The organism is Pseudazoarcus sp. NS36 (assembly GCF_059703705.1).
On sequence record NZ_BAAKJA010000001.1, the window covers coordinates 115,344 to 172,831 of the forward strand.

General features: G+C 63.1%; 49 protein-coding genes and 7 tRNA genes (2 of these 56 cut by a window edge). 17 read left to right on the top strand and 39 right to left on the bottom strand.

Features of this window, described 5'->3' with window-relative positions; translation table 11 throughout:
- From AC6H0R_RS00515 to AC6H0R_RS00585, 15 genes are all read right to left on the bottom strand, one after another.
- Positions 1-549, bottom strand: the 5' portion of a protein-coding gene (locus tag AC6H0R_RS00515) for an L-histidine N(alpha)-methyltransferase (protein WP_497579385.1). 426 nt of this gene lie to the left of the window's left edge; 549 of the gene's 975 nt are visible here — the first part of the coding sequence; the start codon lies at positions 547-549; the stop codon falls past the left edge of the window.
- Positions 546-1,880: an SUMF1/EgtB/PvdO family nonheme iron enzyme gene (locus AC6H0R_RS00520; protein ID WP_497579386.1), complete on the bottom strand. Its 1,335-nt coding sequence runs from the start codon at positions 1,878-1,880 to the stop codon at positions 546-548. The genes AC6H0R_RS00515 and AC6H0R_RS00520 overlap by 4 nt, the downstream gene beginning before the upstream one ends.
- Positions 1,881-2,241: 361 nt before the next feature.
- Entirely contained in the window at positions 2,242-2,673 is a 432-nt protein-coding gene (locus tag AC6H0R_RS00525) for a hypothetical protein (RefSeq protein ID WP_497579387.1), read from the bottom strand.
- A gap of 236 nt (positions 2,674-2,909) precedes the next feature.
- Entirely contained in the window at positions 2,910-3,647 is a 738-nt protein-coding gene (locus tag AC6H0R_RS00530; protein WP_497579388.1) for a hypothetical protein, read from the bottom strand.
- Between the two features lie 542 nt (positions 3,648-4,189).
- Entirely contained in the window at positions 4,190-5,278 is a 1,089-nt protein-coding gene (gene zapE, locus AC6H0R_RS00535) for a cell division protein ZapE (RefSeq protein WP_497579389.1), read from the bottom strand.
- Positions 5,279-5,319: 41 nt separating this feature from the next.
- Positions 5,320-6,747 carry a dihydrolipoyl dehydrogenase gene (lpdA, locus tag AC6H0R_RS00540; RefSeq protein ID WP_497579390.1) on the bottom strand — a complete coding sequence of 476 codons (1,428 nt, stop codon included), beginning with the start codon at positions 6,745-6,747 and terminating at the stop codon, positions 5,320-5,322.
- Between the two features lie 72 nt (positions 6,748-6,819).
- Positions 6,820-8,016: a 2-oxoglutarate dehydrogenase complex dihydrolipoyllysine-residue succinyltransferase gene (gene odhB / locus AC6H0R_RS00545; RefSeq protein WP_497579391.1), complete on the bottom strand. Its 1,197-nt coding sequence runs from the start codon at positions 8,014-8,016 to the stop codon at positions 6,820-6,822.
- A gap of 45 nt (positions 8,017-8,061) precedes the next feature.
- The gene (locus AC6H0R_RS00550) at positions 8,062-10,890 is read right to left on the bottom strand and encodes a 2-oxoglutarate dehydrogenase E1 component (protein ID WP_497579392.1); all 2,829 of its coding nucleotides are present in this window, start codon (positions 10,888-10,890) and stop codon (positions 8,062-8,064) included.
- Between the two features lie 143 nt (positions 10,891-11,033).
- The gene (gene gltA, locus AC6H0R_RS00555) at positions 11,034-12,326 is read right to left on the bottom strand and encodes a citrate synthase (protein WP_497579393.1); all 1,293 of its coding nucleotides are present in this window, start codon (positions 12,324-12,326) and stop codon (positions 11,034-11,036) included.
- Between the two features lie 58 nt (positions 12,327-12,384).
- A complete protein-coding gene (locus AC6H0R_RS00560) occupies positions 12,385-12,657 on the bottom strand; it encodes an FAD assembly factor SdhE (RefSeq protein WP_497579394.1) in 273 nt (90 codons plus the stop codon).
- Complete coding sequence (locus tag AC6H0R_RS00565) at positions 12,654-13,364, bottom strand: succinate dehydrogenase iron-sulfur subunit (RefSeq protein ID WP_497579395.1); 711 nt, start codon at positions 13,362-13,364, stop codon at positions 12,654-12,656. The genes AC6H0R_RS00560 and AC6H0R_RS00565 overlap by 4 nt, the downstream gene beginning before the upstream one ends.
- Before the next feature lie 15 nt (positions 13,365-13,379).
- Entirely contained in the window at positions 13,380-15,173 is a 1,794-nt protein-coding gene (gene sdhA / locus AC6H0R_RS00570) for a succinate dehydrogenase flavoprotein subunit (protein ID WP_497579396.1), read from the bottom strand.
- On the bottom strand, positions 15,170-15,523 hold the full coding sequence (gene sdhD, locus AC6H0R_RS00575; RefSeq protein WP_497579397.1) for a succinate dehydrogenase, hydrophobic membrane anchor protein: 354 nt from the start codon (positions 15,521-15,523) through the stop codon (positions 15,170-15,172). The genes sdhA and sdhD overlap by 4 nt, the downstream gene beginning before the upstream one ends.
- Entirely contained in the window at positions 15,517-15,903 is a 387-nt protein-coding gene (gene sdhC / locus AC6H0R_RS00580) for a succinate dehydrogenase, cytochrome b556 subunit (protein WP_497579398.1), read from the bottom strand. Before sdhC ends, sdhD begins: the two co-directional genes overlap by 7 nt.
- A gap of 70 nt (positions 15,904-15,973) precedes the next feature.
- Positions 15,974-16,702 carry a GntR family transcriptional regulator gene (locus AC6H0R_RS00585; protein ID WP_497579399.1) on the bottom strand — a complete coding sequence of 243 codons (729 nt, stop codon included), beginning with the start codon at positions 16,700-16,702 and terminating at the stop codon, positions 15,974-15,976.
- Positions 16,703-16,912: 210 nt separating this feature from the next.
- Between AC6H0R_RS00585 and AC6H0R_RS00590 the strand changes: the two genes are divergently transcribed.
- The 3 genes from AC6H0R_RS00590 (at position 16,913) to AC6H0R_RS00600 (ending at position 19,941) form a co-directional block, all read left to right on the top strand.
- Positions 16,913-17,905 (top strand): malate dehydrogenase, encoded by a 993-nt coding sequence (locus tag AC6H0R_RS00590; protein ID WP_497579400.1) that lies wholly within the window; start codon positions 16,913-16,915, stop codon positions 17,903-17,905.
- 95 nt (positions 17,906-18,000) lie between these two features.
- The gene (locus AC6H0R_RS00595; RefSeq protein WP_497579401.1) at positions 18,001-18,993 is read left to right on the top strand and encodes an HpcH/HpaI aldolase/citrate lyase family protein; all 993 of its coding nucleotides are present in this window, start codon (positions 18,001-18,003) and stop codon (positions 18,991-18,993) included.
- A 54-nt stretch (positions 18,994-19,047) separates the two neighbouring features.
- On the top strand, positions 19,048-19,941 hold the full coding sequence (locus AC6H0R_RS00600) for an adenylate/guanylate cyclase domain-containing protein (protein ID WP_497579402.1): 894 nt from the start codon (positions 19,048-19,050) through the stop codon (positions 19,939-19,941).
- 48 nt (positions 19,942-19,989) lie between these two features.
- On the opposite strand, the gene AC6H0R_RS00605 is transcribed toward AC6H0R_RS00600, so the two are convergent.
- The gene (locus AC6H0R_RS00605) at positions 19,990-22,587 is read right to left on the bottom strand and encodes a bifunctional aconitate hydratase 2/2-methylisocitrate dehydratase (protein ID WP_497579403.1); all 2,598 of its coding nucleotides are present in this window, start codon (positions 22,585-22,587) and stop codon (positions 19,990-19,992) included.
- A gap of 176 nt (positions 22,588-22,763) precedes the next feature.
- Here AC6H0R_RS00605 and acnA point away from each other — a divergent pair, with 176 nt between their 5' ends.
- The 3 genes from acnA (at position 22,764) to rpmG (ending at position 25,996) form a co-directional block, all read left to right on the top strand.
- Positions 22,764-25,481, top strand: a complete 2,718-nt coding sequence (acnA, locus tag AC6H0R_RS00610; RefSeq protein ID WP_497579404.1) for an aconitate hydratase AcnA — start codon at positions 22,764-22,766, stop codon at positions 25,479-25,481.
- 79 nt (positions 25,482-25,560) lie between these two features.
- A complete protein-coding gene (gene rpmB / locus AC6H0R_RS00615) occupies positions 25,561-25,797 on the top strand; it encodes a 50S ribosomal protein L28 (RefSeq protein WP_497574118.1) in 237 nt (78 codons plus the stop codon).
- Between the two features lie 31 nt (positions 25,798-25,828).
- Positions 25,829-25,996 (top strand): 50S ribosomal protein L33, encoded by a 168-nt coding sequence (gene rpmG, locus AC6H0R_RS00620; protein WP_497574119.1) that lies wholly within the window; start codon positions 25,829-25,831, stop codon positions 25,994-25,996.
- An 89-nt stretch (positions 25,997-26,085) separates the two neighbouring features.
- Here the strand turns inward: rpmG and AC6H0R_RS00625 are convergent, their stop codons facing one another.
- A complete protein-coding gene (locus AC6H0R_RS00625) occupies positions 26,086-26,289 on the bottom strand; it encodes a cold-shock protein (protein ID WP_497574120.1) in 204 nt (67 codons plus the stop codon).
- Positions 26,290-26,307: 18 nt separating this feature from the next.
- On the opposite strand from AC6H0R_RS00625, the gene AC6H0R_RS00630 reads away from it, so the two are divergent.
- The 3 genes from AC6H0R_RS00630 to clpA are packed head-to-tail and all read left to right on the top strand — an operon-like array spanning position 26,308 to position 29,276.
- Positions 26,308-26,679, top strand: a complete 372-nt coding sequence (locus AC6H0R_RS00630; protein ID WP_497579405.1) for a hypothetical protein — start codon at positions 26,308-26,310, stop codon at positions 26,677-26,679.
- A 10-nt stretch (positions 26,680-26,689) separates the two neighbouring features.
- Positions 26,690-26,998: an ATP-dependent Clp protease adapter ClpS gene (clpS, locus tag AC6H0R_RS00635; RefSeq protein WP_497579865.1), complete on the top strand. Its 309-nt coding sequence runs from the start codon at positions 26,690-26,692 to the stop codon at positions 26,996-26,998.
- 1 nt (position 26,999) lies between these two features.
- Positions 27,000-29,276 carry an ATP-dependent Clp protease ATP-binding subunit ClpA gene (clpA, locus tag AC6H0R_RS00640; RefSeq protein WP_497579406.1) on the top strand — a complete coding sequence of 759 codons (2,277 nt, stop codon included), beginning with the start codon at positions 27,000-27,002 and terminating at the stop codon, positions 29,274-29,276.
- A 55-nt stretch (positions 29,277-29,331) separates the two neighbouring features.
- Here the strand turns inward: clpA and AC6H0R_RS00645 are convergent, their stop codons facing one another.
- The 4 genes from AC6H0R_RS00645 to AC6H0R_RS00660 form a co-directional block, all read right to left on the bottom strand.
- Positions 29,332-29,823, bottom strand: a complete 492-nt coding sequence (locus AC6H0R_RS00645) for a Spy/CpxP family protein refolding chaperone (protein WP_497579407.1) — start codon at positions 29,821-29,823, stop codon at positions 29,332-29,334.
- Positions 29,824-29,985: 162 nt separating this feature from the next.
- Positions 29,986-31,881: a propionate--CoA ligase gene (locus AC6H0R_RS00650; protein WP_497579408.1), complete on the bottom strand. Its 1,896-nt coding sequence runs from the start codon at positions 31,879-31,881 to the stop codon at positions 29,986-29,988.
- Between the two features lie 72 nt (positions 31,882-31,953).
- Positions 31,954-33,126, bottom strand: a complete 1,173-nt coding sequence (locus tag AC6H0R_RS00655; RefSeq protein ID WP_497579409.1) for a GGDEF domain-containing response regulator — start codon at positions 33,124-33,126, stop codon at positions 31,954-31,956.
- 10 nt (positions 33,127-33,136) lie between these two features.
- Complete coding sequence (locus AC6H0R_RS00660; RefSeq protein ID WP_497579410.1) at positions 33,137-34,135, bottom strand: oxidoreductase; 999 nt, start codon at positions 34,133-34,135, stop codon at positions 33,137-33,139.
- A 137-nt stretch (positions 34,136-34,272) separates the two neighbouring features.
- Here AC6H0R_RS00660 and AC6H0R_RS00665 point away from each other — a divergent pair, with 137 nt between their 5' ends.
- Positions 34,273-35,136, top strand: coding sequence for an HDOD domain-containing protein (locus tag AC6H0R_RS00665; RefSeq protein WP_497579411.1), 864 nt, complete (start codon positions 34,273-34,275; stop codon positions 35,134-35,136).
- A gap of 6 nt (positions 35,137-35,142) precedes the next feature.
- Here AC6H0R_RS00665 and AC6H0R_RS00670 read toward each other — a convergent pair whose 3' ends face one another.
- The 15 genes from AC6H0R_RS00670 to AC6H0R_RS00740 form a co-directional block, all read right to left on the bottom strand.
- Positions 35,143-37,050: an ATP-binding cassette domain-containing protein gene (locus AC6H0R_RS00670; RefSeq protein WP_497579412.1), complete on the bottom strand. Its 1,908-nt coding sequence runs from the start codon at positions 37,048-37,050 to the stop codon at positions 35,143-35,145.
- Between the two features lie 42 nt (positions 37,051-37,092).
- Positions 37,093-37,167, bottom strand: a tRNA-Arg gene (locus AC6H0R_RS00675).
- Between the two features lie 92 nt (positions 37,168-37,259).
- A tRNA-Asp gene (locus tag AC6H0R_RS00680) sits at positions 37,260-37,336 on the bottom strand.
- Positions 37,337-37,405: 69 nt separating this feature from the next.
- Positions 37,406-37,481, bottom strand: a tRNA-Glu gene (locus tag AC6H0R_RS00685).
- Positions 37,482-37,492: 11 nt separating this feature from the next.
- Positions 37,493-37,568: transfer RNA gene (locus AC6H0R_RS00690), tRNA-Ala, on the bottom strand.
- 86 nt (positions 37,569-37,654) lie between these two features.
- A tRNA-Asp gene (locus AC6H0R_RS00695) sits at positions 37,655-37,731 on the bottom strand.
- 71 nt (positions 37,732-37,802) lie between these two features.
- Positions 37,803-37,878, bottom strand: a tRNA-Glu gene (locus tag AC6H0R_RS00700).
- 12 nt (positions 37,879-37,890) lie between these two features.
- Positions 37,891-37,966: transfer RNA gene (locus AC6H0R_RS00705), tRNA-Ala, on the bottom strand.
- Positions 37,967-38,035: 69 nt separating this feature from the next.
- A complete protein-coding gene (locus AC6H0R_RS00710) occupies positions 38,036-39,448 on the bottom strand; it encodes an FAD-binding oxidoreductase (protein ID WP_497579413.1) in 1,413 nt (470 codons plus the stop codon).
- A 3-nt stretch (positions 39,449-39,451) separates the two neighbouring features.
- A complete protein-coding gene (rssA, locus tag AC6H0R_RS00715) occupies positions 39,452-40,375 on the bottom strand; it encodes a patatin-like phospholipase RssA (RefSeq protein ID WP_497579414.1) in 924 nt (307 codons plus the stop codon).
- A gap of 18 nt (positions 40,376-40,393) precedes the next feature.
- Positions 40,394-41,722, bottom strand: coding sequence for a 30S ribosomal protein S12 methylthiotransferase RimO (gene rimO / locus AC6H0R_RS00720; RefSeq protein ID WP_497579415.1), 1,329 nt, complete (start codon positions 41,720-41,722; stop codon positions 40,394-40,396).
- Between the two features lie 39 nt (positions 41,723-41,761).
- Positions 41,762-42,340 carry a polyhydroxyalkanoate synthesis repressor PhaR gene (gene phaR / locus AC6H0R_RS00725; RefSeq protein ID WP_497579416.1) on the bottom strand — a complete coding sequence of 193 codons (579 nt, stop codon included), beginning with the start codon at positions 42,338-42,340 and terminating at the stop codon, positions 41,762-41,764.
- A gap of 122 nt (positions 42,341-42,462) precedes the next feature.
- Complete coding sequence (locus AC6H0R_RS00730) at positions 42,463-43,203, bottom strand: beta-ketoacyl-ACP reductase (protein WP_497579417.1); 741 nt, start codon at positions 43,201-43,203, stop codon at positions 42,463-42,465.
- A gap of 171 nt (positions 43,204-43,374) precedes the next feature.
- Positions 43,375-44,115 carry an acetoacetyl-CoA reductase gene (gene phbB, locus AC6H0R_RS00735; RefSeq protein ID WP_497579418.1) on the bottom strand — a complete coding sequence of 247 codons (741 nt, stop codon included), beginning with the start codon at positions 44,113-44,115 and terminating at the stop codon, positions 43,375-43,377.
- Positions 44,116-44,170: 55 nt separating this feature from the next.
- Entirely contained in the window at positions 44,171-45,856 is a 1,686-nt protein-coding gene (locus tag AC6H0R_RS00740) for a PHA/PHB synthase family protein (RefSeq protein WP_497579419.1), read from the bottom strand.
- A gap of 54 nt (positions 45,857-45,910) precedes the next feature.
- Between AC6H0R_RS00740 and AC6H0R_RS00745 the strand changes: the two genes are divergently transcribed.
- The gene (locus AC6H0R_RS00745; protein WP_497579420.1) at positions 45,911-46,135 is read left to right on the top strand and encodes a hypothetical protein; all 225 of its coding nucleotides are present in this window, start codon (positions 45,911-45,913) and stop codon (positions 46,133-46,135) included.
- Here AC6H0R_RS00745 and pgeF read toward each other — a convergent pair.
- Positions 46,129-46,887 (bottom strand): peptidoglycan editing factor PgeF, encoded by a 759-nt coding sequence (gene pgeF / locus AC6H0R_RS00750; RefSeq protein WP_497579421.1) that lies wholly within the window; start codon positions 46,885-46,887, stop codon positions 46,129-46,131. The two genes, AC6H0R_RS00745 and pgeF, sit on opposite strands and share 7 nt — an antisense overlap.
- The gene (rluD, locus tag AC6H0R_RS00755) at positions 46,884-47,813 is read right to left on the bottom strand and encodes a 23S rRNA pseudouridine(1911/1915/1917) synthase RluD (RefSeq protein WP_497579422.1); all 930 of its coding nucleotides are present in this window, start codon (positions 47,811-47,813) and stop codon (positions 46,884-46,886) included. Before rluD ends, pgeF begins: the two co-directional genes overlap by 4 nt.
- 53 nt (positions 47,814-47,866) lie before the next feature.
- Between rluD and AC6H0R_RS00760 the strand changes: the two genes are divergently transcribed.
- From AC6H0R_RS00760 to AC6H0R_RS00785, 6 genes are all read left to right on the top strand, one after another.
- On the top strand, positions 47,867-48,670 hold the full coding sequence (locus tag AC6H0R_RS00760) for an outer membrane protein assembly factor BamD (protein ID WP_497579423.1): 804 nt from the start codon (positions 47,867-47,869) through the stop codon (positions 48,668-48,670).
- A gap of 56 nt (positions 48,671-48,726) precedes the next feature.
- Positions 48,727-49,803: an AI-2E family transporter gene (locus AC6H0R_RS00765; protein WP_497579424.1), complete on the top strand. Its 1,077-nt coding sequence runs from the start codon at positions 48,727-48,729 to the stop codon at positions 49,801-49,803.
- A 46-nt stretch (positions 49,804-49,849) separates the two neighbouring features.
- Positions 49,850-51,343, top strand: a complete 1,494-nt coding sequence (locus AC6H0R_RS00770) for a CoA-acylating methylmalonate-semialdehyde dehydrogenase (RefSeq protein ID WP_497579425.1) — start codon at positions 49,850-49,852, stop codon at positions 51,341-51,343.
- A gap of 66 nt (positions 51,344-51,409) precedes the next feature.
- A complete protein-coding gene (locus AC6H0R_RS00775) occupies positions 51,410-52,522 on the top strand; it encodes an S-(hydroxymethyl)glutathione dehydrogenase/class III alcohol dehydrogenase (protein WP_497579426.1) in 1,113 nt (370 codons plus the stop codon).
- Positions 52,523-52,530: 8 nt separating this feature from the next.
- A complete protein-coding gene (gene fghA, locus AC6H0R_RS00780) occupies positions 52,531-53,379 on the top strand; it encodes an S-formylglutathione hydrolase (RefSeq protein ID WP_497579428.1) in 849 nt (282 codons plus the stop codon).
- 151 nt (positions 53,380-53,530) lie between these two features.
- Positions 53,531-56,428: an EAL domain-containing protein gene (locus tag AC6H0R_RS00785; protein ID WP_497579429.1), complete on the top strand. Its 2,898-nt coding sequence runs from the start codon at positions 53,531-53,533 to the stop codon at positions 56,426-56,428.
- Between the two features lie 23 nt (positions 56,429-56,451).
- On the opposite strand, the gene AC6H0R_RS00790 is transcribed toward AC6H0R_RS00785, so the two are convergent.
- Positions 56,452-57,488 carry the 3' portion of a nucleotidyltransferase family protein gene (locus AC6H0R_RS00790; protein ID WP_497579431.1) on the bottom strand. 502 nt of this gene lie beyond the right edge of the window, so only the last 1,037 of its 1,539 coding nucleotides appear in the window; the start codon falls outside the window, past its right edge — the gene reads right to left on this strand; it ends in the stop codon at positions 56,452-56,454.

Consider the following 57,488-nt stretch of genomic DNA (forward strand, 5'->3'; position numbering starts at 1 on the left):
GCCCGGCCGCATCGCAGCGCGTATGGCTCGCAGCATGGCCAGCGCGCCGGGGCGATCAAAGTTACCGATATTCGATCCCAGCATCAGCACCAGCTTGGGACCGGCCCCCGCTTCCACCTCTGCCAGGCCCGCCTCGTAGCTCGCTTCGTGGCGAACCACGGCCAGGCCGGGCAGCGTCGCCAGCCGGACTTCGGCCGCATCCAGCGCCGAGGCCGAGACGTCGATCAGATGCACGTCGAGCGGCGCGGCCTGCGCGTCCCGCGCCCCGAGCAGGCAGGCCAGCTTGGCGCCATTACCCGGCCCCAGCTCCACGACCGAGCGCAAGGGCATACAGGCCGCCAGAATGTCTACGCCATGTCGTTCGAGCAGAGCGCTCTCGGCGCGCGTCAGGCGGTACCACGGCAGCGCGCAGATGGCCTCGAACAGCGCCGAACCCAGCGTGTCGTACAGGTAGCGCGACGGCAGACGCCGTGGCGATGCCGTCAGGCTCTGGCGGATGTCACGCGCAAAGGCGGCGAGCTCGGTATCCGGGGGCGTGCGCGCGTTCATCGGCCGCCCTCCGCCACACAGCGAAAGCTCGCGAACACGTAGGGATAGCGCGGACGGAACCAGTTGCGGAACGACGGCCGGACCAGCTCGCGCACGGTCGCCGGTGAAGCGCCCTTCATCACGTAATGCTGGCCGTCGAAGAAATCCGCCGAATATTCCGGGTATTCGGCCATCGGTGCGAAACCGGGGAAAGGCTCGAACGGCGTCGAGGTCCATTCCCAGCCATTGCCGACCAGATCCTCGACACCCCAGGCGCTGGCCCCGTCCGGGTGGCTGCCGGCCGGTTCCGGATCGTAGCCGTCGAATCCGAAGGCGCCATGACGCGCCTGCGGCGCCTCGTCCCCCCAGGGGAAACGCCGTTGCGGCCCAGCGGGGTCGCCCAGCGCCGCGCGCTGGTACTGCGCTTCGGTGGGCAAGGCCATGCCGCGCCAGCGCGCATAGGCGCTGGCCTCCGCGTGCGTCACCCACACCGGCCACGCCAGCGGCAAAGGCAGGTCACAGAACATGCCGCGCCACTGCCACGACTCACCATCACGCTGCCAGAAATGCGGATGAGTCATCCTGTGTTCGCGCAGCCACGCCCAATCCTCGGGGCGCCACCAACGCTCGTCCTGGTAGCCACCGGCCTCGACGAAGGCCAGGTACTCCGCATTGGTCACCTTGTGACGCTGAATGCGAAACGCCGACACGTCCGCGCCATGCGCCGGCACCTCGTTGTCCCACGCAAAAGGCAGATCGCCCGGCGCCACCCCCAGCACCGCGTGCCCGGCCGACACGGCGACCATCTCCTGCTCGGGCGCCGCGCCGCCGATATTCGGCGTATAGCCCTCCGGCGCGCGCTTGTCGCTGTGCGGAAGCGCATGCCACAGATACATCAGCGTCTCGTGGTGCATGGTTTCGTGTTCGAGGATGCGATGCACGACATCAATCGGCCCATCGGGGTCGCTCAGCACGCTTTCGATCGCCGCACGCACGCGGCGGTCCGCCTCGTCACGGAAGGCAATGACCGCAGCCCGCTCCGGCCATTCGTCGGCCTCGTTGCCGCGCGCTTTCACATCGCTCGTCGCCTCATGCGGATCAATGCCGCGCGCGAACAGGCGTTCCAACTCTTCATCAATGGCCGGCCCGCCCAGCGCCTTGCGCACCAGATGTGCATGGCTGAATGCCGGCACATGGCCCTCGTAGAAGACCAGCGGATTGCGCAAGGGAATCGGTCGCCCGAAATAGGCGCCGTCGGACAAGGTGGCATAAAGCGCATGCATTCGACGGCGATTGCGGTCGAACTGGTCAAGCAAGTCGGACCCGGTGCAGAACTTGATGGGCGCGTTCATGTGGCAAATCCTCCTAGCCGTGCCTGTCTGTGCCGACTGGCGGGTTGCGATGACTGCAACGCTACGCGTTCAATGTTGCACGGTGTGGCGCCGGCCCGCCAGCTTGCGGCGCCGAGAAGACAACACTGAAAGCAGCGCCTTGCTCAGTCCCACTTCCCGTCGGGGTTTTTATCTTAGGAGCACATTCGCCGGCGTTGCGACGAAGCAAAATTGCGATACACAACTCTGCTGCAGAGGCCAGGCAGACGTACAAGCACGGCCGGTGACGCATGACTCATTGGAAAGCATACGGCGCAATGCCCTTCCGTTATTGCGCCCTACGCGAACTGCACCGTTCGCATCGAACCATTGCATTGAAGCTTTAGCGCTCGTGAAAGTATTTGCAGGTAAAAATCTGAACGCCAATCAGCTTTCGATCCTTCTCAGAGGGCCTGATCAAAGCTCCGGCGGTTCGTGCAAGCGTTCCTCGATTTTCGCTAGCGTTGAACGAAACAGTGCTTCCGATGGCGTCCAGACAGACGCTCATAGGAGGGATCATTTGCTCGCAAACAGGGTGCATTAGATCAAGGCTCGAGGAGAGCACGCTCGGATCGAGAGCAAGACCATCTTTGACTAGGTAGAACTCTTCGCCTTTGATTTTGGTGGGTTTCCACTCATATCCGTTCCAGGCAAGCCCGATGGATTGTTCTACCGTGCAGGCCAACGAGATTCGCGCTGCCAGGGTGTGGCCAAAAGGCAGCACCAAGACGATTGCCATGACCATGGATTGAATGCGGTTGCGTGTGAGGCTCATCGAGCTATCCTTGGGTTGATCAGCAGGCTGTCCACATGAATTTATGCGTTTCCTGCATTGTACTCAGGGCGGCGCCATCGCAGCGCGCTGGAGGGTCAGGTCTATATTCTAGACCGGTCTAGAATATAGACCTGACCTCGACTTCCTCTTTTTGATCTCACTAACGATCGGCACAACCGACACCACGCCGGTGTGGGAAGACAATCTGGGTCAGGGCGGAGCTACAGCACGAGCAATTATCTTTGAAGCAACAGCAGGCAGGCGGCAACGCCAAACAGCCACGGTAAGCCAGCATCCACGATTAACCACCGCAGATTTTGGCTACGGAGCATCAGCGTGTACACGTTGTCGAATCGCTGGAGCGATGCGAAAACACGGTCGTAGCCTTTGCCCATTGCTCCTGTCGGAGCAGCGCGGTCAAGAAATTGCTCAAATTGCTCCTTTATGGTCTTAGCTGCCTGACCAAAACGCACGTCATCACTCTTGCTCGCAAGGTCTTCTATCCGTGTTTCGAACTCCTCGAGCTTTCGGTGGAAATCCTCAAATCGTCCTGCTTTTTGGTACCACCAATTTGAGAGAGTCGATTGCCTGAAGTCCTTGGTGGAGTCGGCTCCATCCTCCCCCATACCAACAACCATCGCTTCGTTCGATACAAGGCGATACCGGGTACCTGTCACTCTCAGACGCCAGACGCCCCACGTCTCCCAGCAAAGCCAAGAAAAATGAAGTGTCAGATATAGAAGAATGAGAAACAGCACATCACTGACCAACTCATCATTCAGGCCCACAAACTTCAGGCCCAATAGGCTTGAGTGGGGATCAATCCTAATGTCTTTCAGGACAATCACGATGGCGATGAATGCTAGGACCAGCAGCCGCGCTCGAACCTTCAATGCCATGTCCGAGAATTCCGTAAATACGGGCTCACTCATCACTTTGCTTACTGCTTCAATCCGTTCATCAGCGTCAGCCACCACACACTCCGGTGATTTAAACAGCATCAACTATACAATGGCAAAATGATTGGCACGGGTGAGCGATGCTAAATTGAATGCAGGACTTCCTGATCATCCTCGACAATTCGCCGCGAACCATGTTTTTGATTAAGGTAAATAGAGGACAGACTGAGGTAACACGGGTTTCCCGGACACATTTGAAGATGGACAATATCTTTGGAGGTGTCTCATGGGAAAGAACATCGAGCCGGTCAAAGACGCAGCGTAACCAACCCATACCCTCATGACAATCGCCTTGCGGTGACATTGCCCCCTTCCCCCTCTGGCTCGCCGAGCGTAGGCCGGTTTCGCCGGAGCAATCCGGTCCTGCTGCTTGAGCGAAGCAAGTTCAGGACCGGCCGGCGAAAGCGGCTGGAGCGAGGGAAGCCCGAAGGGCCGAGACGGCGGGGCACGTTTCTTTGCCTACTTTCTTGGCGTGCACCAAGAAAGTAGGTCGCCCGCCGGGGCGAGTCCCGGCCGGTCGAGGCAGCAGAACCGACTCCAGCCACTAGAAGCACTGGCTAGGCGCGGTGCGCCTCCGCCAAATACTCCCTCCCCCGCATCTCAATCAGCCGGCTCACCGTCCGCACAAACTCATGTGCGTTCTGCCCCTCGACATACACCTCATGCGCCTCGACCTCGGCGCTGACGACCAGATTCACACGGCAGTCGTACAGCACGTCGATCAGCCACGTGAAGCGGCGCGCGGCGGAAGCCTCGGCTGGCGTCATGCGCGGCACGGATGAGAGCAGCAGCGTGTGATACTCGCGGGCAATTTCCAGATAGTCGTTCTGTGAGCGCGGGCCGTCGCACAGCGTGGCGAAGTCGAACCAGATCACGCCAGCGGCGCGGGCGCGGACGGGGAAGTGGCGCTCCAGCACTTCGATTTCTCCGGACTGCGGGGGCTGCTGCGAAAGTCGCTCGAAATCCGCGGCGAGGCGCGCTTCGGCGGCGGCATCAGCCGGGACGACCCAAGTCTGCATGTCGATCAGTGCGCGCAGGCGGTAGTCGGTGCCGGCGTCGACTTCCAGCACGTCAAAGCGCTGCTTCATCAGCTCGATGGTGGGGATGAAGCGCTGGCGCTGCAGACCATGGGGGTAGAGGCCGTCGGGCGGGTAGTTGGAGGTCATGACGAAGACCACACCAGCGCCGAGCAGCGATTCGAGAAGACGGCCGAGGATCATGGCGTCGGCGATGTCGGACACGTGGAATTCGTCGAAGCAGAACAGGCGGGTTTCGGCGGCGATGCGCTCGACCACCTTGGCGAGCGGGTCGGGCGCGTTGTTCAGCCGGCGCAGGTCGTTCTGCACTTCCTGCATGAAGGCGTGGAAGTGCACGCGGCGCTTTTTCGGCTCCGGGACGGCCTCATAGAAGCGGTCCATGACAAAGCTTTTGCCGCGCCCTACTCCGCCCCACAGATAGACGCTGCGCGGTGGCTGCGGCTTGCTGAACAAGCGGCTCAGAAAGCCGGCTGCGGGCGCAGCGAGCTCGTCCGCGAGGACTTGCAGGCGCGTGATGGCGGTCTGCTGCGAGGGGTCGGCAGTGAAGCCGCGCTCGGCGAGCGCGGCCTGATACGCGGCGGTGATGACGCCGGAGGCGGATTCGGTCATGGGGAAATGATAAGGCCCGCCGAAGCGGGCCGTGGTCGGCTTTAAAAATGTAGCGGCCGCTTATCCACCGCGAGGGCGGCTTCGTGCACCGCTTCCGACATGGTCGGGTGGGCGTGGCAGATGCGGGCGAGGTCTTCGGCTGCACCGGCGAACTCCATGGCCACGACGGCTTCGGCAATCAGCTCCGAGGCGCCGGCACCGACGATGTGCACGCCGAGGATGCGATCGGTCTCGGCGTCGGCCAGGATCTTGGCGAAGCCTTCGGGGGCGGCCATGCCCATGGCGCGGCCGTTGAAGGCGAACGGGATCTTGCCGGCGCGGTACTTCACGCCGTCGGCCTTGAGCTGCTGTTCGGTCTTGCCGACCCAGGCAATCTCGGGCGCGGTGTAGATCACCCACGGCACGGTGTTGAAGTCGCAGTGGCCGGACTGACCGTTGATGACTTCGGCCACCATCACGCCCTCTTCCATGGCCTTGTGCGCGAGCATGGGGCCGCGCACGACGTCGCCCACCGCCCACACGCCGGGCAGGGTGGTGGCGCAATGGTCATCGACCTTGATGAAGCCGCGATCATCCAGCTCCAGACCGACGCGGTCAGCGTCCAGCCCGTCGGTGTTGGGCACGCGGCCCACCGACACGATGAGGCGGTCGGCGGCGAGCTTGTGCTCCTTGCCGTCCTTGTCGGTGTAGTCGATGGACACGCCGCTGCGGGTTTTCTTGACCTCGCCGATCTTGCAGCCGAGCTGGATGTCGAGACCCTGCTTGGTGAAGATCTTGAGCGCTTCCTTACCTACATCCACGTCGGCCGCGCCGAGGAAATCCGGCAGGGCTTCGAGCACGGTGACTTCGGCACCCAAGCGGCGCCACACCGAACCCATCTCCAGGCCGATGACGCCGGCGCCGATGACGGCGAGCTTCTTGGGCACGGCGGTGAGGTCGAGCGCGCCGACGTTGTCGCAGACGACCTTGTTGTCGACTTCGACGTCTTTCAGGTGGCGCGGGCGCGAGCCGGTGGCGACGATGACATGGGTGGCCAGCACTTCCTCTTCACCCACGGCGACGCGCCAGCGCTCGCCTTCGCGCGCGACGAAGCGGCCGTGGCCGGCAACGAAGGTGACCTTGTTCTTCTTGAACAAGCCCTTGATGCCGCCGGTGAGCTGGTCGACGATGCCGTTCTTGCGCTTGAGCATCTGCGCGACGTCGATCTTGGGCTTGCCGACGACGATGCCCTGGTCGGCAAAGCTGTGGCCGGCTTCCTCGAACAAATGCGAGGTGTGCAGCAGCGCCTTGGACGGAATGCAGCCGACGTTGAGGCAGGTGCCGCCGAGGCGCGGTTCGCCCTTGGGGTCTGCATAGGGGTTGGATTCGCAGCAGGCGGTCTTGTAGCCGAGCTGGGCGGCGCGGATGGCCGCGACGTATCCGCCCGGCCCACCGCCGATCACGAGTACGTCGAATTCACGGGTGGACATGGGTGTTGTCTCCGGATCGGGTGAGGCAATGCGCGCACCAGCCGGATGGCGGCCGGTGCGGCGAGAAGTGAATCAGATGTCGATGATCAGGCGTGCCGGATCTTCCAGCGCTTCCTTGATGGTGACCAGGCCCAGCACGGCTTCGCGGCCGTCGATGATGCGGTGGTCGTAGGACAGCGCGAGGTAGTTGATCGGGCGGATCACGATCTGGCCGTTCTCCACCACCGGGCGATCCTTGGTGGCGTGAATGCCGAGGATGGCCGACTGCGGCGGGTTGATGATCGGGGTCGACAGCATCGAGCCGAACACGCCACCGTTGGAGATCGAGAAGGTGCCGCCGGTGAGCTCTTCCATGCTGAGCTTGCCTTCCTGCGCCTTCTTGCCGTATTCGGCGATCTTCTTCTCGATGTCGGCGATGGACATCTGGTCGACGTCCCGGATGATCGGCACGACCAGACCACGCGGGCTGCCGACGGCAATACCGACGTCGATGTAGCCGTGATAGACGATGTCGTTGCCGTCCACCGATGCGTTGATGATGGGGAATTTCTTCAGCGCGGCGACCACGGCCTTGACGAAGAAGCCCATGAAGCCCAGACGCACGCCGTGAGCCTTCTCGAAGCGCTCGCCGTATTTCTTGCGCAGCTCCATGACCGGCGCCATGTTGACCTCGTTGAAGGTCGTGAGGATGGCGTTCTCGTTCTTGGACTGGATCAGGCGCTCGGCGATGCGGGCGCGCAGGCGCGTCATCGGCACGCGCTCTTCCGGGCGGTCGGCGGCGTCACGCTCGATCATGCGGGCGGACGGCGCGGGTGCGGAGCTGCTGCTGCCGGCAGCCACGGCGTCTTCCTTGGTGACGCGGCCACCACGGCCGGAGCCGGCCACGTCGTCGGCGGCAACGCCCTTCTCGTTCAGGATCTTGCGCGCGGCGGGGCTGGCGGCGGCCGATGAGGCCGACGACGCTGCCGGAGCGGCTTTGGTTTCGGCCTTGGCCGGAGCCGCAGCCGGCGCGGCCTTGGCGGCGCCCTTGGCTTCAGTGTCGATCTGCGCGAGCACTTCACCGGCAGTGACGGTGTCGCCATCGGTCCGGACGATCTTGACGATGACGCCGTCGGCCGGAGCCGGCGTTTCGAGCACGACCTTATCGGTCTCGATGTCGATCAGGTTCTCGTCGCGCGACACGGTGTCGCCTTCTTTTTTGTGCCACTTCACCAGCGTCGCTTCGGACACCGATTCAGACAGTTGCGGCACTTTCACTTCGATCAGCATGGAGTTCTCTCCCTGTTGCCTGTTCTGTTGTGCGATGGGGCTGGATCAGTCCTGGATGGGACCAAATGCGTTTTCGATGATCGTCTTCTGCTGCAGGTTGTGTTTGGCGTAATAGCCCACCGCGGGCGACGCCGAACCCGGACGGCTGACCAGCAGCAGTTCGCGGCCGGCGCCCAGCACGTTGGCCAGATGCTGGCGCGAGGCCAGCCAGTACCAGGCGCCCTGGTTGCGCGGCTCTTCCTGGCACCACACAAACTCCTTGGCCTTGGGGAACTGGGCCAACACCTCGCCCAGCGCCTCCGCAGGGAAGGGATAGAGCTGCTCGATGCGCACCAGAGCGGTGTCGGTGATGCCCTGCTCGCGGCGGTGTGCCAGCAGCTCGTAGTAGATCTTTCCCTGGCACAGCACGATGCGCTTGACCTTCTTGGGGTCGAGCTGGTCGATCTCGCCGATGACGGTCTGGAAACGGCCGGTCGCCAGCTCGTCGAGCGTCGAGATCGCTTCCTTGTGACGCAGCAGGGACTTGGGCGTGATGATGATCAGCGGCTTGCGCATCTTGCGCAGCATCTGGCGGCGCAGCAGGTGGAAGATCTGTGCCGGAGTGGTCGGCACGCAGACCTGCCAGTTGGTCTCGGCGGCCATGTTCATGAAGCGCTCGATACGTGCCGAGGAGTGCTCCGGCCCTTGCCCTTCGTAGCCGTGCGGCAGCATCAGCGTGAGCCCGCAGACACGGCCCCACTTGGCTTCGCCGGAACTGATGAACTGGTCGAGCACGACCTGGGCGCCGTTGACGAAGTCACCGAACTGCGCCTCCCACACCACGAGCTGGTTGGGCTCGGCCGTGGCATAGCCGTATTCGAAGGCCAGCACGGCCTCTTCGGACAGCACGGAATCGAAAATCTGCACCGGGCCCTGGCCTTCGCGGATGTCCTGCAGCGGAATCCAGGCACCGTCGTTCCAGCGCTCGCGGCGCTGGTCGTGCAGCACGGCGTGGCGGTGGAAGAAGGTGCCGCGGCCGACGTCCTCACCCGAGATGCGGATGCCGTAGCCCTGCGCGACCAGGCTGGCGTAGGCCAGGTTCTCGCCCATGCCCCAGTCCAGCGGCAGATCGCCACGGCCCATGGCAGCACGGTCATTGACGATTTTCTCGACGCGCGAATGCAGGATGAAGCCTTCCGGCACCGCCGTGAGGCGTTCGGCCAGACGCTGCGCCTCGGACAGCGGAATGGCGGTGTCGGCGTCGTCGGTGTAGTCGTGACCCAGGAACGGCGTCCAGTCGACCGCGTACTTGCTGCTGTGGCCGGACAGCACCGGATTGGACAGCAGCTCGCCGCGGTCCAGATGCTCGCGGTAGTCGCGGATCACGGCATCGGGCTCTTCCGGCGGAATCGAGCCCTCGGCCACCAGACGGTCGGCGTAGATCTGACGCGTACCGGGGTGCGATGCGATCTTACGATACATCAGCGGCTGCGTGACCATCGGCTCGTCCTGCTCGTTGTGGCCGAGCTTGCGGAAACACACGATGTCGATGACGACATCCTTCTTGAACTCGTTGCGGAATTCGGTCGCCAGCTTGGTGACCAGCGCCACCGCTTCGGGGTCATCGCCATTGACGTGGAAGATCGGCGCTTCGACCATTTTGAAGATGTCGGTGCAGTACAGCGACGAGCGGGTGTCACGCGGGTCGGACGTGGTGAAGCCGATCTGGTTGTTGATGACGATGTGCACGGTGCCGCCGGTGCCATAGCCACGCGTCTGGGAGAAGTTGAGCATCTCCTGGTTGACGCCCTGCCCGGCCACCGCCGCATCGCCGTGGATGAGCACGCCGACGACCTGCTTCTTGTCGACGTCTTCCCGACGGAACTGGCGCGCGAACACGGAGCCGGCCACCACCGGGTTGATGATTTCGAGGTGCGAGGGGTTGAAGGCCAGCGACAGGTGCACCGGGCCGCCCGGGCTCATCACGTCGCTGGAGAAACCCATGTGGTACTTCACGTCGCCGGAAGCGAGGTCGGCCGCGGCCTTGCCCTCGAATTCAGAGAACAGCATCGACGGCGACTTGCCGAGCACGTTGACAAGCAAGTTCAGACGGCCACGGTGGGCCATGCCGATGACGATCTCCTGCGCGCCGTGGGTGCCGGCCACACGCACGATCTCGTCCATGGCCACGATCATGGATTCGCCGCCTTCGAGCGAGAAGCGCTTCTGGCCTACGTACTTGGTGTGCAGATAACGTTCGAGCGTTTCAGCGGCCGTGACGCGGTTGAGGATGCGCCGCTTGGTCTCAATGTCGAAGCGCGGCGTGGCACGCAGGCTTTCGAGCCGGGCCTGGATCCAGCGTTTCTGCTGGATCTCGGAGATGTACATGTATTCGCAGCCGATGGAGCCGCAATAGGTCTGGCGGATGGCTTCGAGGATTTCGCGCAGCGTGGCGTGCTCGCTGTCGAAACCGTGGAAGGAGCCGACGTTGAAGCTGCGATTCAGGTCAGCTTCGGTGAAGCCGTAGTAGGACGGCTCGAGTTCGGGCACGTCCGGGCGCTCGGTACGCTTGAGCGGATCGAGGTTGGCCCAGCGGTTGCCGAGAAAGCGATAGGCATTGATCAACTGCAGCGCCTTGACCTGCAGCTTGTCGTCGTCGCCGGCCGACACCGTGCGCATGCGCGGCTGCTTGGCCAGTTGCGCAAAGGCCTCGACCACGGGGCCGTGGGCTACGTCGCGCACGGCCGCGCCGGCCTGGGCCTGCAGCTTGTCGAAGTACTCGCGCCAACTGTCCGAGACCGAGGCCGGATCGGCCAGATAGGACTCGTACAGCTCCTCGACGAACGGGGCGTTGCTCCCGAATAGGTAGGACGTCGATTTGCGCTCTTGCATCATGTTGATCACCTGCTCGCTGGGTACTTCACGAATTGCAGAACCTGCGCCTGGCCCCGAATTGAAAACGGGACAGCCGGACAACCCGGCCATCCCGTCCGTGATTCAGGAACGGCAGGCGGCATCCTGCTCCTGCGACATGGCGTTCATCGCTTTGCCATGTCGGGGACGTCGCGACGCGCTGCACCGGTGTACAGCTGACGCGGACGGCCGATCTTGTATTCCGGGTCGGTGATCATTTCTTCCCACTGCGTGATCCAGCCGACGGTACGCGCCAGCGCGAACACGCAGGTGAACATCGAGGTGGGAATGCCGATCGCCTTCTGGACGATGCCGGAATAGAAATCCACGTTCGGGTAAAGCTTGCGCTCGACGAAGAACTCGTCTTCCAGCGCGATGCGCTCGAGTTCCATCGCCAGTTTGAACAGACGGTCGTTTTCCAGGCCGAGTTCGCCCAGCACGTCGTAGCAGACCTTGCGCATCAGCTTGGCGCGCGGATCGTAGTTCTTGTAGACGCGGTGACCGAAGCCCATCAGGCGGAACGGGTCGTCCTTGTCCTTGGCGCGCTTGATGTATTCGCCGACGCGCGAGACGTCGCCGATTTCTTCGAGCATGTTGAGGCAGGCCTCGTTGGCGCCACCGTGTGCCGGGCCCCACAGGCAGGCGATACCGGCCGAGATGCAGGCAAACGGGTTGGCGCCCGACGAACCGGCCAGACGCACGGTCGAGGTCGAGGCGTTCTGCTCGTGGTCGGCGTGCAGCGTGAAGATCACGTCGAGCGCGTGCGCGACCACCGGGTTGGGCTTGTACTCCTCACACGGCGTGGCGAACATCATGTGCATGAAGTTCTCGGAGTAGCTCAGGTCGTTGCGCGGGAACATGAACTGCTGGCCGGTGTTGTACTTGTAGGCCATGGCGACGATGGTCGGCAGCTTGGCGATCAGGCGGTAGAAGGACATCGTGCGATGTTCTTCGTCCGAGAAGTCCATGGCCTCGTGATAGAAGGCCGACAGCGCGCCGACGATACCGACCATGATGGCCATCGGGTGCGCGTCACGGCGGAAGCCGTTGTAGAAGCGCATGAGCTGGTCGTGCAGCATCGAGTGGTTCTTGATCGAACGCTCGAACTCCGTCTTCTGCGCTTCGTTGGGCAGTTCGCCCTTGCGCAGCAGGTAGGCCACTTCGAGGAAGCTGCACTTGCCGGCCAGCTGCTCGATGGGATAGCCGCGATAGAGCAACTCACCCTTGTCACCATCAATGAAGGTGATCGACGACTTGCAGCTACCCGTCGAGAGGAAACCCGAGTCGTAGGTGAACAACCCGGTTTGACCACCCAGGCTGCGGATGTCGATGACATCGTTGCCGTGGGTGCCGCTCAGGATCGGGAAATCGTAGGTTTTCCCGTCCAGGGTCAGCGTTGCAGTGCGGTTATTGCTCATTGTCTTTCCCTTATGCTTGCCAAATATTTCTTGTAGTCAGCGACAGCTCCATGCGGCTTCAGGACCGCTGCAGCAACGCGATGATTTCTTTCCAGCGCTCCGTCGGACATTCGGCGCTGCCGTTGACCATGGCCCACAGGTCATGGTCTTCGCAGCGCAACAAATCTTCCAGATCCGCCAGTTGTGCCTCTTCGAGAGCGTCGAAGTGTCGCTCAAGAAAGCGTTCCAGAACAAGATCAAGTTCCAGCAGGGCGCGGCGGCAATGCCAGCGAACACGGCCTCTGCGGTTCTGGAACGCCCCATCACGCGGCGCTGCAGCGACGGGTCTCATACCGCGCGCTGCACCATCAGGTCCTTGATTTTGCCAATCGCGCGCGTCGGGTTCAGACCCTTGGGACAGACGTCCACGCAGTTCATGATCGAGTGGCAGCGGAACAGCCGGTACGGGTCTTCCAGGTTGTCCAGACGCTCGCTGGTGGCCTGGTCACGCGTGTCGGCGATGAAGCGGTAGGCCGCCAGCAGGCCGGCCGGGCCAACGAATTTGTCGGGGTTCCACCAGAACGACGGGCACGCGGTCGAACAGCAGGCGCACAGGATGCACTCGTACAGGCCGTTAAGTTCTTCACGGTCGTCCGGGGTCTGCAAGCGCTCGCGCTCGGGCGTCGGCTCGTCGTTGATCAGGTAGGGCTTGATCGAGTGGTATTGCTTGAAGAACTGGGTCATATCCACGATCAGGTCGCGGATCACCGGCAGACCGGGCAGCGGACGCAGCACCACCGGCTGCTTCAGGTCGGCGATGTCGGTCATGCAGGCCAGACCGTTCTTGCCGTTGATGTTCATCGCATCCGAGCCGCACACCCCTTCGCGACATGAGCGGCGGTAAGACAGGGAATCGTCCTTGGATTTGAGCCGCACCAGCGCGTCGAGCAGCTTCTTGTCGGAGGGCTCGAGTTCGACCGAGATGTCCTGCATCCACGGCTTCTCGTCGCGGTCCGGGTCGTAGCGGTAGATCTTGAAGTGGAGTTCGCGGGTACTCATGTCCATCTCCGGCGCTCAGTAGATGCGCTTGGCGAGTGCAATCGCCTTGGTTTCGTCGTTCAGCGGCTTGAGATTGACCGCCTTGTACTCCAGACGGTCGCCCTCGCTGAACCACAGCGTGTGCTTGAGCCATTCGTGGTCGTTGCGGCCGTTCGGGAATTCCGGCGTATCCGGCGCATCGTCACGCACGTGGGCACCGCGCGATTCCTTGCGCGCATCCGCCGAAACGATGGTGGAACGTGCCACCTCGATCAGGTTGTCCAGCTCCAGCGCTTCCATGCGGGCGGTGTTCCAGACCTTGGACTTGTCCGTGATCTCGGTGCGACGGGCGCGTTCGGCGATCTCGTCGATGCGGGTCACGCCCTCGGACAGCAATTCCGCAAAACGGAACACGCCGGCGTGCTTCTGCATGGTGCGACGCATGTCCTGGCCAACCTCGAACACGCTCTCGCCACCCTTCTGGTTGTCGAGCCGGTTCAGACGCTCCATCGAACGCTCGGAGGCATCAATCGGCAGCGGGCGCAGCGGCAGGTTGCCGGCCTCGATGTCTTCGACCACCGTTTCGCCGGCGGACTTGCCGAACACCAGCAGGTCGAGCAGCGAGTTGGTGCCGAGCCGGTTGGCGCCGTGCACCGAAGCACAGGCACATTCACCGGCAGCGTAGAAGCCGACGACCGGTGCGGACGGGTTGTCATTCTTGGGCACGACAACCTGACCCTTGTAGTTGGTCGGGATACCGCCCATCTGGTAGTGACAGGTCGGCACGACCGGGATCGGTTCGCGGATGGGGTCGACACCGGCAAAGCGGATCGCAATCTCGCGGATGCCCGGCAGGCGCTTCATGATGGTTTCGGGCGCCAGGTGCGTGATGTCGAGCAGCACGAAATCCTTGTCCGGCCCGCAACCACGGCCTTCGTTGATCTCGGTGGTCATGGCGCGCGAGACGATGTCACGCGAGGCCAGATCCTTGAGGTTGGGCGCATAGCGCTCCATGAAGCGCTCGCCGCTGCTGTTGCGCAGAATGCCGCCCTCGCCGCGCACGCCTTCGGTGATCAGCACGCCCGCGCCGGCCACGCCGGTGGGATGGAACTGCCAGAACTCCATGTCTTCGAGCGGGATGCCGGCGCGCGCCGCCATGCCGCAGCCGTCACCGGTATTGATGAAGGCGTTGGTGGAGCTGTGATAGATGCGCCCTGCGCCGCCGGTGGCGAAGATGGTGGCGCGGCTGTGGAAAATGGCGACCTCACCCGTTTCCATTTCCAGCGCGGTGACGCCCAGCACGTTACCGAACGGGTCGCGGATCAGGTCCAGCGCCATCCATTCAACGAAGAAATGCGTGTTGGCGCGCACGTTACGCTGATACAGCGCGTGCAGCATGGCGTGGCCGGTACGGTCAGCCGCCGCACAGGAACGCGAGACCGGCGTCTGGCCGTAGTTCTGCGAGTGGCCACCGAACGGGCGCTGATAGATCTTGCCGTTGTCGAGCCGGTCAAACGGCATGCCGTAGTGTTCGAGCTCGACCACCACTTCGTTGGCGCGCTTGCACATGAACTCGATGGCGTCCTGGTCGCCCAGCCAGTCCGACCCTTTGACGGTGTCGTACATGTGCCAGTGCCAGTTGTCCTCGGTGGAGTTACCGAGCGAGGCAGCCACCCCGCCCTGCGCCGCGACGGTGTGCGAACGGGTCGGAAAAACCTTGGTCAGCACCGCCGTTTTGAGACCGGATTCGGCCAGTTGCAGGGCCGCACGCAAGCCGGCACCGCCAGCGCCAACAATCACCGCGTCAAAAGTATGCTTCGCGATATTCACGCCGACAGCCTCCAGAGAATCTGTGCCGCCCAGCCGGCGTAGCCGACGAGCAGGAATGCCACGATCACGTGCAGCGCGAGCCGCAGGCCGGTGGGCTTGATGTAGTCCATGAAGATGTCCCGCACGCCGATCCATGCGTGATAGAACAGCGCCAGAAAGAACAGAAAGGTGGCGAAGGCCATGAAACCGCCGGAAAACAGCGCCTGCCAGGAGGCGTGGCTGTAGTCCGGGAGCATCAGCACACGCACGCCGAACAGCACCGTGTACAGCGCCATGAAGACGGCTGTGGCGCGTTGGGCAATCCAGTCTTTCAGGCCGTAATGGGCCCCGACAACGACGCGTTTCACCATAGCGCCACCCCGATCACGAGAGTCAGCGCGATGCTGACAACCAATACGCCGACAGAGCTGCGGCGCGCCGGCTCAAGGTCGCCCCAGATATGGAAGTCGAGCAGCAAAAAGCGGATGCCGGCACAGAAGTGATGCAGGTAGGCCCACAACAGGCCGAACAGCACCAGCTTGACCAGCGGATTGGACACGACGTCCCGGTAGGCGTCGTACGCCACCGGAGAACCCAGGCTGCGATCGAACAACCACAACAACAAGGGCAGCATCAGGAACAGCCCGGCACCACTGACGCGGTGCAGGATCGACACGATGCCCGGCAGGGGCAGGCGTATCTGGTGCAGGGCCAGGTGCTTGGGGCGCTTGCGCGCGGGTGCATCCGACATGTAATCCAACCTCCAGATGTGCGGCTCGTCTGCCGCGCTGTGCATGGGCCACCTGCAGCGGCCCGGTGTTTCAACTCAGTTCGTTCAGGTAATAGTGGTCGTCGGTGAGATACAAGCCACGCCGCCACTCCACCGGCTTGTCACCATAGGTATAGGTCACTCGCTCGACCGACAGCAGCGGCTTGCCTTCGGGCACTTTCAGCGCCTCGGCTGCGGAGCGGTCAGCTGCCACGGCGCGGATGTTTTCCTGGGCACGGATCATGCGCACGCCGAAGCGGTTCTCGAACAGGCTATACAGTGAGCTCTTCCAGGATTGCAGCAGTTCTAGGCTCAGCCCGTGGAACTGCTCACCCGGCAAATAGATTTCGTCGATCACCACCGGTTTGCCGCCGAAGCGCAACAGACGTCGCACGATGATGATCGGATCGCCTTGCTTGAGTCCGAGCATGCGCGAGGCTTCGTTGCCGGCCTTGGCGCGCCAGCACTCCAGCGGAAGACTCTCGGGTGTCGTGAGCGGTCCTTCTTCCGGCACCAGCCTCAGAAAGCGGAAATGCGCGCGCGGATCCTGGTGAGTCGCGACGAACGTGCCCTTGCCCTGACGACGGGTCAGCAAATTCTCCGCGGCCAGCTCATCAACGGCCTTGCGCACGGTGCCTTGCGACACACCAAAGCGCGCGGCAAGCTCCTGCTCGCTCGGGATGAGCTGTCCGGGCTGCCATTCGCCGGCGACAAGTGCCTGAATCATCAGGTCCTTGATCTGGCGGTACAGCGGGCTGAAGGTGGGCGATTCCTGAACCATCGGCGCATTCAATCACAAAATTTTTCTGACGTCTATTCATCATCTCTTGTCTTATATAAGACATAAGATATGATTAATAGGCTTTTGACTTCCGCTGCATCCGCCTCTACCATTCCCGCGCCCGTCAGAGTATCGCCAGACGCGTCGCACCCTGCGCGGTCGCGGAGCCTTACCGGATTATATAAACCTGAGTATTGAGGGAGCATTCCAATGAGCAAATCCCCCGTTCGCGTCGCCGTTACCGGCGCAGCCGGCCAGATCGGCTACAGCCTGCTTTTCCGCATCGCCAGCGGCGAAATGCTCGGCAAGGATCAACCTGTCATCCTGCAACTGCTCGACCTGCCGCAAGCCCAGAAAGCTCTGGCTGGCGTGATGATGGAGCTTGAGGACTGCGCCTTCCCGCTGCTCGCCGGCATGACCGCCTCCGACGACCCCAACGTCGCCTTCAAGGACGCGCAGGTCGCCCTGCTGGTCGGTGCCCGCCCGCGTGGCCCCGGCATGGAACGCAAGGATCTGCTAGCCGAGAACGCCAAGATCTTCACCGTACAGGGCGCGGCCATTGGCCAGCACGCCAACCCGGACTGCAAGGTGCTGGTGGTCGGTAACCCGTGCAACACCAACGCCTACATCGCCATGAAGACCGCCGAGAAATTCGGCCGCGTGCCGGCGAAGAACTTCACTGCCATGCTGCGCCTGGATCACAACCGCGCGCTGTCGCAACTGGCCGCCAAGAGTGGTCGCGACGTTTCCAGCCTGAAGAAGCTCGTGGTGTGGGGCAACCACTCGCCCACCATGTACGCTGACTACCGTCTGGTCACTTCGGGCAGCGACAAGGTCAAGGACCTGATCAACGACGAAGCCTGGAACCGCGACACCTTCCTGCCGACCGTAGGCAAGCGCGGCGCAGCCATCATCGAGGCGCGCGGCCTGTCGTCTGCCGCATCGGCAGCCAATGCCGCGATCGATCACATCCGCGACTGGTGGCTGGGCTCGAATGGTGAGTGGGTCACGATGGGCGTACCGTCCGACGGCAGCTACGGCATCCCGGAAGGCATCATCTTCGGCGTGCCGTGCATCACCAAGGGCGGCGAGTACGAAGTGGTCAAGGGCCTAGAATTCGACGAGTTCTCGAAAGAGCGCGTCAAGCGCACGCTGGACGAACTGCTCGAAGAGCGCGAAGGCGTGAAGGACCTGCTCGGCTGATCGCAGCCCCGCAAAGAGAAAACGCACGGCGCGCCGTGCGTTTTTTTTGTCTGCATGATCGGCGACAATGCCCAGCTCATCAGGAGAACGCTCGTATGACCGCCCGCCAACACCCGGCCGACGTACTGTTTGACGCCGAAAAGCCCTTCCCCATCCTGCCCGCCGTTGACCACTACGCCGGCTCGGAAAAGCTCATGCGCAAAGCGCTGGCGCTGCAAGCCGATCTGGGCCCGGTCTTTGACGTGACCTTCGACTGCGAGGATGGCGCGCACGCTGGCGCCGAAGCCGAACACGCCGCCATGGCCGCCGGTCTGGCCGCCGGCAGCGACAACCGCTTCGGCCGCGTTGGCGCGCGCATCCATGACATCACGCATCCGCTGTGGCAGCAGGATCTGGACATTCTGGTGCGCGACGCGGGACGCAAGCTGGCGTTTCTGACGCTACCCAAGGCGCGTTCGGCTTCGGATGTGCGCATCCAGATCGAGACCCTGCGCCGCACCGAAGGTGAATACGGCATCGAGCGTCCGATCCCGGTGCACGTGCTGATCGAAACCCACGGCGCGCTGCGCGAGATCTGGCAGATCGTGGCCATCGACGGCGTGGAGTCCGTGGACTTCGGCATCATGGATTTCGTGTCGGCTCACCACGGCGCCCTGCCCGGCTCAGCCATGGTGAGCCCCGGGCAATTCACCCACCCGGTGGTGGTACGCGCCAAGTGCGAAATCGTTGCCGCCTCGCTGGCGCACGGCGTGGTGCCGGCCCACAACGTCACGACTGAACTGCGCGACGCCGAGCTCATCCGCAACGATGCACTGCGCGCACGCAACGAATTCGGCTTCCTGCGCATGTGGAGCATCCACCCCAACCAGATCCTGCCGATCGTCGACGCCATGCGCCCGGACTTTTCCGAGTCGCAGATCGCCGCCGAAATCCTGATCGCCGCTCAGGATGCAGCCTGGGGCCCGATCCAGCACGCCGGCAAGCTGCATGATCGTGCGTCCTACCGCTACTACTGGGAGTTGCTGGCCCGCTCGCATGCCACCGGGATGCATGTCAACCAGGAGGCAAAGCAGCGCTTTTTCGCTTGAAGGGGGAACTAGCGCGCACCACTGCTGCCATTCGCCTTGCATTACAATGCGCCCATGAACCGCCATACGAGTCACTCTGCCGAGAACACCGTGATGTTCCTCGACGTGGTGAACAGCACACGCCTGTATGAGCAAAGCGGAGACCGCAAGGCCTTCTCGCTGGTCACAACCTGCCTCGGCCACGCCAGTGAAGTGGTACTTGATCGTGGTGGCCGTGTCGTCAAATACACCGGTGACGGCCTGATGGCGGTTTTCAGCAGCCCGGATGCGGCGGCCGATTCAGCCATGGGCATTCACGCCGCCCTGCGAGACTGTCCCTCGGTTGCAGACCAGCCGATCGGCGTAAGAATCGGCTTCCACACCGGCCCCCTGCTCAAGAGCGGCACCGACGTCTTCGGCGAAACCGTGAATCTCGCCTCACGCATCGCGTCCCTCGCCTCAGCGGGGCGCGTACTGACCACGGCCGCGAGCGTAAGCGCCATGGCTTCGGCCGCGCGTGAACGACTGGCCGCGATACCTACGCGCGTCATTCGCGGCACCAACCAGCCCGTCGAACTCTATGAACTGCGCTGCGAACCGGGCGGAGAAACCACCAGCCTGCTCAACATCGACACCGCACTGCAGGAGAACGTTGAGCTGCGGCTGCGCTACAACCAGCGCTGGGTGGTGATCAATCACTGGAAGCCGGCGCTGAGCCTGGGACGCGGCCCGACCGAGGATTTGCGCGTGGAGGATCAACGCGCCTCCCGACACCACGCAGAAGTCGAACTGCGCGGAGACAAGTTCATCCTCGCCGACCAGAGCAGCAACGGCACCTACGTCACCATCGGCAACGCCCCCGAGTTTGTCCTGACCCGCGAGGATGCCGTACTCCACGGCACCGGCTGGATCTCACTGGGCCGCAGTCGGCACGAGAATCCGCTGGCCATCGAGTTTTTCAGCACCTGAAAGCAATCGGGGCGCCGCAGCGCCCCGATTCGCAACAGACAAGCCCGATCAGACCTCGACCGTATCGGCCACTTCGCGGAATTCCGCGATCTGGTCGAAGTTCATGTAGCGATAGATGTCAGCAGCCCGCGCATCCAGGCTGCTGACTTGCTCGAGGTACTCGCCCAGAGTCGGAATCCGCCCCATCAGCGCGCACACCGCCGCCAGTTCGGCCGACCCCAGATACACGCGGGTATCGATGCCCAACCGGTTCGGGAAGTTGCGTGTCGAAGTCGACATCGCCGTACTGCCCTTGCGGATCTGCGCCTGGTTGCCCATGCACAGCGAGCAACCCGGCATCTCCATGCGCGCACCGGACTTGCCGAGAATGGAGTAATAACCTTCCTCGTTGAGGATCATCGCGTCCATTTTGGTCGGCGGTGCAATCCACAGACGGGTCGGGATGTCGCTCTTGCCATCGAGCACCTTGCCGGCCGCGCGGAAGTGACCGATGTTGGTCATGCACGAGCCAATGAAGACCTCGTCGATCTTGTCACCGGCCACATCCGACAGCGTCTTGACGTCGTCCGGATCGTTCGGGCAGGCCACCAGCGGCTCCTTGATGTCGGCCAGATCGATCTCGATGATTGCCGCGTACTCGGCATCCGCGTCACCCGCCAGCAACTGAGGGTCGGCGATCCACGCTTCCATGGCCTTGATGCGACGCGTGAGCGTACGGCGATCTTCGTAGCCGCTGGCGATCATCCACTTCATCAGCGTGATGTTCGAACGCATGTATTCGATGATCGGTGCCTTGTCCAGGTGCACCGTGCAGCCCGCGGCAGAACGCTCGGCCGAGGCATCGGACAGTTCGAAGGCCTGCTCTACCTTAAGATCCGGCAAGCCTTCGATCTCAAGAATGCGGCCCGAGAAGATGTTCTTCTTGCCCTTCTTTTCGACCGTCAGCAAGCCCTGACCGATGGCGTAATACGGAATCGCGTTGACCAGATCACGCAAGGTCACGCCAGGCTGCATCTTGCCCTTGAAGCGCACCAGCACCGACTCGGGCATGTCGAGCGGCATCACGCCGGTAGCGGCAGCGAAGGCCACCAGCCCGGAACCGGCCGGGAAGGAAATGCCGATCGGGAAGCGCGTATGCGAGTCGCCACCGGTACCGACGGTATCCGGCATCAGCAGACGGTTGAGCCAGGAGTGGATCACGCCGTCGCCCGGCTTGAGCGACACGCCGCCGCGATTGGTGATGAAGCCCGGCAGTTCGCGGTGCATGCGCACATCGACGAGCTTGGGATAGGCTGCGGTGTGGCAGAAGGACTGCATCACCAGATCAGCCGAGAACCCCAGACACGCCAGATCCTTGAGTTCGTCGCGCGTCATCGGACCGGTGGTGTCCTGCGAGCCAACCGTGGTCATGCGCGGTTCGCAGTAGGTGCCCGGGCGCACGCCCTGACCTTCCGGCAAACCACAGGCACGGCCAACCATCTTCTGCGCCAGCGTAAAGCCCTTGCCCGAATCAACCGGCGCCTGCGGCAGGCGGAACAACGTGGACGGCGGCAACCCCAAGGCCTCGCGCGCACGGGTCGTGAGGCCACGCCCGATGATCAGCGGAATGCGGCCACCGGCACGCACCTCGTCGAGAATCACCGGCGTCTTGAGTTCGCTCTGCGCGATCTGCTCACCGTTCTTGAAGGCCGTCACCTGCGCCTTCGAGTGATCGATGCGCAGCTCGATCTCGTCGCCCATGTCCATCTGATGGACGTCGATCTCGATCGGCAACGCACCGGCATCTTCCATGGTGTTGAAGAAGATCGGCGCGATCTTGCTGCCCAGGCAGACGCCGCCAAAGCGCTTGTTCGGAACGTAGGGGATGTCCTCTCCGGTGAACCACAGCACGGAGTTGGTGGCCGACTTGCGCGAGGAGCCAGTGCCCACCACATCGCCGACATAGGCCACGACGTTGCCGCGGGCGCGCAGATCTTGCAGGAACTTGATCGGCCCGCGCACACCCGCCTCTTCCGGCTCGATACCCGCACGCGGGTTCTTCAGCATGGCCAGCGCGTGCAGCGGGATATCAGGACGAGACCAGGCGTCGGGGGCCGGTGACAGGTCGTCGGTATTGGTTTCGCCGGTGACCTTGAAGACGGTGACCTTCATCGAGGCCGGCACTTCCGGGCGGCTGGTAAACCACTCCGCATCGGCCCAGGACTGCATCACGGCGCGGGCATTGGCGTTGCCCTTTTCCGCCAGCTCCTTGACGTCGTGAAAGTAATCGAACATCAGCAGGGTCTTCTTCAGCCCCTCTGCAGCAATCGCGCCAACCTCGGCATCCGCGAGCAGATCAATCAAGGGCTTGATGTTGAAGCCGCCCAGCATGGTGCCGAGCAGCTCGGTCGCCTTGGCACGCGGGATCAGCGCACATGCGGTCTCGCCGCGCGCGATACGCGCCAGGAACTCTGCCTTCACCTTGGCCGCATCATCCACACCGGCCGGCACACGCTGGGTCAGCAGGTCGAGCAGAAATGCCTCTTCACCGGCCGGCGGGCTGGCCAGCAATTCGAGCAGTTCAACGGTTTGTTGACGGGACAAAGGGAGCGGCGGGATGCCGAGCGCAGCACGTTCGGCTTCGTGATCACGGTAAGCTTGCAGCATGTAGGATCCTTGGTAATGATGAAACAGCCCTCGCGAGCAGCGAGGCGAATTATATGTCTTTTATAAGACTTGCGCATTGACCGGACCGACCGGGAGCCTCTCCCGACTGTCGAGAACGGACTCCGACGACTACAGTCAGACCTGAACGAGCCATTGCAGCCTCAAGGAGCCGAACGATGAAGCCTCATAACCTCTTCGACACGCTCAAACCCCTGCCCCTGGGAGATCGCGCAGCGTCGTACTACTCGCTGCCCGCGCTGGAAGCTGCAGGGATCGGCCGGATTTCGCGCCTGCCGGTATCGCTGCGTATCGTACTTGAAGCGGTGCTGCGCAACTGTGACGGCAAACGTATCACCGAAGAACATGTGCGCGAGCTCGCCAGCTGGAAACCACAGGCCGAGCGCACCAGCGAAATCCCCTTCGTCGTCGCGCGTGTCGTGCTGCAGGATTTCACCGGCGTGCCGTTGCTGTGCGACCTGGCCGCCATGCGCGACGTCACCGCCGCAGCCGGCGGCGACCCGAAGCGCATCGAACCCCTGGTTCCGGTGGATCTGGTGGTCGACCACTCGGTACAGGTAGACGAATACGGTTCGCCCATCGCGCTACGCCGGAACATGGAACTGGAGTTTGAACGCAACCGCGAGCGCTATCAGTTCCTGAAATGGGGCATGCAGGCGTTCGACACCTTCCGCGTCGTTCCGCCGGGTATCGGCATCGTGCATCAGGTCAATCTGGAGTACCTGTTCCGCGGCGTCCGCAGCCAGCAAAGCGATGAAGCGGATCTGATTTTCCCCGACACACTGGTCGGCACCGACTCGCACACCACGATGATCAACGGCGTAGGGGTGGTCGGCTGGGGTGTAGGTGGCATCGAAGCCGAAGCCGCCATGCTCGGCCAACCGGTTTACATGCTCACGCCCGACGTCGTCGGTGTAGAGATGTCCGGCGCCCTGCCCGAAGGCATCACCGCCACCGATCTGGTGCTGACGGTCACCGAACTGCTGCGCAGCGAGAAGGTCGTCGGCGCCTTTATCGAATTCTTCGGCGAAGGCACCAGCACCTTGAGCGTCACCGACCGCGCAACCATTGCCAACATGGCGCCAGAGTACGGTGCGACGATGGGCTTCTTCCCGGTGGATGAAAAGACGGTCGAGTACATGCGCGCGACAGGTCGCACCGACGAAGAGTGCGAGACGTTCGAGACCTATTTCCGCGCCCAAGAGATGTTCGGCATCCCGCGCGCAGGAGACGTTGCCTACTCGCGGACGCTCAAACTCGACCTGTCCTCCATCGTCCCGTCCCTGGCCGGCCCAAAACGCCCGCAGGACCGCATCTGCCTGCAGGACATCGGCGATCGCTTCACGCATCTGCTCAGCATGCCCGTCGACGACGACGGCTTCGGCGCACCCGAAGCCTCTCTCGGCACCCGTTTCCCGACGGACTTGCCCAAGGTAACACTGGGCCATGGCGACATCCTGATCGCAGCCATCACCTCATGCACCAACACCAGCAACCCGGCCGTACTCATTGCCGCCGGCCTGCTTGCCAAGAAGGCGACGGACAAGGGACTCACCGTTTCAAAGCACGTCAAGACCTCGCTCGCCCCCGGTTCGCGGGTGGTCACTGACTATCTGGAGCGAGCCGGGCTGTTGGAGCCCCTCTCGAAACTCGGCTTCGCCCTTGCCGGCTACGGATGCACGACCTGCATAGGCAACTCCGGCGACCTCGCACCGGAACTCAACAACGCCATCCAGGAGCATGGGGTGGTTGCCGCTGCGGTGCTGTCGGGCAACCGCAACTTCGAGGCCCGCATCCACCCGAACATCCGCGCGAACTTCCTCGCCTCGCCACCGCTGGTCGTCGCCTTCGCGATTGCCGGGACGGTCAACATCGACCTCACGTCCGACCCGCTGGGTACCGGGGAGGATGGTCACCACGTCTATCTGAAAGACATCTGGCCGAGCTCCGACGAAATCAACGCGGTCATGCCCTACGCCCTTGACCCGGTTACCTTCCGCCGCCTATATACCGATTTCACCAAGGGGCACGACCTCTGGAACGAGGTCTCGGCCCCGACGGGACAGGTGTATGACTGGCCACCATCGACCTACATCGCACGCCCCCCCTTCTTCGAGGACTTCAACCGCAAGCCAGCTCCGATCAGCGAAATCCATGGCGCGCGCCCACTGCTGATGCTTGGCGACTCAGTAACCACAGACCACATCTCGCCTGCCGCATCCTTCAAGGAGACCTCACCCGCCGGCGCCTGGCTGATCGAACAGGGCGTGGAACGACGCGACTTCAACTCCTACGGCTCACGTCGTGGCAACCATGAAGTCATGATGCGCGGCACCTTCGCCAACGTCCGCCTGAAGAACCTCATGCTGCCCCCGCGCGAAGACGGCTCACGCGTTGAAGGCGGCTTCACCCTGCTGGACGGGCGCGAAGTGCCGGTGTTCGACGCAGCCAACGCCATGCTCGCCTCTGACACCCCCGGCATCGTCTTCGCCGGCGAAGAGTACGGCACAGGCTCAAGCCGTGACTGGGCCGCCAAAGGCACTCGCCTGCTCGGCATACGTGCCGTCGTGGCGCGCAGCTTCGAACGCATCCATCGCTCCAACCTCGTAGGCATGGGGGTGCTGCCACTGCAGTTCCTGGGCGATCAATCGTGGCAAAAGCTGGGCCTCACCGGTAACGAGCGCTTCGACGTTCTCGGCATCAACGCGGGACTCTCCCCACAGCAACACCTGAAACTGGTCGTGTTTCGTGCGGACGGACGCAAGGACGAGATTGAGGTACTGTGCCGCATCGACACACCCATCGAGGTCGAGTACTACAAGCATGGCGGCATCCTGCCCTACGTGCTGCGTGACATCCTCTTCGGCAACAAATGATGCCGTCGAAAACCTTGCGTCACTCTGGGCTGCTCCTGTATGATTGCGCGTTTCGAGAATTCCGACCCTGGAGCATCAAATGGCTCGCGTCTGCCAAGTGACCGGTAAAGCACCGATGGTGGGTAACAACGTTTCCCACGCCAACAACAAGACCAAGCGCCGCTTCCTGCCCAACCTGCAGAACCGCAAGTTCTGGAGCGAAGCCGAGAACCGCTGGATCCGCCTGCGCGTAACCAACGCCGCCCTGCGCACGATCGACAAGAACGGCATTGACGCCGTTGTCGCCGATCTTCGTGCCCGCGGCGACAAGATCTAACGCGCAAACACGAGACTGAACGGAGAACAGAATGGCCAAAGGCGCCCGCGAAAAAATCAAACTTGAGTCGACCGCCGGTACGGGTCACTTCTACACCTGCTCCAAGAACAAGCGCACGAAGCCGGAGAAGCTCGAGTTCATGAAGTACGACCCGGTCGTACGCAAGCACGTGATGTACAAGGAAACGAAGCTCAAGTAATTCCCCGAGCTCCGGACAAAAAAAAGCCGCTGATTCAGCGGCTTTTTCATTTCTCGGCACCCCTTCGGGCACCTGGCTTGAAGCGCGGGTCAGGCTCGCTGAATGTTGGAGGCCTGCTTGCCCTTCGGGCCCTGCGTCACTTCGAAAGACACTTTCTCGCCTTCCTTCAATGACTTGAAGCCCGCCATGTTGATGGCGGAAAAGTGAGCGAAGAGATCTTCGCTGCCGTCGTCCGGGGTGATGAAACCGAAACCCTTGGAGTCGTTGAACCACTTAACGGTACCAGTTGCCATATTGCCTAGATCCTTCAAATGAACAAAGGTGCGCGAGCCGTGCCCACGGGTGCCAGAATGCCGAGTGAATTTACCGCTACCGACATACAGCCCGGAGAATCAAGACTGACGCGGCTTTGGTTGCACTTTGCCCCTAACACGAATTCTGCTTTTACGCACTTGCAATCTGAGCGTCAACAATTTATTGCCGGTTTGGCCCATATGGCATTTGCGCGTCGCCACGATGCCACACCTGTTATTGCCTCTGGACGGCCAGCGGCCTTTCATTTCATGAACTTAAACCGCTCCAACCGCATGCTGCAAAGCAGCAATAAAGCTGTTGCAATTGCACCAGAATCCGTGATTTTTAACCCCTGCAACACATGTTGCACTCTCCGCGGACTGGATTAGAATGAGCCGCATGGCCACCGATAAACAGAGCGAGTTCGTAGTAGAAGCGGAACGGACAAGCACCAAGCCTCCCCCGCTGTACAAGGTACTGCTGCTGAACGACGACTTCACCCCGATGGAATTCGTCGTGATCGTCCTGCAACAATTTTTTGGCATGGACCGCGAACGGGCAATGCGGGTCATGCTCCAAGTACACACCGAAGGTTCGGGCGTGTGTGGCGTCTTCCCGAAAGACGTCGCGGCAACCAAAGTCGAGCAGGTCGTGTCTTTTGCCCGGCAGCATCAGCACCCGTTGGCGTGCGTCATGGAGGAGAATTGAAATGATCGCGCAAGAGCTAGAAGTCAGTCTTCACATGGCGTTTGTCGAAGCCCGGCAGAAGCGGCATGAATTCATTACCGTCGAGCACCTGCTGCTGGCGCTGCTCGACAATCCCTCGGCTGCTGAAGTGCTCAAGGCCTGCGCCGCGAACATTGAAGAGTTGCGTCGCGAGCTGACGAACTTCATCAACGAGCACACGCCTAAGGTCGACAACGTCGAGGAAGTCGACACCCAGCCCACGCTGGGCTTCCAGCGCGTGATCCAGCGCGCCATCCTGCACGTGCAGTCCTCCGGCAAGAAGGAGGTCACCGGCGCCAACGTGCTCGTCGCGATCTTTGGCGAGAAGGACTCCCACGCCGTTTATTTCCTCCAGCGCCAGAAGATCTCGCGCCTGGATGTCGTCAATTTCATCTCGCACGGCATCGCCAAGACGCCGCAGCAAGGCGCCGCGCCTCAGTCGCGCAGCGAGACGGATCAGGAGCAGGAGCAGGAACCGGCCCAATCCGGCGGTGCGCTCGAGAACTTCACGCAGAACCTCAACCAGCAGGCTCTGATCGGCAAGATCGACCCGCTGATCGGGCGCGAGAAGGAAGTCGAACGCGTCATCCAGACGCTGTGCCGCCGCCGCAAGAACAACCCGCTGCTGGTCGGCGAAGCCGGCGTCGGCAAGACCGCGATTGCCGAAGGGCTGGCGCGGCGCATTGTCGAAGACCGCGTACCGGACATCCTCAAGGGTGCCCAGGTCTACGCGCTGGACATGGGGTCGTTGTTGGCCGGCACCAAGTACCGTGGTGACTTCGAGCAACGCCTGAAGGCCGTGCTCAAGCAGCTGCGCGAGGCCGACAACGCCATCCTGTTCATTGACGAGATCCACACACTGATCGGTGCCGGCGCTGCCTCTGGCGGCACGCTCGACGCCTCCAACCTGCTCAAACCGGCTCTGTCGTCGGGTCAGCTCAAGTGCATCGGCGCAACAACCTACACCGAGTTCCGCCAGATCTTCGAAAAAGACCATGCGCTGTCGCGCCGTTTCCAGAAGATCGACGTGGTCGAGCCAAGCGTTGCCGAGACGGTCGAGATTCTCAAGGGCCTCAAGAGCCGTTTCGAAGAGCACCACAACGTCAAGTACTCGGCGGCTGCCCTGTCTTCAGCGGCAGAGCTGTCGGCACGCTACATCAACGACCGCCACCTGCCCGACAAGGCGATCGACGTCATCGACGAAGCCGGCGCAGCGCAACGCATCCTGCCAAAATCGCGCCAGCGCAAGCTGATCGGTCGCGGCGAAATCGAGGAGATCGTCGCCAAGATCGCACGCATCCCGCCGCGCTCGGTGTCGAACGATGACCGCCAGTCTCTGCGCACCCTCGAACGCGACCTGAAGAACGTGGTGTTCGGCCAGGACCCCGCGATCAATGCGCTGGCGCAAGCCATCAAGATGTCGCGCTCAGGCCTGGGCAATCCTCAGAAACCGATCGGCAGCTTCCTGTTCAGTGGCCCGACCGGGGTCGGCAAGACCGAGGTCGCACGCCAGCTGGCCTATACGCTGGGCATCGAGCTGGTGCGTTTCGACATGTCCGAGTACATGGAGCGTCACGCCGTGTCGCGCCTGATCGGTGCGCCCCCGGGCTACGTCGGTTTCGACAACGGCGGGCTGCTGACCGAGGCCGTCACCAAGAAGCCGCATTGCGTGCTGCTGCTCGACGAGATCGAGAAAGCCCACCCGGACATCTACAACATCCTGCTGCAGGTAATGGATCACGGCGCACTGACGGACAACAACGGCCGTCAGGCGGACTTCCGCAACGTGATCATCATCATGACCACCAATGCCGGCGCCGAAGCCATGCAGAAGACCGTCATGGGCTTCTCGGCCAGGCGTGAAACGGGCGATGAGATGGCCGAGATCAAGCGCATGTTCTCGCCCGAATTCCGCAACCGCCTGGATGCGACCATCTCCTTCGGGGCGCTGACCAACGAGATCATCCTGAAGGTGGTCGACAAGTTCCTGATGCAGCTCGAAGCACAGCTGCACGAGAAGAAGGTCGAAGCCCACTTCTCGGACGAACTCAAAGCCTGGCTGGCTTCCGAAGGCTTCGACCCGCTGATGGGTGCCCGCCCGATGGCGCGGCTGATCCAGGACACCATCCGTTCGGCCCTGGCCGACGAGCTGCTGTTCGGGCGGCTGGCCAACGGCGGCGACGTCACCATCGACCTCGACGCAGAGGGTAAAGTGAAGCTGGTGTTCGACGAAGTTGAAGCGGAACACAGTACGAGCTGAGCACTGCCCGTACTCAAAAAAAGCGGCCCGCGGGCCGCTTTTTCATTGCCATGACTCAGCTGTGATCAGCGTGCTTGCGGTGGCCGCGCTCGTGCATGTCCTCGCGGGCCAGTTTGCGCTGATCGTCGAACACTTTGCGTTGCTCCTCATCCAGGGTCGCGTACAAGGCTTCGGTCAGAGCACGCATGCGCCGCACATGCTCCAGACGGGCCTCGGCAGCCTGCTCCATACCCTGCATGCGCTCCGGCGCGGACGCAGCACTCTCGCGCTGCACACGCGGCCCGAAACCCGGACCTTCACTCATGCCTTTGCTGAAAGCCTGCCACGCGGGCTGCTGTTCCTCTCGCAAATTGAGTTGCTCGGCGAGCGCATCGAACCGCTCGGACATGTGCGCCGCGTGGCGCTCCTTCATCATGCTGACCTTGTCGGCACGATCGCCGCCTGCAGGGGACGCGCAGTCGCCGCGCGCCATGGCGGTTCCGGCAACTGCCACGCCTGCCGCGACCAGTGCGGCGATCAACCAGGGGCTTTTCATATGCATGTTCATTTCTGCTTCTCCAGAACCGAGGACGGCGGGATACCGACCTACGACAGGAAGCATTTGAACAAGCCGATGTAAGCCCGGTTTGTCGGCGGAGGGTCGAAATGAATTGCCGTGTATCACCGGGGCCTGTCGATACGCTGAGATACAAAACCCCGGCGAACGGACTCAGCGGCGGGACAGGAGATCCCGTATCTGCTGCAGCGTCGACGGATCCTCGATGGTCGTCAGATCACCCGGATCACGCCCTTCGGCCAAGGCCTGGATGGCGCGACGCAACATCTTGCCCGAGCGTGTCTTGGGCAGGCCCGTAACGAAGAACACCCTGGCGGGTCGGGCGATGGCGCCCAGGTGTTCGTCCACTTTACGCATGACCTCCTTCTCGAGACGCTCGGCGGCGGATGGGTCCGCAATGGCGGTGGAGTCCTTCAGCACGGCGAAGGCCATCGGCATCTGGCCCTTGATCTCGTCGGCCACACCGACGACGGCGACTTCGGCCACCCCCGGATGCATCTGCACCGCCTCCTCGATCTCGCGCGTACCCAGGCGATGGCCGGCCACATTGATGACATCATCCATGCGCCCAAGAATGGTGTAGTAGCCGTTCTGGTCGCGAATACCCCAGTCCGACGACGAGTAGACCAACGGCTCCCGGAACAGGCTGAAGTAGGTGGACACGAAACGCTCGTCCTGGCCCCACACGGTCGACAGGCAACCCGGCGGCAGCGGCGGCACGATGCCGACCACGCCTTTTTCATCCGCGCCACACTCCGTGCCATCCTCGCGGAACAATCTCAGGTCGTAGCCATACACCGGGAAACTCGGCGAGCCGTACTTGATCGGCGTTTTCTCTACGCCCGGTTGCGCGGACAGGATCGGCCAGCCGGTTTCGGTCTGCCAGTAGTTGTCGATGACCGGCACGGCTAGTTCCTCGGCGATCCAGCGGTGAGTCGTCTCGTCCAGCGGCTCACCCGCCAGGAACAGGTGCTTGAGTGAAGACAGGTCGGACTTCTTGAGCCAGGACGGGTCCTGCTTCTTGAGCACCCGCACGGCCGTTGGCGCCGAGAACATGACATTGACGCAATACTTCTCGACTAGTCGCCACCAGACACCGGGATCAGGTCGCAGCGGTGTCCCCTCGTACATGATGGTGGCCATGCCGGCAATCAGCGGCGCGTAGATGATGTAGCTGTGGCCCACCACCCAGCCGATGTCGGAGGTCACGAACATGGTCTCACCGACGCCGCCGGTGAATATGTGCTTCATCGACGCAGCCAGTGCCACGCAATACCCGCCCGTGTCACGCTGTACGCCCTTGGGTTTTCCGGTGGTCCCCGAGGTGTACAGGATGTAACTCGGTTCATTCGACTCCAGCCAAGTGACCGGCACGATGGCGTCGACGTGCTTGCGTCGCATCTCTGCGTAATCCACATCACGCCCGGCGACGCGCGGAAAACCCTTGTCGATGCCGCGGTCAACGATAAGGACATGCTGCGGTGGATGCTCGGCAAGCCGGCAAGCCTCGTCGAGCAGGTGCTTGTACGGCACCGCCTTGCCGTTGCGCATGCCGGCATCGGCGCTGACGAGCAGCACGGGCTTTGCGTCGTCGATACGGGTTGCAAGGGAAGCCGCGGCGAAGCCGCCGAACACCACCGAGTGGATGGCGCCGATCCGCGCGCAAGCCAGCATCGCAAAACAGGCTTCGGGAATCATCGGCATGTAGAGCAGTACGCGATCGCCCTGCTTCACACCCAGGTCGAGATAGATCGCCGCCATGCGTTCGACCTCGCGCAGCAGTTCCTGGTAACTCCAGGTGCGCTCAATACCGGTTTCGGTCGAGACAAAGATCAGCGCCGCATCCCGCGGCCGCCCGATGGCGTGGCGATCAACTGCGTTGTGACACAGATTGGTCCGGCCGCCCACAAACCACTTCACGAACGGTGGGCGAGAATACTCACAGATGGATTCGGGCGGCGTTTCCCAGTCGATCAGCGCCGACTGCTCCCGCCAGAATGCGTCCCGATCCGCTACGGATCGTTGATGGAATGATCTGTATGCCGACATGTCTTCCCCCTCCCGCATACCGCTCGACGCGTGCGCCCTTCCCTCTGAACGGGGACTGGACGCTCTCCCGATTCACTCTCTGCTGTTGCGCCTGCCGTCCTGTCCGAGCATCAGCGCCTCAAGCTGCTCGATCGGAATACCAAGCTTCTGAAGTGCCTCGATGCGCGCCAGCAGCGGCATCAGGGCTGCAATGATTTCAGGTACCCGTTCGGCCAATCCGTCGTCGTCGCCCAGTCGCAAGCGACCGAGTACCTGGTCGATACTCACGACGTCCCGCAACAGACGTTCAATGACTTCGCGGGTGACCTCGCCTTCGTTGCCGACAACACGGCGTCCGCCGGCCGTCTGCGCCTGACTGACGCGATCGATGGCCACGTCGATGATCTCTTCGAGGGTCATCAGGCCGTCCACATAGGAGCTGGCCACCCCGACCGACACGCCGATGCGGATCTTCTCGTCGCGATAGGTCATCACGAGCTTGTCGATGGCCGTCTGCAGGCGCAACGCGAAGGCGCAACTGGCCACCATGTCGGACAAGGGTGCAAGCACCGCAAAGCGCCCCGGCGCAAGTTCGCTGACGGTATCCTCGTGACGCACCTTGTTGGCCAGAATGCCGCGCAGGCGACGCGCAATCAGATTCGCCATGTCGGCGCCGCGCGATGTTTCCAGCTCGGAGAAGGCGTCAATCTCGACAACCATCACGCTAATACCGCCATGGTTGCGGCGTGCCAGCGCGAGATCCTGGCTGCCACGCCAGTTCATGTAAGAGCGCGTCGCCAGCCCCGAAGTCGGATCAACCGGGCTCTGGTTGGCCAGCGCCTCGCGGCTTGCCTCAAGTTCGCGGCTGGTCTGTCCGAGTTTGCTCAGCGAATCGAGGCGCGCCACCAGTTCGGCCGTGCCGATGCCTTTGGTGATGAAGTCATTGGCGCCCAGCTGACGCGCCCGCTCGCGCGGCTGATCATCCTCATCGCCGGAGATGACGATGACCGGAAGCTTCTGCAGCCGTGGGATGCGAGACGAGCGCAGACGCTCGATCAACCCGAAGCCGTCCAGCCGCGGCATGCCGATATCGGTGATCACGACCTCGACTGCAGAGTCGATCAGCAAGGTTTCCCAGGCCGATTCGCCGTCGGATTCCTCGCGGCAATCAAAACGCCCGCGGATCTGCTTGATGATGCTCGCGCGCACCATGCGCGAGTCATCAACGATCAACAATCGGGGCAGGTTTTCCTGTGCTTCGCTCATTCGCCCCCCGTCAGGCACCGACGCGCACGACGGTGCGACCCTTGACCTTGCCGGCGATGAAATCGTCGAATGCCTCGGGCAACTCGTCGAGGCTGATCTCACGCGTCACGCGCTGCAGATGGCGTGGCTTCAGATCTGCGGCCAGACGATCCCACACCTGCTGACGCAGCGGGAAGCCGGCGTTGGCCGAATCAATCCCGAGCAGGCTCACGCCCCTCAGAATGAAAGGGAACACGGTGGTGTTGAGGTGAAAGTCCGCGGCGTTGCCGATACTGGCGACCGTACCACCCAGCTTCATCGTAGCGAGCACCCAATGCAGGATCTGACCGCCAACGTTGTCGACGGCCCCGGCCCATTCACCGGCCTCCAGCGGGCGCGTCTTGTCGAAGTCGATTTCTTCACGCAGACGGATTGAGCTCGCACCAAGCCCAGCCAGGTAGTCCGCTTCGGACGCCTTGCCGGTCAGCGCAACCACCTCATAACCGCGACCTGCCAGCATGTCGATGGCCAGTCCGCCGACGCCGCCGGTCGCCCCGGTGACCAGCACCGGGCCATTGGCGGGCGAGAGACCACAGGACTCCATGCGCACCACACTCAATGCAGCAGTAAAGCCTGCGGTACCCAGCGCCATCGACTCGAACAGATCAAGCCCGGCCGGCAGCTTCACCACCCAGTCGGCCGGCACGCGGGCCAGTTCGGCAAAACCGCCATGGTGAGACACGCCGATGTCGAAACTCGTGGCGATGACTTCGTCACCGACCTTGAAGCGCGCATCGCTGCTGTGCTCCACTACGCCAGCCATGTCGATGCCGCCCACACAGGGGAAGCGCCGGATGATCTTGCCCGTTCCGGTGGCCGCCAGCGCATCCTTGTAGTTGATACCGGAATAGCGCACGCGAATGGTCACCTCGCCCGGATCGAGCGCATCCTGCCCGAGTGAAGTCAGCTTCCCCGAGACCTTTCTCTCCTCGTCCTGGGAAATCAGATAGGCCCTGAATGTTGCGCTCATCCGCACGTTCTCCTTGTTCCGGCTCAAAGCGACGACTGGAAACGATTATAGCCACAAGCCCCGAGCCATCCTGCCCCTTCAGTTTTGCCACCGGACTGTCCATAATCGACCGCACACCAGCGACGCAGCATGCCCGAATGAGCATACTCGAAAAACCTTTGAGCTCCGCCCACGCCTACGTGGACTTCCTCGCAGTACAGGAACTCCCCGTCCTGCGACAGACCGCCCGCCAGCTCGACGCCATGCGCGAGAACCAGGACGCCGTGAACGCACGCCACCTCGCCGGAATCGTGCTTGGCGACCCGCTCTTCGCGATCCGCCTCATCATGTGGCTGGAGCATCACCGCGGTCGCTCGCGCAACCACGACATCACGACGCTGGACCGCGCCATCATGATGATGGGCATCGGACCGTTCTTCGAGGCCTTCGGCGAACTGACGACCGTCGAAGAGCGCCTCGCCGGCCGACCCGAAGCGCTGATCGAGGCTCTGCACGTGTTCGGCTGGGTGCGTCGCGCCGCGCATCTGGCTCGTGACTGGGCAATCCTGCGTCATGACATCGATGTAGACGAGGTTGCTCTGGCCGCCCTGCTCCGGCCGGCCTGCGAAGTATTGCTATGGGTGTTTGCGCCAACGCTGGCCGAGCAGATTCGTGACCACCGCAAACATCATCCGGGCACGCGCACCATCGTTGCCGAACATGCGGTGCTGGGATGCACCGAACGCGACATCCAGATCGGCCTGGCGCATGCATGGCATCTGCCCGGCTTGCTGGTCACCCTGATGGACGAGGCCAACGGCAGCAACCCGCGCGTGCGCAATGTCGCGCTGGCCATCGACTTCGCCCGACATTTCGCGCAGGAGGGCTGGGACAGCCCGGCTCTTCACGATGTATTCAACGACCTGCTGCACCTGCTGCCGGTCGGGCGCAACCGCTTGCTCGAAAGACTGGAAGTACCGCCCGACGTCATCGAACGCTGGGACGCAGCCACAGAAGACTGAAAGCGCTCAGCCGCCCGCCTTGGACTCGATATCCACCCAGCGGGTCATCGCCTGCTCGAGCTCGACTTCAAGCGTATCCAGCCGCTCCTTGAGCCCCGTCACTTCTTCCGGTGCGCCCTGGTACAACGCGGGATCTGCGAGCCGGGCATGCAGTCCGGCCTGCTCGGATTCCATGGCGGCGATGCGCTGCGGCAAGGCCTCCAGCTCACGCTTGTCGTTGAACGACAGCTTGGCTGCACGCTTGGGCTCCTGCGGTTTGCTGACCTCGCCAGCGGGTTCGCCGCGCCCTGACTTTGCAGGTGTGGCATCGGCTCGCGCCATCGATTTCACCCGCATCCAGTCGGCGTAGCCGCCGGCGTATTCACCCCAGCGACCGTCACCTTCACTGGCAATGACCTGCGTCACCACGTTGTCGAGAAAGGCGCGATCGTGACTGACCAGAAAAAGGGTTCCGTCGTAGTTCGCCAACAGCTCTTCGAGCAGATCAAGGGTTTCGATGTCGAGGTCGTTGGTCGGTTCGTCCAGCACGAGCACGTTGGCCGGCCGCGCAAACAGCCGTGCCAGCAGCAGGCGATTGCGCTCGCCACCGGATAGCGACTTGACCGGCGACCGCGCACGCTGCGGCGCGAACAGGAAGTCACCGAGATAGCCGATGACGTGCTTCTTCTCGTTGCCGATCTCGATGAAATCAGAACCCGGGCTGATGACTTCGGTCAGCGGCAGATCAGGGTCGAGCTGCTCGCGCATCTGATCAAAGTACGCCACGGTCTGACGCGTACCACGACGCACCTGACCGGCATCGGGCTCCAGGCCACCCAGAATGAGCTTCAGCAAAGTCGTCTTGCCGGCGCCGTTCGGACCGATCAGGCCAATACGGTCGCCGCGCAGGATACGCGTCGAGAAGTCGCGCACCACGACCTTGTCGCCAAAAGCCTTGGTCACGTCATGCAACTCGGCCACCATTTGACCGCTGCGCTCCCCCTGATCGACTGCCAGCTTGACGTTGCCCAACCGATCCCGTCGCGCCGAACGCTCACCGCGCAAGGCTTCAAGCCGGCGCACACGCCCCTCGTTGCGGGTACGCCGCGCCTCGACGCCCTTGCGAATCCAGACCTCTTCCTGCGCCAGCATCTTGTCGAAACGCGCATTGGCCTTGGCCTCAGACTCCAGCTCCTCCTCCTTGCGCAACAGATACTCGGAGAAGCGTCCGGGATAGCTCGTCAGTCGCCCGCGATCGAGCTCGACAATGCGCGTCGCGACGCTGTCCAGAAAGACGCGATCGTGCGTGATCACAACCACTGCCCCGCGGAAATCGCGGATCAGAGACTCAAGCCAGAGAATGCCGTCCAGGTCCAGATGGTTGGTCGGCTCGTCGAGCAACAACAGCTCAGGCTCGGACACCAGCGCACGCGCAAACGCCACGCGCTTGATGCCACCACCGGAAAGGGCATCGGCGCGCGCCGAGCCGTCGAGCCCGACACGCAACAGCACCTCTTCCACACGCTGATTGAGCCGCCAGCCGTTCGCCGCTTCAATCTCATGCTGCAGAACCTCGAGACGCTCCATGGCCGCATCGTCGGGCGCATTGCCCAGGTTCTGCATCAGATCGTGATAGGCCACCAGCGTGCGGGCGATCTCGCCCAGGCCCTCTGCTACGGCGGCAAAGACATCCTGATCAAGGCTGAACTCCGGTTCTTGCGGCACATACGCAACCCGCAAGCCGGGCTCACGCCACAGCAAGCCGTCGTCGAGCGTCGCCTGCCCGGCCACCGCGCGCAGCAGACTCGACTTGCCTGTGCCGTTGCGGCCGATCAGCGCCACGCGCTCGCCCATGTCGAGTTGGAAAGTTGCGCGGTCGAGCAGATCGACGTGACCGAAGGCGAGGCAGGCGTTTTCGAGAGTCAGCAGCGGCATGAATGGGGAGTTCTTCAGAAATGGGGTGCGCAAGCACCGAGATGGTCTCCCCGCCGGGAATCGAACCCAGATCTAGCGCTTAGGAGGCGCTCGTTCTATCCATTGAACCACGGGGAGAGGCGGGCATTCTAGCGGTCGGGCGACGTAATACCAAACCTGGCGAGCGGGCGGTAAACGCAAAAAGGAGCCGATCGGCTCCTTGAAACGGTTGGCGGAGTGGACGGGACTCGAACCCGCGACCCCCGGCGTGACAGGCCGGTATTCTAACCAACTGAACTACCACTCCGCGCTTCTGAACAGCTCACCGGCGATCACGCTGCCGGCTTGTGCGACCCGCCGAAGCGTATCGCCGTATTGGCGTCCCCACGGGGATTCGAACCCCGGTACCTACCGTGAAAGGGTAGTGTCCTAGGCCTCTAGACGATGGGGACTGCATTTCGGTTGGTGGAGGTAAGCGGGATCGAACCGCTGACCTCTTGCATGCCATGCAAGCGCTCTCCCAGCTGAGCTATACCCCCGAACCGAAGCCGGCGATTATAGCGAGAGAGGCTACCTCCCGCAAGCATCACGCGCTAAAGGCAATCACGCGACGCAGGCAAAACGTTGGCGGAGTGGACGGGACTCGAACCCGCGACCCCCGGCGTGACAGGCCGGTATTCTAACCAACTGAACTACCACTCCGCGCTTTTGAACTGCTTGCCGGCAAGCGCTTTGCCGGCTTGTGCGACCCGCGCATTGCGTGTCGCCTTGTCTGGCGTCCCCACGGGGATTCGAACCCCGGTACCTACCGTGAAAGGGTAGTGTCCTAGGCCTCTAGACGATGGGGACCTAGTCTTTCGATGGTGGAGGTAAGCGGGATCGAACCGCTGACCTCTTGCATGCCATGCAAGCGCTCTCCCAGCTGAGCTATACCCCCGACGGCGAAAGAGCGCGCATTATAGGGGCCGACCTGCAGGGTGTAAAGCCTGTTTCTGAGGAATTGCGCTCACACCACTTTGCCCGGATTCATCAGCCCTCGCGGGTCGAAAGTGCGCTTGATGGCGCGCATCATTTCCAGCTCGACTTCACTGCGATACAGCGTGATCTCGTCGCGCTTGAGCTGCCCCAGCCCATGTTCGGCCGAAATCGACCCACCCAGGGCATCGACCAGATCGTGCACGACACGGTTGATTTCGGGCGTACGAGCAATGAAATCAGGATTCTCCAGCGCGTCCGCCTTGGACAGGTTGTAGTGCAGATTGCCATCTCCGATGTGTCCGAAGGCAACGATGCGGGTGTCCGGCCAACGCTCGATCAGTGACCGCCCTGCATGCTCAAGGAACTCGGCAACGCGACTCACCGGCACGGCGATGTCGTGCTTGATGCTGATGCCCTCGATGCGCTGCGCCTCGGAAATGTTTTCACGCAGCGCCCACAATGCCTGCGCCTGCGCACTGCTTTGCGCGATCACGGCATCACTCACCAGGCCGGCCTCGCAGGCCTCACCCAAAGCGCTTTCGAGCAGCTCGTTCAAGCCCTCGGACGAGATCATGTCCGACAACTCCATCAGCACGGCCCATTCGCCGACTTCGCCAAACGGCGAACGCACGTCAGGGATGTGCTTGAGGACAAGCTGCAGCGCCTCACGACCGACGATCTCGAAAGCAGTCACCCGGTCGCCGCAACGCGACTGCACCGCCCGCAGCAAGGCCACAGCGGCTGCGGGATCAGACACATCAACCCACGCCGTAGCGCGCGCACGCGGCCGCGGGAACAGCTTCAGCGCAACCGCCGTGACAATCCCCAAGGTACCCTCGGCGCCGATGAACAGCTGCTTCAGGTCATAACCGGTATTGTCCTTGCGTAGCGCACGCAAGCCGTCCCAGACGCGCCCGTCGGGCAGCACCACCTCGACGCCCAACACCAGTTCGCGCATGTTGCCGTAGCGCAGCACCTGCACTCCACCGGCGTTGGTCGACAGGTTCCCTCCGATCTCGCAGGTCCCTTCAGAGGCAAGAGACAGCGGAAACAGGCGGTCGTGCTGCTCGGCAAGCTGTTGCACCGTCGCGAGCGTGCAGCCCGCCTCGACGAGCAAGGCATTGTTGGCAGGGTCCACCGCCCTCACCTGCCTCATGCGCGACAGATTCACAACGACGGACTGACCGTCACGCAGCGGCGTGGCCCCACCGCACAGACCCGTGTTGCCGCCCTGCGGCACGATTGCGACACCCGCCTCGACGCAGGCCCGCACGACTTCAGCGACCTCACTGGTCGCTTGCGGAAACGCGACGGCCAGCGCTTCTCCGGTGTAACGTCCGCGCCAGTCGTTGAGCCAGGGCTGCTTGGCCGAGGCCTCCGTGAGCAGATGCTCGACGCCGACAATGTCGACCAATCGCAGGATCAGGTTCTCGTGACTCACCGTTCAATCCCGTCCAAGTGCGTGCATCAGCGGTTCGCGCATGCGCGCGACGGCCTCACTGCCTTCGGCGATGGCCTCCCCCGCGCGGTGGAACTCCATCATGTCGAGCTGGGCCACGCGGGGAGAAATCAGCACATCCGCCGGCTCACCGGCCAGGCGACTGCGGGCGATACGCATCTGCATGATGTTGATGCTCGAAGCGACGACATCCGCGAGGGAAGGCATGCCCTCAAGAACATCGTCCACGCCGGCGGTGCCCCGACGCAGTCTGCCCAGCAACTTACCAGCGAGGCTTTCCTCCGCGGGCGCGATGGCCTTGGCCAGCGCCTTGCCGTGAGCCCGCCCGACCAGACCTGAGCCCAGTTCGACCGCGATGACGATATCAGCCCCCAGCGCCCGACACAGCGACACCGGCACCGGGTTTACCAGGCCGCCATCAACCAGCACGCGGCGATTACGCTCAACAGGCGAAAACAGCCCCGGCAATGCGATGGATGCCCGCACCGCATCGGCCAGCTTGCCATCACGCAGCCACACTTCACGCCCCGAGGCTAGCTCTGTGGCCACGCAGGCGAAGGGGCGGTCGACCGCTGCGAAATCGTCCACGAAGAAGTGCTGGGCGCAGTGCTGCAAAACCTTTTCTCCGCGAATCAGGCCACCGCGAAAACTCAGGTCAAGCATTCCGACAACATCGGCCCAGTTGAGCGAGGAAACCCATTCACCGAGCTCGCCGACCTTGCCCGACACATAAGCGGCGCCCACCAGCGCGCCGATCGAGCAGCCACACACCACGTCCGGGCGGATGCCTTCTTTCTCCAGCTCGGCAAGCACACCGATGTGTGCCCACCCCCGCGCCGCGCCGCTGCCGAGCGCCAGCCCGATGATCGGGCGTCCATCCTGGCGGGCGGTCAGCGAGGACTCGTACATGGGCGGGAGGGGACTCCGTCAGACAGGTTTGGCGTAGAGGTCGTGCACGTCACAGTCGGTAATGCGCACGCGGGCAAATTCGCCGATTTCGAGGTGATCACCGTCGGGAATGATCACGGTGCCGTCGATCTCCGGTGCGTCCGCACAGGAGCGCGCGATGGCCCCCTCCTCGTCGATGTCATCCACCAGCACATCGATCTCACGGTCAATCCAGCGCTCCAGACGTTGCGTGGAGATGTCTTCCTGGAAGGCCATCAGACGCATGCGGCGCTCATCGCGCAGCTCTTCCGGCACGGGGTCAGCCAGCTCATTGGCCGTAGCGCCTTCGACCGGCGAGTACGAGAAGGCGCCGACGCGATCCAGCTCGGCTTCGGCAAGGAACTGCAGCAGCTCCTGGAAATCCGCTTCGGTCTCACCGGGGAAGCCGGTGATGAAGGTCGAACGGATGGTCAGGTCGGGGCAGATCTCGCGCCACTTGCGGATGCGGTTGAGCACGTTCTCGGAACTGGCCGGGCGGCGCATGGCCTTGAGAATGCGCGGGCTGGCATGCTGAAACGGGATATCCAGATACGGCAGGATCTTGCCCTCGGCCATCAGCGGAATCAGGTCGTCCACGCTGGGATACGGATACACGTAGTGCATGCGGATCCACACGCCCAGATCGCCCAATGCGTTGGCCAGTTCCAGCAGCCGCGTCTTGAGCGGGCGGCCGTTCCAGAAACCGGTGCGGTAGCGCACGTCCACGCCATAGGCGCTGGTGTCCTGCGACACCACGAGGATTTCCTTCACGCCGGCATCGACCAGCGCCTCAGCTTCCTTCATGACATCGTGGATCGGACGGCTGACCAGATCACCGCGCATCGAGGGGATGATGCAGAAGCTGCAACGATGGTTACAGCCTTCGGAAATCTTCAGATAGGCGTAATGGTTCGGCGTCAGACGCACGCCCTGCGGCGGCACCAGATCGATGAAGGGATCGTGCGGCTTGGGCAGATGCGTGTGGATAGCCTGCATCACCTCTTCCGTGGCGTGCGGTCCGGTGACTGCAAGCACCTGCGGGTGCGCCGTCTGCACCACGCCCTCCTTGGCACCGAGACAGCCGGTGACGATGACCTTGCCGTTCTCGGCAAGCGCCTCGCCAATGGCGTCGAGCGATTCCTCCACCGCGGCATCGATGAAGCCGCAGGTATTCACCACGACGACATCGGCGTCTTCGTAGCTTGCCGAAAGCTCATAGCCCTCGGCGCGCAGGCGCGTGAGGATGTTCTCTGAATCGACGGTTGCCTTGGGACAGCCGAGGGAGACGAAACCGACACGCGGCACGTCCCGTTGAATGGTTCGGGTCATTTGATCACTACTCAAGTCAGCCGCAGAGCGCAGCCGGAATCACTTCTTCTCGCCGGACTTGTCGTCGTCACCGGACGCAGGCGGGGTGTAATTGGGGAACGGAAAGCCGGTGAACATGTTGCGGGTCTGGCTTTCGATCTGCTGTTGCATCTGCTCGAACATCTTCTTGCTCTGATCGAGGTAGGCGCCCATCACGCTGTTGAGCGCCGGCCCCTGGAAATTCATGAACTGCGCCCACATGTCCTGGCTGATGGCGCTGTTGTCACCGTACATCGAGCGCGCCTGATCCTGCAGCTTGGCCTGCATGTCGGTAAAGGCCTTGATGTTGTTCTCGAGGTACTTGCCCATCACGCCCTGCGTGGCATTGCCATAGAAGCGGATCATCTGCGACAGCAGGTCGCTGGTGAACATCGGGCTTCCACCCGCCTCTTCCTCCAGGATGATCTGCAGCAGGATGGCACGCGTCAGGTCTTCGGCGGACTTGGCATCCACGACCTGGAACTCCTCACGCTCAAGCACCAGCTGCTTTACATCCGCCAGCGTGATGTACGAACTCGTGCGAGTGTCATACAGGCGGCGGTTGGGGTACTTCTTGATGAGTCGCATCTTGTCGGCCATGCTCGGTGCTCTCCTCGGCGTTGGCGGAATTTCTGACGGTTGCCGGCGATTATAGCGCGCCCGACAAAAAACCCCGCGTTACCGCGGGGTTTGGTGTGAATCACTGCCGCCAGCGCAGGCCTTCAGGACATGTGCAAACCACCGTTGATATTGAGCGTGGCACCGGTCATGTAACCGGCCAGATCGGAAGCCAGATAGGAACACAAGGCGCCGATCTCTTCCGGTTTGCCGAGACGCTTCATCGGCACGGAATCGGTGATGGCCTGACGGATGTCGTCGCGGATGGCCATGACCATGTCGGTGGCGATATAGCCCGGCGCAATGGCATTCACGGTAACGCCCTTGGTTGCCAGCTCAGAGGCGAGCGCCTTGGTGAAGCCCAGCACGCCAGCCTTGGCGGTCGAATAGTTGGTCTGCCCGGCCTGCCCCTTGACGCCGTTTACCGACGAGATGTTGATGATGCGGCCCCAGCCGCGCTCGGCCATCTTGGCCGAGATGTGATGAGTGACGTTGAACAGGCTGTTCAGGTTGGTGTTGATCACCGCATCCCACATCGGCTTTTCCATCTTCGGGAAAAACTTGTCGCGGGTGATACCGGCGTTGTTCACCAGCACGTCGATGGGACCCACCTCGGCCTCGATCTTCGCGACCATCGCAGCGCAAGAGTCGTAGTCCGAAACGTCGCCCTCAGCGGGGACAAACTTGAAGCCCAGCGCAGCCTGCTCGGCCACCCAGGCATCCTTTTGCTCGTAACCCGGCAAGCAGTTGGCAACGACTGTAAAGCCGTCACGCGCCAGCGCCTGACAGACTGCGGTACCGAGACCACCCATGGCGCCGGTGACCAGCGCAATTCTCGTTGCCATGACGAACCCCCTGCGTAGTGAAAATTCGGTTTGCTGATGCACGATACCCAAAAATGCGGCGTCGCACCATCAACAATATGCAGAGGATTATAACCAAAGAATATTTTTGCGCTGCGTTGCAAAAAACCTGACAGGCCGGCAAGCCCAAGCGCTGCGGCCCGTCACGGCAGATCAGAACATGTGCTGGCCACCGTTGATGGAAATGTTCGCTCCGGTTACGAACGCAGCCTCTTCGGAAGCCAGATACGCCACCAGACCGGCGATCTCCTCCGGCTTGCCGAGGCGTCCGAGAGGAATCTGCGGGAGGATCTTCGAATCGAGAATTTCCTGCGGGATGGAGGTCACCATCTTGGTACCGATGTAGCCCGGAGAAATGGTATTCACGGTCACGCTCGAGCGCGCCACTTCCAGCGCCAGCGCCTTGGTGAAGCCATGCACGCCTGCCTTGGCCGCCGAGTAGTTGGTCTGCCCGAAAGCGCCCTTCTGACCGTTCACCGACGAGACGTTGATGATGCGTCCCCAGCGGCGCTCGACCATGCCCTCGATGACATGCTTGGTCATGTTGAAGACACTGTCGAGGTTGGTGCGGATCACCGCATCCCAGTCCGACTTGCCCATCTTGCGGAAGGTCATGTCCCGCGTGATCCCGGCGTTGTTGATCAGCACGTCGACCGGCCCGACCGCCTTGGCAACTTCATTCACGCAGGCCAGACACGAATCGTAGTCAGACACGTCGCATTCGAATCCACGAAAGCCGTAGCCCATGTTCTGCATGCTTTTGAGCCATTCCTCGGCCTTGGTGTTGGCCGGCGAATACGTCGTCACGACGCGATAGCCGAGCGCCGAGAGCTTGATGCAGATCGCCTCGCCCAGACCGCCCATCCCGCCGGTTACAAGAGCCACTCGTGTCATACCTTCCTCCTTGTGCACCGGACGTGAGACACGACCGGCACTTGCGCAGGCCTGTTCAGGCCCGCTCTTTCACAAAACGCCCCGGCGCCGCCTCGACGGGCCGGAATCGGGCATTACCGGGCTTCTTGCGGGCGGCAACGTTCGGCCCGCTGAAACCACGCAACCACTCAATCCAGTGTAGCCACCAACTGCCGGGCTGCTCCACACTGGAGTCCAGCCAGGCCTGTGCATCGTCGCCGTCATGGCTGCCAACCCGATAACTGCGCCGGTTGCGGGCTGCGGGATTGATGGCACCGGCAATATGTCCGCTGGCCCCCAGCACGAAGGTCGTCTCACCGCCGAGCACGCCGCGCGAGGCGTAAGCCCCGCGCCACGGCACGATGTGATCCTCGGCCGTGGCCAGCAGGTAGGCTGGCGCATCGATCCGCCCCAGATCCACAGGTGTATTGAGGATACGCAGACGGCCCGGCTCGCGCAGCGCGTTGTCCAGATACATGTTGCGCAGATACCACGTCGCGAACGGCCCCGGCAGGTTGGTGCTGTCGGCGTTCCAGTACAGCAGGTCAAAGGCCGGTGGCGTTCCGCCCTTGAGGTAGTTGCCGACCACATACGACCAGATCAGGTCGTTGGCGCGCAGCGAAGCAAACACCCCCGCCAGCTCCGCCCCCCGCATCACACCGCCCGCACCGATGGCTTGCTCGCGCTGCGCGAGCGAGGCCTCATCGACCAGACAGCCCAGCTCCCCCGCCTCGGCAAAATCGAGCAGCGTCGTCATCAGCGTGACCGAAGCCACCGCCCCCCGGCCCTGCTGCGCAGCGACTGCCAACGCGCTCGCCAGCACGGTGCCGCCGATACAGAAGCCGAGCACGCTGGGGTCGGCCACACGACTGATGTCACGCACCACATCAAGCGCCTCAAGCACGCCGGACTCGACGTAGTCGTCCCAGCCCAGATGGGCCTGGGCCGGACCCGCGCTTTTCCACGAGATCATGAACACCGTGAAACCCTGCTCGACGACAAAGCGCACGAAGGAGTTTTCCGGCGACAGATCGAGGATGTAGTACTTGTTGATGCACGGCGGCACGATCAGCAAGGGTTGCGAGGCCACCCGGGCGGTGGTCGGCGCGTACTGGATCAGTTGCATCAGGTCGTTCTCGTGAACCACCGTACCGGGCGTCATGGCCAGATTGCGCCCGACTTCGAAAGCGCTCTCATCGGTCATCGAGATACGCCCCTTTTCCAGATCCGCCAGCAGGTTGGCGATGCCGCGCGTGATGCTTTCACCGCCTGTATCGAGCGCGGCCTGGATGAACTCGGGGTTGGTCGCGGCGAAGTTCGACGGTGCCAGCGCATCGACAACCTGGCGCGTCATGTAGAGCATGCGCCCCTTGCTGCGTGCATCCGCCACCGGCAACGCCTCGGCAGCGCGCATGGCGTACTCGGAATTGAGCAGATAGGCCTGCCGGAGATAGTCATGAAACGGGCTTTCGGCCCACTGCGGCGCGGAAAACCGGCGATCGCCGGGCACGGCGCTCACCATCGGCTCGCCGCGCTCGCCCGGCTGGCGCGCGAGCATGCTCTGCCACAGCGCCGCGTGGCGGGTCGCGTACTCCTGCTGCAGCGCAGTCACGGATGCAGCAACGCGTTCGGGGGATTCATGCAGACCCTGCATCATTGCCAGGGTCACACGGCTCATTTCAGCGAAAAGGGCCGCCAGCTGGGGATTGTCGCGGTCAGTCATGTCGCTCTCTGCCAGCCCGTCAGAACCGGGGGTTCGAGGCTACAATGCTGCCCCATGTACCTCATCGCAATCGGCTGGATATACGTCGTGCTGATGGTCTCGATCGCCCACCCGAATCCGGTCGGCGGCGTGCTGACCTTCGTGTTCGGCGGCATCGGTCCTCTCGCCCTGTTTCTGTGGATTTTCGGCACGCCGGCTCGCCGCCGCGCCAAAGCCCGCCATGAAGCCGAGGAAGCTCTCCGCACCGACGATAAGGCCGAAGCGGACACCGATCAATAGCTCCGGCCCGCGCCTGGCGCAATCCACACCAAAGACGCAAAACGTCCGGTCACGCCGTCGCGCCGGTAGGAGTAGAAGCGCGCACGATCCGAAACCGTGCACAGCCCCCCGCCGAAGACCTGTGCGACCCCCGCAGCCGCAAGCCGCTGACGTGCCAGCGCGTAGATGTCGGCCATCCATTTACCGGCCTCGCGACCCGGTGCAAACGCTTCTATGACGGCGGCCTCATGCGCGACGAAGGCATCCCGCACTTCACTGCCGACCTCGAAGGCGGACGGGCCGATGGCCGGACCAAGCCAGGCCATCAGCTGCTCCGGTGGCACTCCCATGGCGGCCACGGTGTGCTCGAGCACACCGCCCAGCAAGCCCCGCCAACCCGCATGGGCGGCCGCAACAACGCGGCCTTCGCGATCACACAGCAGGACCGGCAGACAATCGGCCGTCAGCACCGCACACACCACGCCGGGCTGGCGTGTGAAAGCGGCATCCGCCATCGCACCGGGCTCGATTTTATCGGCGCATAACACCTCGGTGCCATGCACCTGTTCGAGCCATCGCGGCGCGGACGGCAGATGTGCGGCGAGCAGGCGGCGGTTGCACTCGACCTCAGCGATCTTGTCGCCGACATGACTACCGAGGTTGAGTCCGGCGTAGGGCTCGCCGCTGACCCCGCCACTGCGTGTGGTGACCAGTGCGCGCACGCGCGACGGCGCGGGCCAGTCCGGCACGATCCACTCAGGCGGCACGCTCATGCGCGCGCCTCCTGCATGGACAGTTGCGCCAGTAGCTCCTCGAAATCCTGCGGCAACGGTGCCTCCCATTGCATCGGCCGATGGCTTGCCGGGTGCAGCAAGCCCAGGCGGAAGGCATGCAGGGCCTGTCGCGCGAACGCATCAAGCACCGCTTGACCCGATTTGCGGCGCCCATAGACCGGGTCCCCCACCAGTGGATGGCCGATGCTCGTCATATGCACACGGATCTGGTGGGTACGACCGGTTTCCAGCCGGCACTCGACCAGCGTGGCCGAGCCGAATTTCTGACGAATGGTGTAATGCGTACGCGCCTCGCGCCCACCCTCTACCACCGCCATCTTGGTGCGCTGCTGCGGATGACGGCCGATCGGCGTATCGACACTGCCGGCCCGCGCCACCACGCCATGCACGAGCGCCAGGTAGTGCCGGCTGACGCTGCGCGCCTGCAGCTGACGCACCAGATCGGTCTGTGCCGTAAGGGTTTTGGCTACCACCATCAAGCCGCTGGTTTCCTTGTCGAGCCGATGCACGATACCGGCACGGGGCACGCTGTCCAGAGACGGCGCGTGATGCAGCAGGGCATTGAGCAAGGTGCCGCTCCAGTTACCGCTGCCGGGATGCACGACCAGACCGGCCGGCTTGTTCAGCACGATGAGCTGATCGTCCTCGAACACCACATCCAGCGCGATGTCCTCCGGCCGCTCGGCCAGCACGACTTCCGGCTCGGGCTCGTCAATGGACAGCAATTCGCCGCCCCACACCTTGTGCTTGGCGTCGCGTGGGGCGCCGTCGAGCAGCACATGGCCGTCCTTCAACCAGCCCTGCAGACGGGTACGGGAATGCTCGGGATAGAGTTGGGCCAGCGCGCGGTCCAGCCGCAATCCTGCACAGGAGGCAGGAATCTCCAGTTCGCGGCACGAATCCACCGCAACCTCTGAGCTATAATCGACGGACCTTTTCACGCGGGTGCGATCAACAAATGGCGGGACTTATGAAGGTGTTGCGCAGTTTAGCCGTTATCTCGGCAGCGCTGGCAGCCGGCTGCGGCCTGCTGCCCGAACAGATTGACGAGACCGTCGGCTGGAGCGCCCAGCGCATTCATGCTGAAGCCCGCGCCGCGATGACCGAAGGCGGTTACGACCGCGCCATCGAGCTGCTTGAGAAACTCGAAGCCCGCTACCCCTTCGGCCGCTTTGCGCAACAGGCCCAGATCGAAGTGGCCTACGCCTATTACAAGACCAATGAACGCGAGATGGCGCTGGCCGCAGCGGACCGCTTCATCCGCCTGCACCCGAACCATCCCAACGTTGATTACGCCTTCTACCTGAAGGGCCTGGTGAACTTCAACGAAAACCTCGGCCTGCTCGGCTTCATCTCCAACCAGGATCTGTCCGAGCGCGACCCCAAGGGTGCCCAGGAAGCGTTCGACACGTTCAACGAGCTGGTCACGCGTTTCCCTGACAGCCGTTACACGCCCGACGCCATCCAGCGCATGCGCTATCTCGTCAACGCGCTGGCCCGGCATGAGGTACACGTCGCCCGCTATTACCAGCGCCGCGGTGCCTACGTGGCAGCGGTCAACCGCTCCCAGGCGGCCATCAAGAACTACCCCGACGCGCCGGCCATCGAAGAGGCCTTGTTCATCATGATGCAAAGCTATGACGCGATGGGCCTGAAAGACCTGCGCGACGACACGGCGCGCGTCATCAAGATGAGCTTCCCCGACAGCGTCTATTTCCACGGTGGTCCTGAAGAGAACCGCCCGTGGTGGCAGCTCTGGTGAGCCAGCGCGGCTGATCGACAGGGCAGCCACAACGCCCGCCGAACGGAGGCCCGCTTGTGTTGCAGTATCTCCAGACTTGGTTCAACCGCCATTTCTCGGACCCGCAAGTCGTCATTCTTGCGCTGGTCCTTCTCATCGGGCTGGGCATTGCGCTGTTCGCCGGCCGCCTGCTGGCCCCGCTGATCGCCAGCGTCATCCTCGCCTACCTGCTTGAAGGCGCCGTGCGCCTCATGGTGCGTCATGGTGCGCGACGCGCGATCGCCGTGGTACTGGTTTTCAGCCTGTTCCTGAGCCTTTTCGTGGCCACCATGCTGCTGCTGATTCCGCTGCTGGCCGGCCAGGTTGGCCAGCTCGCGCGTGAGCTGCCGGCCATTGCGGCGCGACTGCAGGACCTCGCGCTGCATCTGCCCGACCGCTACCCACTGATCTTCTCCGACCAGCAGGTGTTCGAGCTGCTGGCGTCAATCCGCAACAACGTCACCGCCTTCGGCCAGCGCATCGTGGTGCTGTCGCTGACCTCTGCGGTGCATTTCATCACCTTCCTCGTGTACCTCGTGCTGGTGCCGCTGCTGGTGTTCTTCATGCTCAAGGACAAGGAGCGCATCGTCGCCTGGTTCCTGGGCTTCCTGCCGCGCGAGCGCAGCCTGGTCAACAGCGTCTGGGCCGATGTCGAATCCGGCATCGGCAGCTACGTGCGCGGCAAGTTCATCGAGATCCTGATCGTGTGGAGCGTGAGCTATGTCGTATTTGCGCTGCTCGGTCTGCCCTACGCAATGCTGCTGTCGTTCATTGTCGGGCTGTCGGTGATCGTGCCTTACGTCGGCGCCGCCGTGGCCACGGTTCCAGTGGCGGTAGTGGCGTATTTCGAGTTCGGTCTGGCACCGCATTTCTGGTACGTGCTGGCCGCCTACGGCGTCATCCAGTTCCTGGATGGCAACGTACTGGTACCACTGCTGTTTTCCGAGGTGGTCAATCTGCACCCGGTCGCGATCATTGCGGCGGTGCTGATCTTCGGTGGCATCTGGGGGCTGTGGGGCGTATTTTTCGCAATACCGCTGGCCACCCTGATCGCGGCAGTATTGCGGGCATGGCCAACACCTCCGGAGCCGGAGCACGAAGCACCCGGCACCTGAGACCGTCCGCCAGATGTTCCCGCAACCCGCTACGCAAGGACTCAGGATGGAAACGCTCGATCACTACATCAATGGCAAGCCTTTCAGCGACCCCGACCGACCGGCGGCCGTCTACAGCCCGGCCACCGGCCAGATTGCTCGTCATGTCGAACTGGCCTCGCGCAGCACCGTCGAGCGCGCAATCTCCGCTGCGCACGACGCCTTCCCGGCATGGCGCGCCACGCAACCGCTCAAGCGCGCGCGCATCCTGTTCAAGTACAAGGAGCTGCTCGAGCGGAACGCCGACCGGGTCGTTGCCGCCATCGTCAACGAGCACGGCAAGGTGTGGGAAGACGCCCACGGCGAACTGTCGCGCGGCATCGAGGTGGTCGAGTACGCCTGCGGCGCGCCTGAATTCCTAAAGGGCGAACATTCGCGCGATGTCGGGCCGGACATCGACTCGTGGTCCGAATTCCCGCCGTTGGGCGTGGTGGCCGGCATCACACCGTTCAACTTCCCGGCCATGGTGCCGATGTGGATGTTCCCGATGGCGCTGGCCTGCGGCAACACCTTCATCCTCAAGCCGTCCGAAAAGGTGCCGAGTACCGCGCGCATCCTCGCTGAGCTGCTCACCGAAGCCGGTTTGCCGCCGGGCGTGTTCAACGTCGTCAACGGCGACAAGGAAGCGGTCGACACCCTGCTCACCGACCCGCGCGTGAAAGCCGTCAGCTTCGTCGGCTCGACGCCGGTAGCCGAATACATCTACACCACCGGCACCGCCCACGGGAAGCGCGTACAGGCGCTCGGCGGAGCCAAGAATCACGCCGTGGTGATGCCGGATGCCGATCTGGACAACGCGGTTAACGCGATCATGGGTGCCGCCTACGGTTCCTGCGGCGAGCGCTGCATGGCCATCTCGGTGGTCGTTGCAGTGGGCGACGCCGTCGGTGATGAACTGGTCAAGCGGCTCAAGCCCAAGATCGAAGGTCTGCGCATCGGCAACGGGGTGGAACGCGGGCTGGACATGGGGCCGCTGGTCACCGGCGTGCACCGCGACAAGGTGCGCGCCTACATCGACCTCGGTGTGGAGGAAGGCGTCACGATGATCGTGGACGGACGCAAGCTGGAGGTCGCTGGCCACGAAGACGGCTTCTTCCTCGGCGGCACACTGTTCGATCAGGTCAAGCCACACATGCGCGTCTATCAGGAAGAGATCTTCGGCCCGGTGCTGGCCATCGTGCGCGTACAGAACCTGGCCGAGGCCATTGCCTTGATCGACGCGCACGAGTTCGGCAACGGCACCTGCGTGTTCACGCGTGACGGTGCCGTGGCGCGCCATTTCACCGATGCCGTGCAGGTCGGCATGGTCGGCGTCAACGTGCCGCTGCCGGTACCGGTGGCCTGCCAGAGCTTTGGCGGCTGGAAGCGCTCACTGTTCGGCGACCTCTACGCCTACGGGCCCGATTCGGTGCGTTTCTACACCCGCCGCAAGACCATGACCCAGCGCTGGGCCGTGCGTGGCGTCGAGAAGGCGCAGTTCGCCTTCCCCAGCAACGGCTGACGCGGTAAGGTTTCAGATGCCGGGCGGCGTGCGCGCCGCCCGTTTCGCTTTCAGGAGAAAAAACCAATGATCAAATCCCGTGCCGCAGTTGCCTGGGGCCCCGGCCAACCGCTGGAAATCACCGAAATTGACGTCGCCCCGCCGCAGGCCGGCGAAGTACTGGTGCGCATCGTCGCCAGCGGTGTGTGCCACACCGACGCCTTCACGCTGTCGGGCGATGACCCCGAAGGCATCTTCCCGGCCGTGCTGGGGCATGAAGGCGGCGGCATCGTCGAGGCTATCGGCCCCGGCGTGACCTCGGTGGAGGTGGGCGATCACGTGATTCCGCTGTACACGCCGGAATGCCGCACCTGCAAGTTCTGCACCTCGGGCAAGACCAACCTGTGCCAGTCCATCCGCACCACCCAGGGCAAGGGGCTGATGCCGGACGGCACCAGCCGCTTCTCGAAGGACGGCAAGCCGATCTACCACTACATGGGCACCTCGACCTTCTCGGAATACACCGTGCTGCCCGAGATCGCGCTGGCCAAGATCAACAAGGAAGCACCGCTCGAGAAGGTCTGCCTGCTCGGCTGCGGCGTGACCACCGGCATCGGTGCGGTGCTCAACACCGCCAAGGTGGAAGCCGGCGCCACCGTTGCGATCTTCGGCCTCGGCGGCATCGGCCTGGCCGCGATCATCGGCGCAGCGATGGCCAAGGCGTCGCGCATCATCGCCATCGACATCAACCCGGCCAAGTTCGAAATTGCCCGCCAGCTCGGTGCCACCGACTGCGTCAATCCAAAGGACTTCGACAAGCCGATCCAGCAGGTCATCGTCGACATGACCGACGGTGGCGTGGACTACTCCTTCGAGTGCGTCGGCAACGTGCAGCTGATGCGCGCTGCGCTGGAATGCGCCCACAAGGGCTGGGGCGAATCGGTGATCATCGGCGTGGCCGGCGCCGGGCAGGAAATCTCCACCCGCCCCTTCCAGCTCGTTACCGGTCGCGTGTGGCGCGGCTCGGCCTTCGGCGGCGTGCGCGGACGCACCGAGCTGCCGCGCTACGTCGAGCAGGCCCAGAAGGGCGAGATCCCGCTCGACACTTTCATCACCCACACCATGGGGCTGGACGACATCAACCACGCATTTGAGCTGATGCATGAGGGCAAGAGTATCCGCACGGTGATCCACTTCTGATGACGACGATGAGCGCAAAACTCGAAACCGTCGGCGCCAACAAGAGCTTCGGCGGATGGCACAAGCGCATCCGCCATCGCTCCGGGGTGCTTGGCTGCGACATGGTGTTCGCAATCTATCTGCCGCCGCAGGCCGAGGCCGGCCCGGTGCCGGTGCTGTACTGGCTGTCGGGCCTGACCTGCACGGACGAGAACTTCATGCAGAAGGCGGGCGCGCAGCGTATCGCATCCGAACTGGGCATCGCCATTGTCTGCCCCGATACCAGCCCGCGCGGCGAAGGCGTGCCGGGCGACCCGGCCGGCAGCTGGGATTTCGGCCTTGGCGCGGGCTTCTACGTCAATGCCACGCAGGCACCGTTCGATCGCCACTACCGCATGTACGACTACGTGGTCACCGAGTTGCCGGCGCTGGTGGAGGCCAACTTCCCCGTGTCCGATCGCCGCTCGATCGCGGGACATTCGATGGGCGGGCATGGCGCGCTGATCTGCGCGCTGAAAAATCCGGGGCGCTACCTCGCAGTGTCGGCTTTCGCGCCCATCGTGCACCCCGCGGGCTGCCCCTGGGGCGAAAAGGCTTTGTCCGGCTACCTCGGCCCGAACCGCGAGACATGGAAGGCGTGGGACACCTGCGATCTCATCGCCAACGCCCCCGAACGCCTGCCCCTGCTGGTGGACCAAGGGGCGGCCGACCCTTTCCTGCACGATCAGCTCAAACCGGAACTGCTGCAGCAAGCCTGCGATCACGCCGGCCATCCGCTGACCCTGCGGCTGCAGGACGGCTACGACCACAGCTACTACTTCATCGCCAGTTTCATCGGCGAACACCTGCTGCATCACGCGGCAGCACTGCGCCGCTGAATCGGGCCGTTGCCGCACAATCGTCTGCGGCAACGGCCCGATTCCACACTGACTTGACCCCGGTCAACAAAGGGGTTTTCGGCTCCCCTCAAGCTTTGGCCTTTGCGTCTAAACTCAGATTGCGTCAGCTATCTGTAAGGTCTTAGCCCGGATGTCGATCCGCCACCTGTTCCTGTCCCTGATTACGCTGCTCACCGCCCTTGCGGTCGCCGTTGCGGCGCGAGAGGTGGTGGACATGCGTGCGCGCAGCGCGGCCATCGACTGGCTGCAGAACAGCAACCAGATTTCCGGCCTGGCCCAGCAGGCCAGCGGCGCACTCGCCCGTGAGCGCGGCCTGACGGCGCTGCTGCTGTCCGCCCCCCGCTCCGAGCCGGATACCCTGCAGGAGCTGGCACGGATTCGTCAGGCAGCCAACACCCGGCTCGACACGCTGTCTGCCCAGGCTGTTCCGACCGCCAAGCTGGCACCCGACCACGCGCTGGTGAGCGGCCTGCTCGAAGTCCGCGCCCTGCAATCCGAGCTGCAGAGCTATCGCGACGCCGTCGACGCCACCCTGAACGGCGTGTCAGTGGACCTGGAAATCGATCCCCAGCGCTGGGTTGACCTGGTAACGCGGCACATCGAGTTCCTGCACCACCTCGTCAGCACCAGCATTGCCCCGGTCGGCGACAACAGCCCGCGCACGACGGCGCAGCCGCTGATCAAGGACGCCCTGTTTACGCTCAGCGAACTGCTCGGCCAGGAGCGCGCGATCATTGCTTCGGCGCTGGCCCGCAACGAGCCGATCGGCCCGATCCGGACGCGCGAGCTCGAGCATTTCCGCTCGAACATCCTGCACACCTGGAAGCGCGCCGACAGCCTGCTCGAACACTTCTCCGGGCGCCCACCCATCGAACAGGCCATCGATCGCTTCTGGACCGATCTCTTCGTCCACTATGAGGACATGCGCAGCGCCGTCATGAGCGCCAACGAGACGGGCGCGCCCTACCCCGTCAGCGCGCGTGAATGGTTCGACAATGCCACGCGTGGCATTGACGCCGTGCTGGCCCTGTCGGACGCGCTGGGCGCCGAGATTGAGCAGCGGGCCATGCGCCTGCGCTCCGAAGCAAATGCCGAATTCCTGCTGACCGTGATCAGCCTGATACTTGCACTGGGCGCCTTCGCGATTGCGGTGATGGTCGTTCTGAGACGCGTACTCAAGCCCCTGCTCGCGCTGGAACAGTCCGCCCATGTCATCTCGTCCGGTGATCTGAGCCACGTCACACCGGTGAGCGGCGCGGACGAACTGGGGCGCCTCGCCGGCGCCTTCGAGCACATGCGCCTGTCGCTGCTCGCTGCCGAACAAGCGCGCGAAGCGACGATGCAGGAGATGCGCAAGCTCAATACCGCGATCGAGCACAGCGTCAGCTCCGTCATCATCACCGACGAGCGCGGCGTGATCGAATACGTAAACCCGCAATTCACGCTCACCAGCCGCTATGCCCCCGAGGAAGTCGTCGGCCAGCACGTGAGCATCCTGAAGTCGGGCTACACCCCGCCGGGTCACTATCAGGGCATGTGGGAAACCCTGCAGATCGGCAAAGCCTGGAAGGGTGATCTGCTCAACCGCCGGAAGGACGGCGAGCTGTACTGGGAATCCGTGTCGATCAGCCCGATCTGCGACGACAGCGGAAAGATCATCCACTTCATCAGCATCCAGCACGACATTTCCGACCGCAAACGCATCGAGGCGCGGCTGGATTTCATGTCGTCCTACGACCCGCTCACCCGCCTGCCCAACCGCGCCTTGCTCAATCTGCGCTTTTCCGAGGCGCGCACCGGGGCCCGTCGTGACGGCACGCGCGTGGCACTGCTGACCATCGGCATCCAGCACTTCAAGCGCATCAACGACAGCCTGGGACACGAAATTGGCGATCACTTCCTGTGCGAGATCGCCACTCGCCTGACGCACGCCACACGCGAACAAGACACAGTTTCGCGGCTCTCCGGCAGCGAGTTTGCGATCCTGTTTACGGGTGTAAGCGACTCCGACGATGTCATCGCGCTCACCCGGCAACTGCTCGACGCCTTGCGCAAGCCGCTGTACATCGACGATCACGTGCTGCAACCGAATCTGCACGCCGGCATCGCCACGCTGCCGGATGACGGCGAAACCCTTGAGCAACTGCTGACCAGTTCCAGCATGGCCCTGCACCAGGCCGAACGCGAGGGCACCGAGCCCTTCATGTTCTACACCGCGGCACTCAACGCCGAGGCGCAGGCGCGTCTGTCGCTCGAATCGGCACTGCGTCTGGCCCTCACCAGCCACAAACTCGAACTGCATTACCAGCCCAAGATCGACCTGCACAGCGGCGAAATCATCGGCGCCGAAGCACTGGCGCGCTGGCGCCACCCGGACACCATGGAATTCGTATCGCCGGAACGCTTCATCCCGATCTCGGAAGAAAGCGGGTTGATTCACGCGCTCGGCGAATGGGCACTCAGGGAAGCTTGCCGACAGAACCGCCAGTGGCAGAACGACGGGCTCCCGAAGATCCCCGTGGCCGTCAACATCTCGGCGCTGCAACTGCAACAGCGCAGTCTCCCCGAGCAGATCGTCGCGGCGCTGGAACGCAGTGGTCTCGAAGCGGACTATCTGGAGGTCGAGCTGACTGAAAGCGCGGTCATGGACAATCCGGAAGAAGCCGCCATTGCCCTGCACCTGCTCAAGGCCATCGGGCTGCGCATCGCCATTGACGACTTTGGCACCGGCTATTCGAGCCTGGCCTACCTGAACCGTTTCCCGGTGGACCTGCTGAAGATCGACCGCAGCTTCATCAGCCGTCTTGAATCGGATCCGAGTGCGGCCACGATTGCCAGCTCCGTGATCGCACTGGCCCATCGCATGGGGCTGCGGGTGGTCGCCGAGGGTGTCGAGAACGCGGCTCAGCTCGAATTTCTGCGCCGCGAGTCGTGCGACGAAATCCAGGGCTACTACTTCAGCCCGGCATTACCCGCAGATGCTTTTGCACAGCTGCTGCGCTCTCCGCGCACACTGGTCCAGTCTTGAGAGACTGCCCCGACGCAAGCTGATTACACCGCAGAGACCGCAGCAATCGAAAATGGCACCGGCCGCGCACGGTCCAGCATTTCCGCTCTGGCGCCTGTCATCACACTGAACTGGCCCAGTGATTCGATCGAAACGCGGCCCGCTACATCGCCCACCACCGGCACGCGACAGCGAAACGCCTGAACCATCCCGGCTGCACCTGGCTGCACCCGCAAGGAAATCCGACCCACGATCTGCCCGTCGACCGCGACATCGAAGCGCCGACGCGAGGCCCCTTCCGCCGGGCAACCCAACTCTACGATCAAGGCCCTGGCCGGTCGTTGCGGCAGTGCAAATTCATGCCGAGTCCGGAGTTCCGTGCACGCCTCCTGCAACTCGATCTGCTGCCCCCTATGCCCTCCGAACCACAATGGACGGATGCGCGGTACAACCTGACGCTCACGCCCCGCCCGGATGGCTGGATAGACCACCCCAACAACACTCTGCAACGGCTTGCCCCAGTTGGTGGGCAATGCATCCAGCCAGAAGCGGAACCATGCAGCCCGTCCCGCATGCTCTGCTGCGAGCACCCGAGCCCCCTCGGCGGCCAGCGGGTTGCCACCGATACGGTGCAGTACACGCAGGGCCGCAAGCGCGGCAGGCAGTACGTTCAGCTCGCGCGCCGAGGTCAGCAGCTCCGACAGATCGAAGCGGGGGTGTCGCAACAAGAGATCGAGATCAAACAGCCAGGCAAAGCCATAGGCACTCTCGGACTGAGCCCGCACACCGTGCGAAGCCGCGATTACCAGGAGATCCGAGAGCGCGGGCACCCGCACCAGGCAGCCGTGAAAAGTGCCCACATCCGAACGTGCCCACAGCCCTTCAAGCACTGCATCTGACAACGCAGGGCCGTGAATCGGCTGGTGATGTATGTCGACGTCGCCCAGTGGTAGCTTGCGCAGATTGGTGCCCGAGGCAAAACGCCAGCGCGCGCAGGAGTACTCTACGGAGTCCTTGGAGCGCCAGCCGGCCTCGTGCAAGGCGCGAACAGCCCTGGCAAAGTCCCGTCGGCGCACCATGG

What these genes read in the sequence shown, in the direction of transcription:
- AC6H0R_RS00520 (WP_497579386.1), bottom strand. Translation starts at nt 1,880, where the DNA reads ATGAACGCGCCCATCAAGTTCTGCACCGGGTCCGACTTGCTTGACCAG.
- AC6H0R_RS00525 (WP_497579387.1), bottom strand. Translation starts at nt 2,673, where the DNA reads ATGAGCCTCACACGCAACCGCATTCAATCCATGGTCATGGCAATCGTC.
- zapE (WP_497579389.1), bottom strand. Translation starts at nt 5,278, where the DNA reads ATGACCGAATCCGCCTCCGGCGTCATCACCGCCGCGTATCAGGCCGCG.
- lpdA (WP_497579390.1), bottom strand. Translation starts at nt 6,747, where the DNA reads ATGTCCACCCGTGAATTCGACGTACTCGTGATCGGCGGTGGGCCGGGC.
- odhB (WP_497579391.1), bottom strand. Translation starts at nt 8,016, where the DNA reads ATGCTGATCGAAGTGAAAGTGCCGCAACTGTCTGAATCGGTGTCCGAA.
- AC6H0R_RS00550 (WP_497579392.1), bottom strand. Translation starts at nt 10,890, where the DNA reads ATGATGCAAGAGCGCAAATCGACGTCCTACCTATTCGGGAGCAACGCC.
- gltA (WP_497579393.1), bottom strand. Translation starts at nt 12,326, where the DNA reads ATGAGCAATAACCGCACTGCAACGCTGACCCTGGACGGGAAAACCTAC.
- AC6H0R_RS00560 (WP_497579394.1), bottom strand. Translation starts at nt 12,657, where the DNA reads ATGAGACCCGTCGCTGCAGCGCCGCGTGATGGGGCGTTCCAGAACCGC.
- AC6H0R_RS00565 (WP_497579395.1), bottom strand. Translation starts at nt 13,364, where the DNA reads ATGAGTACCCGCGAACTCCACTTCAAGATCTACCGCTACGACCCGGAC.
- sdhD (WP_497579397.1), bottom strand. Translation starts at nt 15,523, where the DNA reads ATGGTGAAACGCGTCGTTGTCGGGGCCCATTACGGCCTGAAAGACTGG.
- sdhC (WP_497579398.1), bottom strand. Translation starts at nt 15,903, where the DNA reads ATGTCGGATGCACCCGCGCGCAAGCGCCCCAAGCACCTGGCCCTGCAC.
- AC6H0R_RS00585 (WP_497579399.1), bottom strand. Translation starts at nt 16,702, where the DNA reads ATGGTTCAGGAATCGCCCACCTTCAGCCCGCTGTACCGCCAGATCAAG.
- AC6H0R_RS00590 (WP_497579400.1), top strand. Translation starts at nt 16,913, where the DNA reads ATGAGCAAATCCCCCGTTCGCGTCGCCGTTACCGGCGCAGCCGGCCAG.
- AC6H0R_RS00595 (WP_497579401.1), top strand. Translation starts at nt 18,001, where the DNA reads ATGACCGCCCGCCAACACCCGGCCGACGTACTGTTTGACGCCGAAAAG.
- AC6H0R_RS00600 (WP_497579402.1), top strand. Translation starts at nt 19,048, where the DNA reads ATGAACCGCCATACGAGTCACTCTGCCGAGAACACCGTGATGTTCCTC.
- AC6H0R_RS00605 (WP_497579403.1), bottom strand. Translation starts at nt 22,587, where the DNA reads ATGCTGCAAGCTTACCGTGATCACGAAGCCGAACGTGCTGCGCTCGGC.
- acnA (WP_497579404.1), top strand. Translation starts at nt 22,764, where the DNA reads ATGAAGCCTCATAACCTCTTCGACACGCTCAAACCCCTGCCCCTGGGA.
- rpmB (WP_497574118.1), top strand. Translation starts at nt 25,561, where the DNA reads ATGGCTCGCGTCTGCCAAGTGACCGGTAAAGCACCGATGGTGGGTAAC.
- rpmG (WP_497574119.1), top strand. Translation starts at nt 25,829, where the DNA reads ATGGCCAAAGGCGCCCGCGAAAAAATCAAACTTGAGTCGACCGCCGGT.
- AC6H0R_RS00625 (WP_497574120.1), bottom strand. Translation starts at nt 26,289, where the DNA reads ATGGCAACTGGTACCGTTAAGTGGTTCAACGACTCCAAGGGTTTCGGT.
- AC6H0R_RS00630 (WP_497579405.1), top strand. Translation starts at nt 26,308, where the DNA reads ATGAACAAAGGTGCGCGAGCCGTGCCCACGGGTGCCAGAATGCCGAGT.
- clpS (WP_497579865.1), top strand. Translation starts at nt 26,690, where the DNA reads ATGGCCACCGATAAACAGAGCGAGTTCGTAGTAGAAGCGGAACGGACA.
- clpA (WP_497579406.1), top strand. Translation starts at nt 27,000, where the DNA reads ATGATCGCGCAAGAGCTAGAAGTCAGTCTTCACATGGCGTTTGTCGAA.
- AC6H0R_RS00645 (WP_497579407.1), bottom strand. Translation starts at nt 29,823, where the DNA reads ATGAACATGCATATGAAAAGCCCCTGGTTGATCGCCGCACTGGTCGCG.
- AC6H0R_RS00650 (WP_497579408.1), bottom strand. Translation starts at nt 31,881, where the DNA reads ATGTCGGCATACAGATCATTCCATCAACGATCCGTAGCGGATCGGGAC.
- AC6H0R_RS00655 (WP_497579409.1), bottom strand. Translation starts at nt 33,126, where the DNA reads ATGAGCGAAGCACAGGAAAACCTGCCCCGATTGTTGATCGTTGATGAC.
- AC6H0R_RS00660 (WP_497579410.1), bottom strand. Translation starts at nt 34,135, where the DNA reads ATGAGCGCAACATTCAGGGCCTATCTGATTTCCCAGGACGAGGAGAGA.
- AC6H0R_RS00665 (WP_497579411.1), top strand. Translation starts at nt 34,273, where the DNA reads ATGAGCATACTCGAAAAACCTTTGAGCTCCGCCCACGCCTACGTGGAC.
- AC6H0R_RS00670 (WP_497579412.1), bottom strand. Translation starts at nt 37,050, where the DNA reads ATGCCGCTGCTGACTCTCGAAAACGCCTGCCTCGCCTTCGGTCACGTC.
- rssA (WP_497579414.1), bottom strand. Translation starts at nt 40,375, where the DNA reads ATGTACGAGTCCTCGCTGACCGCCCGCCAGGATGGACGCCCGATCATC.
- rimO (WP_497579415.1), bottom strand. Translation starts at nt 41,722, where the DNA reads ATGACCCGAACCATTCAACGGGACGTGCCGCGTGTCGGTTTCGTCTCC.
- phaR (WP_497579416.1), bottom strand. Translation starts at nt 42,340, where the DNA reads ATGGCCGACAAGATGCGACTCATCAAGAAGTACCCCAACCGCCGCCTG.
- AC6H0R_RS00730 (WP_497579417.1), bottom strand. Translation starts at nt 43,203, where the DNA reads ATGGCAACGAGAATTGCGCTGGTCACCGGCGCCATGGGTGGTCTCGGT.
- phbB (WP_497579418.1), bottom strand. Translation starts at nt 44,115, where the DNA reads ATGACACGAGTGGCTCTTGTAACCGGCGGGATGGGCGGTCTGGGCGAG.
- AC6H0R_RS00740 (WP_497579419.1), bottom strand. Translation starts at nt 45,856, where the DNA reads ATGACTGACCGCGACAATCCCCAGCTGGCGGCCCTTTTCGCTGAAATG.
- AC6H0R_RS00745 (WP_497579420.1), top strand. Translation starts at nt 45,911, where the DNA reads ATGTACCTCATCGCAATCGGCTGGATATACGTCGTGCTGATGGTCTCG.
- pgeF (WP_497579421.1), bottom strand. Translation starts at nt 46,887, where the DNA reads ATGAGCGTGCCGCCTGAGTGGATCGTGCCGGACTGGCCCGCGCCGTCG.
- AC6H0R_RS00760 (WP_497579423.1), top strand. Translation starts at nt 47,867, where the DNA reads ATGGCGGGACTTATGAAGGTGTTGCGCAGTTTAGCCGTTATCTCGGCA.
- AC6H0R_RS00770 (WP_497579425.1), top strand. Translation starts at nt 49,850, where the DNA reads ATGGAAACGCTCGATCACTACATCAATGGCAAGCCTTTCAGCGACCCC.
- AC6H0R_RS00775 (WP_497579426.1), top strand. Translation starts at nt 51,410, where the DNA reads ATGATCAAATCCCGTGCCGCAGTTGCCTGGGGCCCCGGCCAACCGCTG.
- fghA (WP_497579428.1), top strand. Translation starts at nt 52,531, where the DNA reads ATGAGCGCAAAACTCGAAACCGTCGGCGCCAACAAGAGCTTCGGCGGA.
- AC6H0R_RS00785 (WP_497579429.1), top strand. Translation starts at nt 53,531, where the DNA reads ATGTCGATCCGCCACCTGTTCCTGTCCCTGATTACGCTGCTCACCGCC.